Raw genomic sequence first — 52,256 nt, 5'->3', positions numbered from 1 at the left:
GTTCAGTCCGGGTTAAAGGAGAAGCGCTTTCGTCGTCGGGCAGCATGAGGGACGGGGTGGAAACCTCCGGCCCTTTGCCCTGGCGCGTGGCGCAGCCGCCCGCCAACAGCAGGCAGAAAGCCGCAACCAGCAGCCAGAACGCCCCCGGCGCGCGAAAACTTGTTGTATGTTGTGCCATATATTCACTCCCGTTTACCGCCCGGCTTGCCTTCAACCGGGAAGATGCGTACACAGGCCGGAATGCGCGCCGCGCCTTGCGGCGTCCCTTCCAACCCTGGCCGCCCGTCAGCGGCCGTCAAAATTCTCCAGCCGGAGACGCCCATGAATGATCACTCTGACGACGCCCCGCTCTTGCCGGGGCTGAAACCCGTGCTGGAACTGCTCGCCTCCGAGCCCCAGCGCGTTGATCTTGTTTTCTGCAAAAAGGGCCTGCACGGCCCTGAAGCGCGGGAGGTGCAGAACCTCTGCCGTCAAAACGGCGTACGCTTCAGCCTGGTGGACGGCGCGGCACTGGACCGCCTTTGCCGGGGCCCGCGCCAGGGGCGCGACGCCGTGGCCCACCAGGGGGTGGTAGCCCGCTTGGCCGTTACCGGCTTCTGCGGACTGGAAGAATTGCTGGCCGCCGTGCCCGACGCGCCCCTGCCCCTGCTGCTGGCCCTGGACCAGGTGCAGGATCCCGGCAATGTGGGCACGCTCTGCCGCACGCTCTACGCCTTGGGCGGAGCGGGCCTGCTGCTGCCCCGGCACAACAGCGCCTACCTGGGCCCCGCCGCCCGGCGGGCCGCCGCCGGGGCTTTGGAGCATCTGCCCGTGGCCCAGGTGACCAACTTGGCCCACGCCCTGGACAGCGCCGAGGAAGCGGGCCTGACCATTTACGGCGCGGGCGGCGCGCCCGACCCCAACAGCCTGGACGCCTTTGCGGACGGCCTGCGCCTCCCCGCAGTGCTGGTGCTCGGCAATGAGGACAAGGGCCTGCGGCCCGGCGTGGCCAAGCGCTGCGCGCATATGCTGCGCATTCCGCTGGCCCGGCCTTTTGATTCCCTCAACGTGGCCCAGGCCGGAGCCGTGCTGCTGGGCCTGGCCGCGGCGGCACGCTCTCGGGGCTCTGTAGTGTAGTTCGGCGGGGAGACAAAAAACTATAGAGCTGAAATAAAATCAGCCGGAAGTATTCTTTTCCGGACGAACGACGCCCCTAATAAACATGAAAAAAGGAGGACTGTACAGAGTCCTCCTTTTATTTTTTATTCAATATAAAGTGTATATTCTTTCTAAATTCTATCTAGAAATTATTTATAGAGCGCATTCTGATCATATCGAGCCCATTCAGATAAGGCCTTCAGTGCGTTTGCCGTCTGACGGCACTGTGGCGAACCGCCGCCCGGCGGCGTGGTTTTGCGAATTACGCATGTTTCCGTATTCCCTGAAGGCGTCCGGCACGCTAATAAATTATCATGTTGGAAGAAGAGGGTCTGGCGGCCGGGTAGTAGCCTGCCGCCGTCCATAACGCACAACTCAGGAGGAAATCATGGGTAAACTCAATCTCCCTGCCGGTAAAAAGATTGCCGTTAACCTCGGCGTAGATGTCGACGCCCAATCTCTCTGGCTTGGCGGATTCAACAGGCCCTCGCCCTCCTTCATGTCGCGCGGCGAATTCGGCGCGGCGGTCGGGATCCCCCGGCTGGTCAAGCTGTTCAAAAAATACGACGTCCGCAGCACCTTCTTTACCCCGGGTCATACTGCGGACACGTTCCCCAACGAGTGCAAGCTGTTCTTGGACGCCGGACATGAACTCGCGCATCACGGCTACTATCATGAAAATCCCACACTCCTGGACCGCGACACGGAAAAACGCCTGATCGAGCTCTCCTTCAAGACATATCAGAAGCGATTCGGCATCAGGCCCGTGGGTTATCGCTCCCCCTACTGGGATTACAGCGAAAACACCCTGGACCTCATAGAAGAGTTCGGATTTCTCTATGACAGCAGTCTGATGGCCAGAGACAGCGTCGTCTATCGCCCCCAACGCTGGCAGATCCGCTGGGAGCAGGGCAACGTGGCCGGACCGGCCAGCAAGGTTCTCGAAGTTCCGGTCAGCTGGTACCTGGACGACTTCCCGGCCCTCGCCTACACCGGCAACCAGGAAGGGATGAACGACACGGAATCCGTGTTGCGGCGCTGGAAAGACATCTTTGACTACATCTACCACCATGAGGAAAACGGCATTTTCGCCACAGCCCTGCATCCACAGATTATCGGGCAGGCCCACCATATGGTCATGCTGGAGAAGCTGATCAACCACATCATGTCCTATGACGGCGTCTGGTTCGCCACCTGTGAGGAAATAACCAGGACATATGCGGATGACGCCGAAGACAAGCGTCTGATGGCCCTGTCTGACGCACGCGGCGTCGAGCCCATGCCCGCCGACTATAAGTGGCCAAAGTAACTTCTTATAATATTCTTCACAAATATGGCCGGTTAACCGGCCATATTTGTCTTTATATTGCTTTCAGCAATCATAGCATATAATTAAAATAGACAGGATTTGTTCCGGTAGAATCATCATATCGTCTCCCAGTTGCTCCAATAGGGGGTAAACATGGAAGATTTTTTCTGCCCTGCGTCGTCTCCGGATGCACCGGACTCTTCGCCGCCGGGCAACAGCGGCTCCCGGCCGTGCTGTATTTTCGTCCATGAAGACGGCGCGGTCGAGACCGCCTACGGCAAGGACGAGCTGATCAGCCATTGCAACAAGCCGGAACTTGTGTCGCTGGCGGTCGCCCTGCTCCGCTCGGAACATCCCCAGCTGCGGTTCAGCTATATCAAAAGCCGCAAATTCTGGCTGGCCATACGGATGCGGCCTGAACGCACGCGCTTTCCGGGCGCGCGCGTGGTCATGCAGTTCAGGCGCATTGATCCGCCCTGGGGCCTCAGCCTGCGTGAACTGGATGTACTGACTCTGCTCAGCGCCGGGCTGAGCAACCCCGACATTGCCCATGAACTCTTTCTCAGCCCGCGAACTGTCGCCAAGCATGTGGAAAATATTTTCATAAAACTTGCCGTCAAAAACCGCGTCCACGCGGTGCGGCTGGCCCTGGATCACGGCCTGGTACGCTATCCCACGCCCGGAAGCGGACATGGAGGCTGCTCCACCCTCAGAAGTCTGGAACGGACTATGGGCCAGACACAACTGTCCTCTCCCCGGGTGAAGCTGTGGAAGCCGCCGCCTCTCCTGATAGGCCTGCCCTTGCCGCTGAACGGACCGGGCAGCGCTGACGCCGCCGAAATGATCAACGGGGCCACTCTTGCCCTGCGGGAAATCAATGCCCGGGGCGGCGTCAACGGCCGGGAACTGCGCATTCTTACCGCAAATTATAATGTGCTGAGTCCGGAGTCGGTCAAAGCCGCGTGCGAACAATTCATCCACAATGAAGTGGACGCCATCTCGGCTGGCTATACCAGCGCTGAAACGGCCGTCCATAATATGATCGGAGCATACGGCGCACCCTATCTTCACTCCGCCACCATGGAAAGCGTGGTCAATAATGTGCGCCATTCTCCCACAAGACTGGGGAATATCTTCCAGGTCTGCGCCAGCGACGTGAAATACGGTCCCGGTCTGGCCCGTTTCATTCTGAGTCTTGAGGATTCAGGGACCTGGCGGCCCCCATGCAAGAAGGTGGCCGTGGTGATGACGCAATGGCCGGACCTGGATATCGGCCTGCCGGAAGCGGAAAAGATCCTTTCACCCAGGCACTGGAATATTGAGATCATATCTCCGCCCCACGACAGGGCCAGGGACTGGAAGGCGGTTTGTGACTTCCTCCAGCGTCTCGGCCCCGGCGTCATTGTTCTGGCTTCCTATCTTGTGGAGGACGGCATTGCTTTTCAGGCGGCCTTTTCGGGAAATCCCATTCCGGCGCTTGTCTATATGCTGTACAACCCCTCGGTGCCGAACTTCTGCATGGAACTGGGAAAGCGCGCGGAGGGAGTGCTTTGGGCCACAACGTCAGGAATTTACAGAGACAGCATCGGCATGCGCTTCAGGCGGATGTACAGGGAGGCGTTCGGCGAGACGGCCGGTCAATCCCATGCGGGCCTTGCGTATGACAGGATTCATATCCTCGCCAATGCCTGGGCGCGGGTGGGCAATCCCCGTCAGTTCCGCAATGTGGTGCGGGATTTGCGCACCATGGTGCACAGAGGCGTGAACGGCGCATACTTTTTCGGCGGAGAAGGCCAGGTCGGCCTCGCTTTTCCCGATGACACCATGGATCCGTCCATCAGCAAAGCGCATCTTGTTTTTCAGGTGCAGGACGGCGTACACCGGATTCTCTGCCCGGCACCGTACAGAAACGGCAGCTTCCGCCTGCCCGCCTGGTACCGGGATGCATAGAACAGGCGCACGCTGAGATTGTACAATCTCAGCGTGTTGAAGACGCCCGCTCCGGCATGTAATCGCGCACATGCATTGGGCCTGTGCCTTCGTTGCGGCCGACTGTTTCCGCAGCCGGAGCAATTTCACGTTGAAATTGCTCCGGTTCATGCGATCCCGACGTACCGGAAACGGGCCGTGGCTCCCTTCCGATACGCTGCGGAGGCGTTACGGCTTGAGGTAGAAGGGATAGGCCGGGCCTTCACACGGATTTGCGTTGGTTACCCACATGGCTTTGGCGGCAAGATCCATGGCAACGCCGTAGATGGTACAGAAACGGCTCATCGGCGCATCTTCGGGATCTTCATGACTGCAGATGGAGTCCGGGAAGTTCACGTGATTTGAGAAGATCGTCCACACGTCTTCCATGCTGAACTGCTCCGCATGGTTGAGCGTCTGCCGCCGCAGCATGTTATAGCGGATGAACGTGCAGGGAAGCGAGGCCTTGAGCGTATCCTCTCCGGTGAACAGCGGCGAGAGGTAATGATTGGTGTGGCACAGCGGCTCTTTCTCCGCCATGATCACATCAAAATTGTCCGGCGTATATTCAAAGCTCAAGACCACCCCGGCGGCGCTGCCGATGGTGAAAGAGCCGGTTCCGGCGCGCTTGGGCGACGTCAGCCTGTTCAGGGCATTGCTGATGGATTTGGAATTGAGAATGCCGCGATAGAGAATGTGCAGGGGTATGCCTATCTGCCCCCGCCCCACGCTGAGCGCATTGAGGCAGACGCCCAGCCCGCTGGAATTGATGCCCTTGCCGCCGACCATACCCGCTTCGGAAACCGTGAGGATGGTCGGAAGAGGTTCCTGGTGAATTTCCAGAATAACCGTTGCGGGGCGGCACTCTATCAGCCAGTCCCAGGTCTGGGCCAGGATAGTTTTGCCGTTGGCCTGTTCCGGCAGCAGCGCGAGCGTGCTGCAGCCGTCGGGCAGGGCAAACATCAGTTCGCTCCGGCAGTTCAGGGCCAAAATATCGCCATAGCCGAGGCCGCAGCCCTCCGCAATGCCCTGCATTTCTTCCAGGGCGTCGGGAAGATACTTTGCAATGGAATCTTCAAAGCGCAGCGCTTTCTTTTTGGCATCCTCCCAACTCAACGCCGCGTAGACATTAAAAAGCTTGGCATACAGGTCGAGACTGACGCGGATCTGTTTGCCTGCGGCTTCGCCATGTTGCCTGCCGCGCTCACGCGGGCCGCCCGTCAGAATGATGTGGGGAAAATTCGATGCCATGACTACCTCCTTGCCTCATGTGACCCGCTTTCTGGCAACTGCGGGATGACCGGAAATTGCCGGGGAAAAATTCCCCGGATTCCAACGGGCATAGAGCATATTGCCTTTGAAACGCTTCGCTTTTCAAAGGCTCATTCAGCCGGAAAACGTGATTATCGCAGCTGTCGATCTCCGTATGGCTCCGGTGTCGCCAACGAGGACGGCCGGACTGCCTTCGGCTGCTTCGGCTGAATCCACGCCGCTTCGCGGCGTGCCGCACGGTGGACGGTGTTAGAGCATTTCAAAGTTGCAATGCTCTGGCAGAAGCATAGCTATGCCGAGCGGCAAGGGAAATACGGAAAGATACGTATCCTGCGTCCCAAACGCCTCCCCGCCCCAAGCGTCCGGCATGCCCGCCGGTCCGGTCATTTTTGGCCTCCACAACCCATCCCCACCCACGGCAGAAACATCCGCTTGCAACGGCGTGTTGTCCGGAGGCCGAATTCGGCATCACAGCTGTTGCTGTTTCGGCTGACCGGAAAAAGTACGCATGTTTCCTTATTTTCTTGCTTCGTTGTTCAACTATGCTTTTACGGAATCTGCCCAAACAAACGACACGGCATCCCGACCCTGCTGTTCAGACCGTTCCTGACGCCGTTGCACCAAACCGGGAGGAGACGCCGGAACACTGATTATGCCCCATGCGGGGCTCCACCTTCGGCAAGCGTAGCCGAGCGGACGTGAAGCACATCATCCAGAGGGAGGAGGCCATGAAGCGTATCTGTACACTGTTTTTAGCCGTCGGCATGCTGCTGGGCGCAGTCACGGGGGCAAACGCCATTGACTTCAAGGCCAGGGGGCAGTGGCTGATGGGCTTCGGCGCGGCCGACGACAAGCTGATCCGCAAAAGCCGAAAAGGCGCTGTGGAGACGAAACGCGGCACCAATGACGCCTTCACGGCCGTGCAGCGTGTTCGCCTGCAGCTGGATGCCGTGGCCTCGGAAGCCCTGGCCGGCACGGTTATCTTTGAAATCGGCGATCAGATCTGGGGACAGGCCGGTACCGGCGGTGCACTGGGTGCGGACGGCAGCACTGTGGTGGAAGTCCAGCGCGCCTACATCGACTGGACCATGCCCGACAGCTCTCTCAAACTCCGCATGGGCATCCAGGACGTCATACTGCCCAATGCGGCGGGGGGCACCGCTGTGCTGCTCAGCGAGGGGGCGGCGGCTCTCGTCGCCTCCTGTCAGTTCAACGAAAATCTGGGCCTCACCGCCCTGTGGACGCGTCCGGCCAACGACAACTATGACGGCGGATCAAAGAGACATGCAAACTATCTGGACAGCATTGATCTTTTCGCCCTGACCCTGCCCGTCAGTCTGGACGGCTTTGAAATAACCCCCTGGGCCATGTACGGCATTCAGGGCAAAAACGCCCTCAAGGGCTACAAGGACGGTAGTCCCAATGCCTGGTTCACCGCCGACGGCAATATGAACTTCACTCTGCGTCCCTATTTCGGCGACAAGTACAATACCAATGCGCCGAACGGCGGCATCAACGGCACAGGCAAGGCCTACGGCTCCATGTTCTGGGCCGGACTGCCCTTTTCCGTCACGGCATGGGATCCGTTGAACGTCGAAGTTGACCTCAACTATGGGTATGTGGAAGCCATGGGCCGGTATGATACCTTCAAGGGCGGCAGAGAACGCAAGTACGGCAGCACCCGGAGTCAGGGCTGGCTGGCCAAAGCCCTGGTGGAATACAGACTGGATTGGGGCGTTCCCGGCGTCTTCGGCTGGTATGCCTCGGGTGACGACGGCAATGTGAAGAACGGCTCCGAACGCATGCCCTCCATTCAGCCCGCCAATGTCTTTACCTCCTTCCTGGGCGCGGGCAACTATGACTGGATGTGGGTCGAATACGGCCTGAACTACGCGGGCACCTGGGGCCTCGGCCTGCAAATCCGCGACATCAGCTTTGTGGAAGATCTGAAGCACACCATCCGCGCGGCCTGGTGGGGCGGCACTAACAGCCCCTCCATGGTCAAATACATGGGCGACGCCTATTCTTGGGAGTACGGCTGGAGCCGCGACAGCTACTGGGGCCGAGGCCCTTATCTGACCACCAACGACGGTTTGCTGGAAATCAACTGGATCAATACCTACAAAATGTATGAAAACCTCAAGATCAACCTGGAGCTGGGCTACGTGGCCAATTTCATGGACAACGGCACCTGGAGCAAGTCTGGAATCCGTGATTCCTCTTTCCAGAAGCAGGATGCCTGGAAAGCCCAGTTGATCTTCGCCTACAGTTTCTAATTTTAGTTTCCGAAGCCAAGCTCCGCTGAAAATCAGCGGTTGCGGCACGGGCCGGATACACCAGTCACAGCTCCGGGCCTGTCTGTTGTCCCGGTCCGCGTTGCGGCGCCGCCTCCACAAAAGTGTTGATTAGTATGTACGGTTGGGGATAGTGCTGGTCAGGCCGCAGATGAAGGACGATTTTCCATCGGCGGACCATGAGCGAATTTCAGCCGCCGCCATCATAAAAAACAGCCTGAAGGACAGGGAAAGCGCCACGGTCGGCTGCGCCATCCGTGGGCGCCGATTCGCTCCGCTGATAACGCAGATATGCATCTCGATGTGAAAAGGCTCTGATGTCAAGACCGCCAACAGGGAGCAAACATGAACGTCCGCTGGGCGCGGCCCCAAGACAGCGCGGCGCTGCTGCGCATTTACGCACAATACATCGACACTCCGGTGACCTTTGAGTACACCCTGCCTTCGGAGAACGAATTCGCCGCGCGTATCGGCGCCATTTCAGCGGAGTATCCGTATCTGGTCTGTGAGGAAGACGGCGAAACGCTCGGCTACGCTTACGCCCACCGACAGGCCGAGCGCGAGGCGTATCAGTGGAACGCGGAATTATCCGTGTATCTCGATCCCGCCTCGACCTCGCGGGGCATCGGCGCACGGCTGTACCGCATGCTGCTGGACATTCTGCTTTTGCAGGGCGTCAGAACGGCATATGCCCTGGTCACGCTTCCCAACCGCAAAAGTGAGCGGCTGCACGCCTCTCTGGGCTTCCAGACGCTCACAATCCAGCGCAAGGCCGGTTTCAAAGGCGGCAGATGGCACGACGTTGCCTGGTATACAAAAGCCCTCGCTCCCCATGACGCCGATCCGCAGCCGATTTTGCCTGTGGACCGGATCAGTGCGGAGCGGCTGCAAGAGATCCTGAACACGCGTCCGTAAGCCTGCCCGGATAGACGCCGCCGCGCACCCGCCCGGATTATCTCACATAGGTGGGGATGTTGATGAACACGTCGCGGGTGAAGGTGATCATCCGCTCCATGAGCCAGGGCAGAGCCAGCAGCAGGGCAATGAACATGCAGACGATTTTGGGGATGAAGGTCAGGGTCATTTCCTGAATCTGGGTGGCCGCCTGGATCACGCTGACCACCACGCCCACGCCCAGGCCCACGCCCAGCATGGGCAGGGCCATCATCAGACAGAGTTCAATGGCCTGGCGGCCGAAACCGATGACGAAATCAGGAGACATCTGGCTGCCCTCCTCGGGAGCGGAAGTTAGAGCATTTTCACAATGAAATTACTCTGTACTGTCAAAATGCCCGGTCTTGTGAAACAAGGACCGCGAGATTTCCATAGGCGGGCTTTGCCCGCCGTAAAGCGCAAATCTCAAGCGTAATACTCTAAAGCAGAAAACTGTTGACCAGAGAGCCCACCAACAGATTCCAGCCGTCCACCATCACAAAGAGCAGGAGCTTGAAGGGCATGGAAACCATCATGGGCGGCAACATCATCATGCCCATGGCCAGCAGCACGCTGGAAATGACCATATCCAGCACAAGAAAGGGAATGTAGATCAGAAAGCCGATGGTGAAGGCCGTCTTGAGCTCGCTGATCACATAGGCGGCGGCCAGCAGCATGGTGGGCACTTCTTCCTTGTTCTTGGGAAGTTCCATCTGGGTGATGGCATAGAAGACCGAGAGGTCCTTCTCGCGGGTGTGCTTGAACATGAAGGTGCGCAACGGGGCCTGGGCCCGGTCCAGCGCCACCTTGTAGTCGATCTGTTCGTTGAGATAGGGTTGCAGGGCCTGATCGTTGATCTGCTTGCCCACCGGAAACATGATGACCACCGTCATAAAAATGGCGAGGCTGGCAAGGATCTGGGTGGGCGGCAGCTGCTGCACGCCCATGGCCTGACGCAGAAAGCTGAAGACGATGATGATGCGGGTGAAGCTGGTGACCGTGAGCATGATGGCCGGGGCCACGGAAAGCACGGTGAGCAGAAAGAGGATTTCCAGCAGCACCGAGACTTTCGTCGGTTCCGGCGCGCCGCCGGACAGCGTGAGGGACATGGCGGGCAGGCTGAGATCCTGCGCCGCGAAAGCCAGGTCAGGCAGCAGGATCAGCAGGCTTGCCGCCAGCAGGCCCGCCGCGCCGGGCTTCCTCCATGATCTCGTGAAAATCTGCGTCGTGCGGCTCATGGTACGCGTCTTCCTCCGTCAGAAGGGTGATCTGCTGGTCAGTAACCCCCAGCAGCAACCTTCTATTCAAGAAACGTACCACCATAAGTCCTTTGCGCGGTCCCAGCGGCATCTGGGCCTCCATGACCAGCGCGCCGCGCGGCAGGGCTCCCGGACGCGGCAGAAAATTGAACCGCCCGTAGCGCCGCACCAGCCAGACCAGCAGCCAGAGCACGGCCAGCAACAAAAAAAGGATGCCCACGGCCTGCATATAGCCGCCCCAACTGAACGAGCTCTGGCCGAGGCTGGAGACGTGGCCGCCCGCAACGGCCTGATTCGCGGCATGATCCGTCGCGCGCTCCACAGCCTGGCCCATGATCCGGCCCGCCTGCTCCAGACCGCGCGCCACATGCTCACCGGCTGCCCGGACCGCGTCCTCCAGGCCCATGGGCCGCGGAACCGCCGCAGCACCGTCCACCACGCCGCGCACCGCCTGGCCCGAAAGGCCGGGGGCAGTCGCGGCGGCCGCCACTGAAACGTACCGGCTAGCCAAGCTGCTTCACCCGCTCAATGGGACTGATGATGTCGGTGAGGCGCACGCCGAATTTCTCGTTGATGACCACAGCCTCGCCGCGCGCCACCAGTTTGCCGTTGACATAGACTTCCAGCGGCTCACCGGCCAGCTTGTTCAACTCCACCACCGAGCCCTGGCCCAGCTGGAGCAGTTCATTGATCAGCAGGCGGGTACGGCCCAACTCCGCCGAGACGTCCAGCGGGATGTCCAGGATGAAATCCAGCTCGCGTTTGAGCTTGTTGTCCCTGGGCTGGCGGGACATCTCGGTCATATCCTTGAAGTGGGCGTCCGTGGTCTGGCCGCCGCCTCCCGCGCCCGCGCCGCCGAAAGTGGACGGACCGCTTTTGTCCTCCTCATCCTCGGCCAGGGCTTCGGCCCACTGCGCGGCCAGAGTCTCGTCGTCCACGGGCGAACGCTCCTGGTCCCCGGCGGCGGCTCCGGCGTCCCCGGCCTCAGCCTCCGGCGCTCCGGTATCCCCGCCGGGCTGGCCGGCTTCTTCTTCCTCAAGCTGTGCCGCCCACTGCGCGGCCAAGGCTTCCTGATCGTCCTGCGACATGACGTACCTCGTTATCAGCTCCGTCGCGAGGGTCCGCGTTTGCGGCCCCGCCGGAGCGGCTTAGAGCGCTCTGACATTGAAAATATCCAAACGCTCTGTGCGGATTCTCGCGAAAAATCCGCGCCGCGAACGTATCGCAAGGCAAATTCATTTCGCCGTTACGCGAGACGTCCAAGCGCAAAATACGCTCGCGGAACAAGCACCGGCGCGGGCTTATTCCACCACAAAATCCGTAAAATAGACTCGGATCACGCGTTGCGCGCCCAGAATCTGATTGAGCCGCGCCGCCACTTCGGCCTTGAGCAGCACCTTGCCGTCGGGCGTGGCAATGTCCGTGAAACTCTTGCCCGCCAGCAACATGATGACGGCATCGCGGATGCGCGCATTCTGGGCTTTGAGCGCTTCCGACACGTCGGCATTGACTTCCACTTCCATGCCCAGCTTGAGATAACGCCGCCCGCCGGGGTCCGACAAGTTGACCGTGATGGGCGGCAGAGGCAGAACCAGGCCCGCGCTGCGGGGCAGATCGCTCTGGCGCTCGATGCGCGGCGCGTCGGCCGCGTTTCCGGCTGAGCCGGAGACCGGGGCTCCGGACGCGGGCGCGGACGGGACCGGTGTCGAGGCGCCGCCCGCTGCCGCCGAAGGGGCGGGGGCTTCCGTCTTGGCCGGAGCCGGCGCGTGGGCCGCGCCGCTGCCGGGCGTGCGCAGATACAGCCACCAGTACGCGCCAAGGCCCGCGCCGCTGAGCGTCATCAGCAGAATCGCCAAAAGAATGACGAGGCGCTTGGCTTTGGATTTCTTCTTGGGCTTTTCGGCCTGCCCTTCCGGCAGGGCCGGGGCTTCCCTGGCGCTGTCCTTGGCTGCCATATATACTTACTCCGGACGGGTTGAAACCGGCCTGACGGCTCAAGACCGGGCCGGTCTGAATCATGCAGGCTTTATGCCAAACAGTTATGTTCTGGGCGGGCGCGGCCCGAAAATATCCGTGCCGATGCGCACCAGGGTGGCGCCTTCGGCCACCGCCGCCTCAAAATCCCCGCTCATGCCCATGGAAAGCTCGGGCAGGGGCAGGCCCAGTCGCGCGCGCAACTCCTCACACAGGACGCGCAGACGCGCGAAGTGCGGCCGTGCCGCTTCGCCCGCGTCGAAGACCGGCGGCAGGCACATCAGGCCGCGCAGTTCCAGATGCGGGCAGTTCTCCACTATATAATCGGCCAGAACAGGCAGATCTTCAGCCATGATGCCGGATTTCTGCGGCTCGGCGGCCACGTTGACTTCCATGAGCACCGGCTGGCGCGCTTCCAGGACGGCCAGACGCCGTTCCAGGCCGTCAGCCAGCTTGCGTGAATCCAAGGTATGGATCAGGGCGAAGGCCCCGGCCACCTGGGCGGCCTTGCGGCTCTGGACGTGCCCGATCATATGCCAGCGCACGTTCCGGCAGGCGGGCTCGCCCGCCAGTTCCTCGCGCTTCTGCAGGGCCTCCTGCACGTAATTCTCGCCGAAATCCACCTGCCCGGCGCGGGCCACGGCGGCCACGTCAGCGGCCGGATGCAGCTTGGACACCGCGATCAGGGCCACGTCCTCCCGCCCGCGGCCCGCAGCCGCGCAGGCCGCGTCCAGCCGCTCCAGAACACGCGTATAACGCTCGCGCGATACGTCTTCGGTACTCATGCCCGCTACTCCGCCATAAGGCCCAGGTCGCGCAGAAAGGCCGGATCTTCCGTCCAGTGCTCGCGCACCTTGACCCAGAGTTCCAGATGCACCTTGCCGCCCACCAGCTCCTGGATGTCCTTGCGGGCCTCGCTGCCGATCTGTTTGATGGAAGCGCCCGCCCGCCCGATGACCATGGCCTTGTGCATGGGCCGGGCCACGTAAATCACGGCGTGGATCACGGTCTGGCCGCGCTCCTCGTCCTCTTCCCAACTTTCCACGTCCACGGCCACGGCATAGGGCACCTCCTGGCGCAGATGCAGAAAGAGCTTTTCGCGGATGATCTCGGCGGCCATGAAACGCAGGGAAGCGGTGGAAATCTGGTCCTCGGGGAACTGCGCGGGCCCTTCGGGCAGTTTGGAGCGGATCAGGGCTTTGAGCTCCGGCAGGCCGTCCCGACGCAGGGCCGAGGTCGGAAAGATGTCGGCCCTGGGCCACATTTCGTTCAGGCGGGTCAGCAGGGGCAGCATCCGGCTTTTATCGCTGAACAGGTCCACTTTGTTGACCACCACGATCATGGGCCGCTCGTCGCTGGCCAGGGCTTCGGCCACCGGGGCCAGATCCCGGTCCAGAAATTCCGGGTGCCGGATGTAAAGATGGGAATCCAGAATGGGCATGATCACGTCCGCCTGACCGAGGCTCTGCCAGACCGCCTGGATCATGGTTTTGCTCAAACGGCCGCGCACCTGGGTCAGGCCCGGCGTATCCATAAAGATGACCTGGGCCTCCTCGTCGGTGAGAATGCCCACGATCTGATTGCGCGTGGTCTGGGGTTTGGGCGTGACAATGGTCACTTTCTGGCCCAGCAGGGCGTTCAACAGCGTGGATTTTCCGGCATTGGGCGGGCCCATGAGCGCCACCCAGCCGCAACGATAGGTATGATCCGTCATTATCATCTCCCCGGCGGATCGCGGGCTGTGCGGGGCCGCCGTTAGATAGCGTGACCGCGCCGACGCGAAGCGGCGCGAAAACAGACTGCAAAAGACGCCGCCCGGCTATGGCCGGCACGGCAGGAAGACGGGCGCGGACAAGCCCGGCACGCCTTCCATACGCGCTTCATCTCCCATATCCCACGGCCGGGGTCAAGGCCGGGAGCGCGCGGCAAGGGGCGGTTCAGGCCCCGGCGTGAACGCTGAAGCCGTCCTTGCCCCGCTTCTTGGCCTGGTACAAAGCGGCATCGGCGTTTCTGTACAACGTGGCGAAGTCCTTGCCGTCCCTCGGCGCCAGGGCGATGCCGATACTGGCGGTAATACCGAAGGCGTAGGTCTCCGACATAAAGCTCTTGCGCAGGGCCGCGCCCAGCTTAGATGCCTTCCGCTCCACCCAGGCCCTGCCGGGCACCGGCAGAAAGGCCGCAAACTCGTCGCCGCCGATACGGCCCGCGATATCCGTGTCTCTGAACTGCCGCTTCAATTCCAGGGCAAATTCGCGGATGACCATATCGCCCACGGCGTGTCCGAAATCGTCATTGACCCGTTTGAAGTCGTCAATATCCAGAATAAAAAAGGCGAAGCGGCGGTCTTCGGCCTTGCATGCGGCCAGAGTCTCGCTGATGTGCTGTTCCGTGGCCGCCTTGTTGCACAGGCCGGTCAGCGGGTCCAGCCGGGCCTGGGCGGAGAGCCTGCATTCCCGCTTTTTTTCCTCGTCGATGTTCTGGCGGAAAGAAAAAATCCGTACGGATTTGTCTTCATCCCAGAAAAAGATACGGGCCGTGATGCGCAGCCAGTAATACGCCTCGCCGCCATCAGTGGAAAGCATGACTTCGCAGACCCGCCGATCCGTGCCGCTGGCGTGGGCCGCAAGCACATTGTCCGACAAGAAGGCGTCCAGATACCGCTGCCGGTGCTCGGCCTTGATCTGCTTTTCAGCCACATGATGCAAAAAACGGTCGTAGGCGGCATCGCCCGGCAATCCCAGACTTTCGAAATAGGCGCGGGTTTCCTCGTTGGCGGCGCAATTGTGGGTCATATCCATCTCATAGATGTTTTCATACAGACCCTTGGCGGCCTCCATAAGTATCTCCTGATACTGGTATGCCTTCCAGTGATGCTTTTCCTCGTCGATATTCTGCCGGTAGACGATCATTCGCACGGACTGGTCGAAGGGCAGAACAAAAATGCGCGCTATGATGCGCAGCCAGTAATAATTCTTGCCGTCCTCGGAGATCATGAATTCATAGCGCAGGCTGCGCACGCCCTCGCGGTAGGCCCGCAGAACCCTGTCCGGAGAAAAGGTGGCCAGATAGCCCCGGCGGTCCTCCTCCCGGAGCTGCGTGGCCGCGATATGCCGCAGGGCCTCGCCGAAAGGCGTGTCGCCGGAGATGCCCAGCCGTTCGAAATAATGACGGGTTTCCTCGCTGTCCGCCCTGTCGCGGGTGACGTCCACCTCATAGATGCTTTCGTACAGGCCCTTGGTGGCCTCAGTGATCAGCTTTTGGTATTCCAGGCTCCGTTCCATGCTTTCCTGGCGGAGCCTGGCGTTCCGGTTCCGGCTGTACGCCAGAAGAAGAAAGCCCATCAGCAGCAGTCCACAGCCCCCGGTCACAAATAAGACGAGCTGGTCTTCGTCGCTCATGGCGACCGGCGGCGTTTTGCCGGAACTGAGCAAGGAATGCGCGAAAGGGAAAAGGGCCATGCCCGCAAGAGGCAGAAACAGCAGAATAAGCAGCGTCCAACCGTGTGCCCTCAACCATGCGCTGAATCTGTCCAAGACGACGCCCTCTTTATGATGCCCTGCGGCGATCCCGGCGACCATGTCTCGCGGAAAGAGCGGCGACAGCGCCGGATACGGAAAACGGCCCCACGGAGCGTACCGCAGCAACGCCCAAAAGCCCGCTGCCGGCCGGGGCGAAATGCGCAGCTCCTTTTCCGGTCCGGGAAGGCCGCATCCGCCTCTGCAGTGTGGGACTAGAGCAGATTCCCTTTGAAAGGCTACACGTTTCAAAGGGATCCTTCCGGCAAAAACGCGGTTATCGCTGCTGTCGATCCCCGTATGGCTCCGTTGTCGCCAACGGGGACAGCCACGGGCCGCCCGTCGGGCCGGTCTTCGCGGCGTGCCTCACCGTGTTCGGCGTTAGAGCATTTCAAAGTTAAAATGTTCTAAACACCTATTCCCTATATCAGTCAGGCATATTCCTTGCCCTGTCCCTTGTCCATATGCCGCGCCGTGAACATTCGCCTCCACCAGGCTGCTGAGAAAAAAATTTCCAGCTATTCCATCTAATTGGAAAATAGATTTCATTAAATAATGTTACAGTCTTCCGCGCCGTCCGCTCTTGACGACGCGCGGCGCTCCGCATAGGCTGCGCACCATGTTCTCGCTGTTTACCTACATAGCTCTGATTGTGGGCGTTAATTACGCTTTTGCCGTGACCCCGCTCGTTCAGCTGCCCAACGGCGACCTCTGGCCGCCGGCGTCGCTGATCGTGGGTTTTGTCTTTGTAGTGCGCGATTTCGCCCAGCGCCGCGTGGGGCACCATATTCTCTGGGCCATGCTGGCGGGCTGCGTGGTGAGCTGGTATATGGCCACGCCCCAACTGGCCGTGGCCAGCGCGGTGGCCTTCGCCGTGGGCGAACTGGGCGACTGGGCCCTGTTCACCTTCACGCGCAAGCCCTTTTCCCAGCGCATCCTGATTTCAAGCCTGCTGGGCGCGCCCCTGGACAGCCTGGTCTTTCTGCTGTTCCTTGGCTTGGCGACCCCCTGGTCCATCGGCATCATGAGCCTGTCCAAGCTGGCCGGCTCCTTTCTGGTCTTTTTCCTGGTGCGCCGCCGCGAACGCCGCGAGGCCGGGGCCGAAGCCGCCTGATCCCGCCACGGCCTTTCCCGCGCCTCCCTTCCCGGAGGCTACAGTCCGTAACGGCTGAGCTTGCGCCAGAGCGAAACCCGGTTGATGCCGAGAATCTGCGCGGCTCTGGTCCGGTTGCCGTCCGCGTAGTCCAGAACCCGGAGGATATGCCGCTTTTCGTTTTCCTCCAGGCTTTCCGGCCGTTCTCCCGCTTCCGGCCCGGCTCCGGCAGCGGGCAGCAATTCCCCGCCGAGTTCCTCCGGCAGATGCGCCGGGGTGATCCGCTGCCCGTCGCTGAGCACCGCCGCCCGCTCCATGAGATTGCACAGCTCCCGCACATTGCCGGGAAAGAGATAGCCTTCCAGAACGCGCAGGGCCTGGGGCGAAAGCTCCGGTACGGGCAGGCCCGCGCGCCGCGCGCCCGTCTCCAGAAAAAAATGCGCCAGCAGGGGGATGTCCTCCCGCCGTTCCGCCAGGGCGGGCATGCGCAGGGTGATCACCGCCAGCCGATAGTAAAGATCCTCGCGGAAATTTCCCCTGGACACTTCCAGCCGCAGATTGCGGTTGGTGGCGGCCAGCACGCGCACGTCCACCTCAATGTCCCGCGTGCCGCCCACCCGGCGGATGACGCGTTCCTGCAGGGCGCGCAACAGCTTGACCTGCATGGCGGGCGACATTTCCCCCAGTTCGTCCAGAAAGAGCGTGCCGCCGCAGGCCGCCTCGAAAAGCCCCGGTTTACGGCGCACCGCCCCGGAAAAGGCCCCCTGCTCGTGGCCGAAGAGCTCGCTTTCCAGCAGTTCTTCCTGCAAGGCCCCGCAGTTCACGGCCAGAAAACGTCCCCCGGCCCGGCGGCTCAGGGCGTGAATGGAACGGGCGGCCAGCTCCTTGCCCGTGCCCGTGTCGCCCAGGATGAGTACCGAGGCGTCCGAGGGGGCCACCCGGGCGATGGTCCGCTTGAGCTCACGCATGACCGGAGCATCGCCCAGCAGCAGCGGCCCTTCGCGCGTTTCCAGCAGGGAGCGCATCCGGGCCACTTCCAGATACAGACGGCGTTTTTCCAGCGCCCTGGCCACGAGCAGGCGCGCCTCGTCCAGTTGGTAGGGCTTGGCCAGATAATGGTACGCGCCCTTGCGCATGGCCTCCACGGCGGTTTCCACCATGGGATAGCCGGTGACCACGATCACCTCAGTGCCGGGAAAGCGCGCGCGGACACGCTCCAGCAGTTCCAGCCCGCCCATGTCCGGCATGATCAGGTCCGTGAGGACCAGATCATATTCCCCGTGCTGCAGCATCTCCAGCGCAATGCTCCCGCCCCCGGCCTGGACCGTCTCGTGCCCGTCATGGGCCAGAACACGGGCAAGATTGGCGCGGGCAATGGCCTCGTCGTCCACCACCAGAATTTTCGCCGCGGCTCCGTTCATCTTTATTCCCCCTTGTGCGCGTCCAGCGGCAGTCGGACGGTGAAACAGCTGCCTTCGCCTTCCCCGCTTTCCACGCTGATCGTGCCGCCGTGCCTGCGGATGATCCCGAAAGCCACGGAAAGCCCCAGGCCCGTGCCTTTGCCCACGCCCTTGAGCGTGAAGAAGGGATCGAAAATGCGTCCCAGGCTGGCCTCGGGGATGCCGTCACCGCTGTCGCGCACGCGCAGCACGGCCTGGGCGGCGGCCTCGTCACGCCGGGCCGTTACGGAAATCCGTCCGGGCAGGCGGCTGACGGCCTGGACGGCATTGAGCAGCAGATTGATGCAGACCTCCTGCAAACGGCGGCCGTCGGCGGGCAGCACGAGATCGGGCGGCACGTCGATGTCGATGCGCAGGCCGGGCGGGGTTTCACCGGCCACCAGGGCCACGGCCCGCCCCACCACGTCCGCCAGGGCCACGGGCTTCAGGCTGAAGTCGGACTGGCGCGCGAAATCCAGCAGGCCGCGCACGATGTCGCGGGCGCGGAGCACCTCCTGATGGATGTTGCGCAGCATTTCCGCCGGGAATCCGGCGTCGCCGCCGTGCGCGCCGCTCTCGCGCAGCAACTGGCAGGACGTGAAAATATTGTTCAGCGGATTGTTCAGCTGGTGGGCGATGCCCGCGGTGAGCACCCCCAGGGAAGCCAGCTTTTTTTCCTGCACGAGCTGGTTCTGGCTGCTCTCCAGTTCACAAATCATATGATTGAGCGCCTCCAGCACATGGCGGCTTTCCGCCTCGGCCCCCTCCAGAGGCAGAGGGGAAAAATCGCCCTTCACGACCCTGGTGGTGGCCTTCTCGATCAGCCCCAGGGCGTGCAGAATGCGCCGCCCCACCAGCCAGGCCAGGAAAAGCCCCACACCCAGCAGCGCGGCTGTGGAGAAGACCAGTTGCCGCCGCAGCGCGGAAACGATCTTAAGAATATGACCGCGCAGCCGTCCCACGAGCAACTGGGTGTCGGCAACCAGCTCCTTGCCCAGCATGCGCACATTCTCCGCCTGCGGATCATGGGGAGAGCCGAGCGCCCGGAAACCGTCGCGGTAGGCCTCCATCCGGACGAGCAGCCCGGTCAGCCGCGCCCGGCCGGAGCCCAGAGTGCCGCCGGGCAGATCCGCCCCCGGCTTCCTGCGCAGAAGTCCACGGGCCCGGCTGATGGCCTGGTCCACATAGCGCAGACTTTCCTCCCTGTCCGCGCCGAGGCCGTACAGCAGGTAGTTCTTTTCACTGCGCCGGATTTCCAGCACGTCGCTCTGCAGGTCGTCCACGCCTTCGGCCAGGGCCAGGGTTTCCTCCAACTGCCGCAGATAATAATAGGAAACCGTCCCCAGCGTCCCCACGCCCACCAGAGAAAGCACAATGCCCAGCAGCACCTTGTGCCGTATGCTTCTGCCGAATGAGCGCAAGCGCCGCTTCATGCCCTTCATGACGTATCCCCCTGCGAGCCGGTGCGGTCCGGGTCGTCGGGCGACGCGCCCGGCCGGATGCCGTGCCCCACCGGATGCAACCTGCAACGTTCCTGCCAAAACCGCCGGGATGCCCGGCCGGGATGCCCGGCCCCCAAGCCCCGAAATCCGGCGTTTCCGAAAGCCGGGGCGCCGGGCTCCACTCCCCGGCCGCCGCCACGGCGTTACACTCCGGAACAGCCGTTGCAATATTCAACATATAAAATATGTTAATATTTTCACATTATTACCTGAAGCAAATCAGCCCGCTGCGTTACATTCCGCAACGCCGCCACCGGGCCGTCCGCCCGGCGCTAAAAAATTTCTCATGGAATAACAGCTTGATACAAAAAATCCGGACTGGCACGCTCTTTGATATACCGGAAACAGACGCGCGGCGACACAACGGCCCGCCACACCGCAAACCCGGAATGACTGTCATGAGCGTGAAAAACATCCCTTCCCCCCTGAGTCTGAAAGGCATGGCCCGGCTGCGGGAACGCATGGACGACCTGAGCGAGGCGCTGGCCTATGCGGACGCCGGGGAAACGGATCTGGCCCGCGAGGCGTACACGCGCGGCAGCGGTCATCCCAGAGTGGTGCTGGCCGTTTCCCGGCATGAGCACTGGAGCCGGGAACTGGCCGCCAGCGCCCTGGGGCTGGCGCAGCGTCTCGGGGATGCCCTCGTGCTGCTGAACCTCACCCCCCGGCCCGACCGGGCCTTCATTTCGCGGGCGGATTCCGCCGCCGAGCCGTGGCTGCGCCGGGCTTCCGCCGAAGGCGTTCCGGCCCGGCACCACATCCAGCCGGGTGGCATGGACGCCGTCAGCGACGTTGTGCGGGACATGGGCCGGGTGGACATGGTCATCTGCGCCCTGCGGGACGGCGTCCGCCTGCGCGGGCAGCTTTCCATACCCGTGTATTGCGTCAGGGTCTGAACAGCTCCGCTTTCATCCATACCTCAAAGGAGGACATCATGCATACCACCGGACACGCCTCAACCATCGGCAAAACCCTGCTCTTCGGCGCCGCCAGCGCGACCCTGTACGTTCTGCTTTACTTCTATGCGGACGCCCTGGCCGCCTTCTGTTCCCAGGGCGGCGTCAGCGCCTCGGTCCCCATCGGCATCGCCCTGCTCTTTTCCTATGTGCACGGCAGCTTCGCGGCCAACCTCTGGCGGCTGCTCGGCGTGACGGCCCACACGGCCCCGGCTCCGGCCCCGACCTGTCCCGAGGAGGAAGAACCCGTTCTGTCCCTGCGCACTCCCGCGCACGCCTGACATCGGACCGGGGAGAAGATTATGGACCTGTTCGCGCTTGATTCCGCCAAATTCATCGACCTGAATCTGGTTACCGTGGGCTTTCTTTTCATTGTCGGCTTTATCGGCGGCCTGGTCAGCGGCTTCATCGGCTCGGGCGGAGCCTTCATTCTCACTCCCGGCATGATGGGCCTGGGTGTGCCGGGCACCGTGGCCGTGGCCAGCAATATGTGCCACAAATTTCCCAAGGCCCTGGTGGGCGCGCTGAAGCGCTTCCGCTACGGGCAGGTGGACGTCAAGATGGGGCTGGTCATCGCCGCCTCGGCCGGGGTGGGCGTGCAGTGCGGCATCGCCATCCAGCGGCATATCCTGGAACGCTGGGGGCAGGCCGGTTCGGACCTCTACGTGAGCCTGGCCTTTGTGGCGGTGCTGTTCAGTGTGGGCGGCTATGTGCTGTATGACGCCCTGCGCTGCAACCGGCGCAACGGCGACTGCGGCGGAACGCCCGCTCTGGCCCGCCGTCTCCAGGCCGTCAATCTGCCGCCCATGCTTACCTTCCGGCGCTCGGGTCTGCGCATCTCCCTCTGGTTCACCCTGCCCGTGGGCTTTGCCACCGGCATGCTGGCGGCCACCATCGCCGTGGGCGGTTTCATCGGCGTGCCCGGCCTGATCTATGTGCTCGGCGTGCCCGGCCTGATAGCCTCCGGCACGGAACTGGTGACCGCCTTTGTCATGGGTCTTTGCGGTTCCGTCAACTGGGCCCTGCACGGCATGATCGACATCCGTCTGGTGCTGATCATCCTGGGCGGCTCGCTGCTGGGCGTGCAGCTGGGGGCCATCGGCACCACCTATGTGCGGGAAAACATGATCAAGCTTGTCATGGGCACCATCATGCTGATCGTGGCGGTCAGCCGGGTCATAGCCATCCCGTGCTATCTGGAGCGCCTGGATGTTCTGACCATGGCCCCCGGCCTCCAGACCGGACTGAAGACCGCCAGCTTCATCTGCATGTGCCTGGGATTGCTCAGCGGCGCGGCCCTGATCCTTGCCGCCATGTGGCGGGGACGCGGAACGGCCGCGGCTCCGGCCGCCTGAGTGCGCCGCCCCTCAGCCTCGTGAGGGGAGCCTCCGCGCGCGAAACCGCCGGAATTTTCACTGCCTGCCGTGAGGATTCCGGCGGTTTTCCGTCTTCCGCAAAACGGGTTCAGACTCCGGCGGCCTGGGCCGCCTCCTCGGGATAGAGGGCTTCCATTCCGGCCAGGAAGGCTCCGAAACGATTTTCCAGCACGGCCTGCCGGGCCTCACGAGCCAGACGCAGAAAATAGGTCAGGTTGTGCAGGGAATTGAGCCGGAAGGAGAGCAGCTCCTTGCTCACATAGAGATGGCGCAGATAGGCCCGCGAAAATGTCCGGCAGGTGTAGCAGCCGCAGGCCGGGTCCAGGAGGCCGTCGTCCTCGGCATATTCCTTGCGCTTGATGTTCACCTTGCCCAGCGAGGTATACAGCGTGCCGTTGCGGGCGTTGCGCGTGGGCAGCACGCAGTCGAACATGTCCACGCCCGCATGGATGCCGTGGGCGATGTCCAGGGGCGTGCCCACGCCCATCAGGTAGCGGGGCTTGTGCGACGGCAGCAGGGGGGCCGTATGGTAGAGCAGGTCGTACATTTCCGCCTTGCCCTCGCCCACGGACAGGCCGCCGATGGCGAAGCCGTCGAAATCCAGGGCGCAGATTTCCTCCACCGAGCGACAACGCAGATCCTTGAAAAAACCGCCCTGGGTGATGCCGAAAAGCAGATTGGAGCCCGTGCCCGCCGGATAGGCGGCGCGCGCCCGCGCGGCCCAGCGGGTGGTCAGGGCCAGGGAGGTTTCCGTATAGGCGTAGTCCGCGCCGTAGGGCACGCACTCGTCCAGCACCATCATGATGTCGGAATTGAGATTGCGCTGGATGGAAATGACTTTTTCCGGGGTGAACAAATGGCGCGAGCCGTCCAGATGCGAACGGAACTCCACGCCCTCCTCGCGGATTTTGCGCAGGGAGCTCAGGCTGAAGACCTGAAAGCCGCCGCTGTCCGTGAGCACGGCTCCGGGCCAGGAGGCGAAGCCGTGCAGGCCGCCGTGCCGGGCCACCAGCTCGTCGCCGGGCCGCAGATAAAGGTGATAGGTATTGCCCAGAATGATGGGCGCGCCGATGGCCGCCAGATCGTCGGGCGCAATGGCCTTGACCGAGCCCACCGTGCCCACGGGCATGAAGATGGGCGTGGGGATGACGCCGTGGGCCGTGCGCAGCAGCCCGGCGCGGGCCGCGCCGTCCGTGTGTTGCAGTGTAAAAACGGGTTCAGACATGGCGCGCAGCCTATCCGCAAGCGCGCCGCGTTGCAAGGCCCGCCGGACTCCGGCGCGGACGGCCCCCTTAGAAGCCGCCAACGTGTACACATAACTATTGTAACGGGCTGATACGAATCATGGAGTCTCCCAGCAGCATTGAGCGGAGCCTCCTTTACTCCGCCGAAGCTCAGCGCAGGCGGATGGCTGGTGTCGTGAGAATCCGGTAAAAATAAGATTTCCGCGCGCTGCCAAGGAAGACTGTTTCTGCCGGATCATCACGACATGCAACGATGGCAGGACTCTGCCCCGCCCTCCCGCCGCAAGGCCGCGAGGCGACACGCTTTTCCTTGTGCCGCGCGGGCAATGTTGCTATGTTGCCTTTCTAAAAGTTGTCTAGTGTCTGATTGGAAAAATCAGACCCGTAAAACTCTACGGGTTTTGCGGCGGCTTGGCCGCCGTGAGCAAGCCGAAAACCCCGTTTTCGGCGAAACGATCTTACCACTTGAGACAGCGTCTTAAGTGGTACATGGTACCAGAGGTTTTCCCGAGTCGGGCGGCTTCTCCCGGTCCTGACGGACCGCCGCCTTCGCAGAGTTGTCTGTTCCGGAGCATTTCATGAGCTGCTGTGCCTTTACGCCGTCCCGCTGCCACATTGATCTCGCCGCTCTGCGGCGCAACTTCGCGCGTCTGGGCGAACCCGGTTCCATCATGCCGGTCGTCAAGTCCGACGCCTACGGCCACGGCCTGCTGCCCGTGGCCCGCGCCCTGGACGGGGCCGGGGCCCGGCGCTTCGCCGTGGGCACCGTATGCGAAGGCGTGGCTTTGCGTGAGGCCGGGCTGGGCCAGACCATTGTGCCGCTGATGGGCGCCATCAGCCGCGAGGACTGGCAAGCCGCCGCCGCCCATGATCTGACGCCCCTGCTCACGGATTTTGAGGACATCGAAAAAGCGGCGGCCTGCTGCCCGGCGGACAGGCCGTTCCGGGTGGCCCTCAAATGTGAGACCGGCATGAACCGCCTGGGCTTTTCCGCCGAGGAACTGCCCGCGGCCCTGGAAAGCCTGCGCCGCTTCCCGCGCCTCGCGCCCGTGCTGGCGCTCTCGCACCTGGCCTGCGCCGACATGCCCGGTGAAACGGCCTATACCCAGGCCCAGGCCGAGCGCTTCGCGAGCATGTGCGCCGTCCTGCGCGAAGCCTTTCCGGATATCGCGCGTTCCCTGGGCAATTCCGCAGGGGCTCTGGGCCTGCCTGAAAGCCGCTATGAGGCCTGCCGTCCCGGCTTGGCCCTCTACGGCGGCAACCCCTTTGCCGGCACCGCCTGGGAAACGCGCGGCACGGGCCTGGAGTGGGTCATGAGCGTCAGCTCGCCCGTCCTGCAGGTACGGCAGCTCAAAGCCGGGCAAAGCGTCTCCTACGGGCGCATTTTCACCGCGCCCCAGGCCATGACCGTGGCCGTGGTGGCCGCCGGTTACGCCACGGGCTTCGCCCGCGCCCTTTCCAACCGCATCGACCTGCTGATCAACGGCCGCCGCGTTCCGCAGGTGGGGCGGGTCTGCATGAGCATGCTGATGGCGGACGTCTCCTCCCTGCCGGACGTGCGGACCGGCGACACGGCCTGGATTCTGGGCGGCCCCGCCGCGCCGGGCCAGCGCCCGGTCAGCGCCCAGGAAATGGCCGACGAGCTGGGCACTATTCCTTATGAGATCCTCTGTCTGATGGGCAGCACCAACCCCCGCGTCTACAGCTGAACATTACCCGCATTGACGGCAAAGTGTAAGTATTTCCTCCGATATTTGACAAGTGGGCAGCCTGCCCATATTGTCTCTTTGATGGCGGCCCACCTCCACTGAGGAGCGTCGGCCGTTCGGGCACGGACGCCGCATCCAAGAGGAAGAACAAAATGCCCACATGGGACTCAATAAAAAATCTCTTCAAAACAGCCGCAACCCACCAGCCGCGCCCATATGCCGTTATCCTCGCCGCGTTCAAGCACGATGCGGGAGTCAGCCTGTTTTTCGTGGACCGCCAACGACAATTGGAAAATGTGATCTGCTACATCAAGTCCGTCAAAAAAAACCGCATTCTTCTCAGATCCCGTAAAAATTTTCTTCCCGATATTCTTAACAATGAAAAATGCAGCATCTATTTCAAGCTGCCCTATGATGTGATCGTCAACGATCTCAAGCTGCCCTCGGCCACGGCCCGTTACGGTTTTTTGTGCAAAAGCCGGATCATCAGCAACGGCATTAATAAGGAAACCAGGGCCTGCGAGATCTCCATCTGCATGCCCGACCAGTACATTCAGCGGGAGTTACGCAAATACGAACGGGTCTATCCCAGTCTCGGCATGGTCAAGGCGGCCGGACTCTGGCTGCCCTTCAGCCGCCTGCCTGAAAACCAGCTTCAGTTCGGCACTCCGGACTTCATGTACCGTGAAGGCTGCCCCTCCCAGCTGCGCCTGGTCAATATCTCCGCCGGCGGTGCCAGAGTGCAGCTGGACAAAGTAGAATTCCTTGAAGAATTCAACAACATGGACGGCAAGCAGGTCATGCTGCTGGTCTCTCTGTGCAAAGCGGGCAACAAGCACTTCAGCGTGCTGGCGGTCTGCAAGTGCGTGGAAAGCACCTACAGCATCATTCTGCGACGCCTGACCCTGCGCCTCCAGTTCAGACAGCTCTGGGAATGCTCCGAGGAAGACCCGAACCAGCGTTGGCGGCCCGTGGACAAAGAGGGCGTGCCCGCCATTCTGGACTGGATCAATAACGATTTCTGCATCCTGATGGAGAAAAGCGGCGAGTAGATGATCTGACGCCGCACCCCTTTCCCGCCCCCCCCTCCTCCGCCTCCCGTTACCCTGCCGGGCTTGACAGCCCGCCTTGCCGCCTGTATACAGCGTGTTCCTTGCTCGCGCCGGGCGCGCGGGCTGCTAATCCAAAAGGAGAACAACCATGCGGAAATTCGAAACCCTGCTGCTCCTGTCACCGGAGCTTTCCGCCGAAAACCGCGAGGGCATTCTGAACGCTCTTGTGGCGATTATCGAGCGCGAAGGGGGCGTCATGACGGAAGTGGATCACTGGGGCATGCGTGATCTGGCCTATCCGGTGCACAAGCTGATGCGCGGCTACTACGTGCGTCTGGTCTATGACGCTCCGGCCGCGCTGGTGGCCGAACTGGAGCGCAATATCCGGATCACCGACGGCATCTTCAAATTCGTGACCGTCAAGCTGGCCGACGAAGTGGCCGGGGAGGTTGCCTAAATGGCCTTTAAAAAGAAATTTGCCCCGCGCCGCAAGTTCTGCCGCTTCTGCGCCGACAAGGAACTGCCCCTGAACTACAAGCGTCCCGACATCCTGCGCGACTTCATCACTGAGCGCGGCAAGATCATCGCCCGGCGCATCACGGGCACTTGCGCCCATCACCAGCGCCTGCTGACCCGCGAAATCAAACGCGCCCGCCAGATGGCCCTGCTCATCTACACCGCCACGCACGACTCCGTCGTCAAGAAAAAGAGCATGATCTAAGGGGGGCGCACATGAAACTGATACTTCGCGCCGATGTGGAAAATCTCGGCAATCTCGGCGATGTGGTCAACGTCAAGCCCGGTTACGGCCGCAACTTCCTGTTGCCGCAAGGCTTGGCCATGGTGGCCAGTGAAGCCAATCTGAAAGTCTTTGAACAGGAGCGTAAAAAGCTCCAGGCACGCATGGATGCCCTGCGCGCCGACGCCCAGGGCGTGCAGGCCCGCCTGGAAGCCCTGGAAGTGGTTATTCCCATGCATGTGGGCGAAAACGACAAGCTTTACGGCTCGGTGACCTCCACCATCATCGGCGACGCCCTTGCCGCTCTGGGTGTGGATGTGGACCGCCGCCGCATCCTGATGGACGCCCCGATCCGCACCCTGGGCGAACACCCGGTGCGCATCCGTTTGCACGCCAGCGTCATCGCCGTTGTGCCGGTGAAGGTGATTTCCGACCATCAGCCCGAGGAAGAGGAAGCCGTTGTGGAAACGGCCTCCGAACCCCTGGTTGAAGAAGCCCAGGCCGAGGCCGCCCAGTAGGCGCAGCGTGGCTTCTCCCCATGACAGCATGACCGCCCCCGGCCGCGAGGCCGGGGGCGGCTCGTCTTACGCAAAAGGCACAAATGGCGGAAGCGGCAGAGGCGGGCACGGCGGCCAGTCCTCGCCCGGCGCTGCCGCCCGCGCGGCGGAAGCCGATCTGCTGCGCCGCGTGCCCCCGCACAGCGCCGAGGCCGAACAGGCCGTGCTGGGCGGCGTGCTGCTGCGCCCCCAACTCATGCACAGCATTGTGGACATGCTGACCGCGGAAGACTTTTATCTGCCCGCCCACACCATCATTTTCCGCGCCTTTCTGGAGCTTTACCGCAAATCCGCGCCCATTGATCTCATTTCCACGGCCGAATATCTCAAAGGCCGCAATGAGATGGAGGACGCCGGGGGCGCGGTCTATCTCGCCGATCTGGCCCAGGCCGTGGTTTCCGGGGCCAATGCCGAATATTACGCCACCATCGTGCGCGACAAGGCCTTGCAACGCGGGCTCATCGAAGTTTGTTCCGGCATCATCAGCAACTGCTACGACGCCTCGCGCGAAGTCGCTTCCCTGCTGGACGAGTCCGAGCAGGCGGTTTTTTCCATCTCCCAGCGCACCACGGGCCGCGACTTCACGCCCACCAAGGACCTGCTGGACAAGGTCTTTGAAAATCTCTCCAAACTGGCCGACTCCAAGGACGTGATTACCGGCGTGACCACGGGCTATACCCGTCTGGACAAACTCACCGCCGGACTGCAACCTTCGGATCTGATCATCGTGGCCGCGCGCCCGAGTATGGGCAAGACGGCATTTTCGCTGTGCATGGCCCTTAACGCCGCCGTGCGACAGAATGTGCCGGTGGCCGTCTTTTCCCTGGAAATGAGCAAGGAACAGCTCATGCAGCGCATGCTGGCGGTTTGGGGCAAAGTGGACCTGTCCAAGCTGCGGCGGCCCTCCCTGCTCAGCGACGACGACTGGCAACGCCTGTACACCGCCGCCGACGTGGTGGCCCGCGCGCCCATCTTCATTGACGACACCCCCGCCCTGACCACTCTGGAGCTGCGCGCCCGCGCCCGCCGCCTCAAGGCTGAAAAAGGCCTGGGTCTGGTGGTGGTGGACTATCTCCAGCTCATGCGAACCAGCCGTCGCACGGACTCGCGCGAACTGGAAATTTCGGATATTTCCCGTTCTCTCAAAGGCCTTGCCAAGGAGATGTATGTGCCGGTGGTGGCGCTCTCCCAGCTCAACCGCAAGGTGGAGGAACGCGGCGACAAGCGCCCCATGCTCTCTGACCTGCGCGAATCCGGGGCCATCGAGCAGGACGCGGACGTGATCATGTTCGTCTATCGCGACGACGTCTATAAATTCCAGAAGCCCTCCGAACGCCCGCCCCAGGGCGTGGCGGAAATCATCATCGGCAAACAGCGCAACGGCCCGGTGGGCGCGGCGGAACTCATGTACATCTCGCCCTACACCTCGTTTGAGGACATCGCGCCGGACTGGTCGCCGCCCCCCTCGGAAAGCCAAAGCTGATCCTCTACAGTATGTAACACTTGAAATACTCTACCGCGCGATGAGCGCAGAGTCGCTTTGAAATTGTGCTGATTTCAAAGCTGACGCTGCCCCATCGTTGACGTCGTCATCCATAAGCCGACCAGCGGCAAAGCTGACGCGCGACGCAACCGTGGTTGCCAGAACGGGAAAGAGTGCGCCGGAACACGTAAGTTGATCACTCAAACACTACAGCAAAACTGTGATACCAGCCCGCGTTTGTCTTGCTGCTCTGTACTATAGTCCCATGCGGGCCTTTCTCCTCTCTTCTAGACTTTTCCTCAATTTTTCCGCCCGACTTCGGCGAATTCCGCGCGAAGTCTTGCCCTATCGGCCTTTACGGACAAAATCCCGCGCGCGAAACGCGCAAAAACGCGCAATACCAACTTTTTCATGCCCTTTCGTTGACAAGCAGCGCAAAGCATGTTTCTGTCTCCACAAGGGCCGCGTACCGGTAATACGTTTTGCCGGATGGATGCGCGGGAAGATTGTTTTTTTTGAGAGGGTGTTTCATGTCCAAGTCCATTTATGTCGGAAACCTTCCCTGGTCGGCCAATGAAGAACAGGTTCAGGATCTTTTTGCCGAATACGGCAACGTCCTGTCCGTGAAACTCGTCAGCGACAGGGAAACCGGCCGCGCCCGCGGTTTCGGTTTTGTGGAGATGGAGGACGGCGAAGCCGATGCCGCCATCGAAGCTCTGGATAACTTCAGCTTTGGCGGCCGCACCTTGCGCGTCAACGAAGCCAAACCCAGAGCGCCGCGTCAGCCCCGTTACTAGGGCTTTCCGACGGGTCTCCAGCAAACGCCCCGGTCAGGTTCGTCCGCCGGGGCGTTTTTTATTTCCCGGCCCTGCCGAGATGTCACCCCGCACCTGTCGGTTCAGTGTGAAGACCGCACAGCAAAAACGCGATTTTTACTGTGCTTATGCCGCCTGTGGCGGCGCGCACCCACTTACGGGTTTGCGACATGCGCCGCTTGACGCGACACCACGGCCTTTCCAAGACACAGAGCCGCAAAAGTCCGTCATGCGCGTCTTGCTGTTTGCCGTTCCGGCCCCGGCTCTGCCGCCCGCCGGGCAGGCTTTGCCTTGGAACGGCAAGGTTCCGGGCAGGTCCGCGCTGACCGCCCGCCACGGCAGGTAATTCCGGAGGAAAAAGCAAATGCACTCTTGGGATTTTCAATCACCCGGCCTGATCGCCTTCGGCGAAGGCAAGGCCGCATGCGTCGGCCCCTTGGTCAAAAGCCGGATTTCCGGCAAAATTCTGCTGGTCACCGGGCCGGTTCTGCTGCGCACGGGCGCGGTGGAACCCGTGCTGCAATCGCTGCGCGAGGCGGACGTGCCCTTTGCCCTCCATGCCGAAACCAGCGGCGAACCCACCAGCCGGCATGTGGAAGACGCCCTGGCCCTGTTCCGCCGCGAGAACTGCACGGCCCTGGTGGCCTGCGGGGGCGGCGGCCCCATGGACCTGGCAAAGGCCGTGAGCCTGCTGCACGCCAACGGCGGCAGCCCGGCGGATTACGCCCGCAAGGGCGCATCCCCCAAAGCCGGACCACCGGTATTCGCCCTGCCCACCACCGCCGGTTCAGGCAGCGAGGTTTCCGGCAATACGGTGATCATTGATGCCGCCACGCAAGAAAAACTGCTCATCGGTTCTCCTGCCCTGGTGCCGGTGGCCGCGATTCTTGACCCCCTGCTGACCCGCAGCATGCCGCCCTCGCTCACGGCGGCCACAGGCATGGACGCTCTGACCCACGCCATTGAATCATATGTATCCCGCAAGGCCACGGATATGACCATGCCGCTCTCCCTGCGGGCCGCCGCGCGCCTGGTCCGCTTCCTGCCCCAGGCCTGGAAACGGCCCGACGACGCCGAGGCCAGGCGCGAATGCCTGCTGGCCTCGCTGGAGGCGGGTCTGGCCTTTGCCAACAGCTCCGTGGCCCTGGTGCACGGCATGGCCCGGCCCCTGGGCGCGAAATTCGGGGTTCCGCACGGCTTGAGCAACGCCATGTTGCTGGAGACGGTCACCGCCTTTTCCCTTTCCGGCAATCCGCAACGCTACGCCCGGCTGGCCCAGGCCATGGGCGCCGCGACAACGGGCCTTGACGATGCGGCCGCCGCCGGGCTGCTGCCGCCCCTGCTGCGCGATCTGGCGGCGACGCTGGGCATCCCGCGCCTGCGCGAACGCGTCAGTGAGGACGAACTGGCCGCGCAGTGCGGGATCATGGTGCGGGAGGCCCTTGCCAGCGGCAGTCCGGCCAACAATCCGCGCGAGGCCACGCCCGGGGACATCGCCCGGCTGTATAAGGAAGCCCTGTAAGGGACACGGGCGAAACGCAAACAGGTCGCGACCGCCCGCGGGCTTTTCTCCGGCGAGCCGCCTTGCCGAGCGGCGCAAATTCTGCCATGATGCCCGCATTGACGCTGCCGCCTCATTGGGAGCGAATCTCCCCAATGAGAATCCGCGCTTGTGTCCGGCGTCAGATATCTTTTTGAGGAGGCAAGCATGCTTAACCCCAATCAATGTGTTCTCTACAGCGGCGGCGCTGCCGGAACGGAACAGTTTTTCGGCGCCCTGGCGGAAAGCTGGGGCATCGAGGAAGTGAACTACAGCTTTGAAGGCCATCAGATCGAGCGCAGCCGCGGTGTGCGCGTGCTCACCTCCGAGGAACTGGCCCTCAAGGACGTCAGCCTGACCTATGTTTCCAAGCTGATGAACCGCGAGTACACCCGCGCGCCCATTTTCCGCAAAGTGCTGCAATCCATCTGCTGGCAGGTCAGCAGCGGCGACCAGATCATCGTGGTGGGCGCCATCCAGCCCGACAACACGGTCAAGGGCGGCACGGGCTGGGGCGCGGAATTCGCCAAGATCTGCAACAAACCCCTGCTGGTTTTCGACCAGCCCCGCGGCACCTGGTTTATCTGGCGGAAAGACGCCTGGAGCGAAGTGGAACAGCCGGCCATCGAGCACGCCCACTTTGCCGCCACGGGCACGCGCTTCCTGGAAGACAACGGCCGCATCGCCATTCAGGATCTGTTCGCCCGCTCCTTCAAGCGCTGACGGCCGTCGGCCTTTATAAGTACGAAGTGTTTTCCGGCCGCGCCTGCCGCTTTGTCCGGCGGCGCGGCCTTTCCTTATTACCCGGACCGGAGGCCGCCCATGAGCCACCAATTCAGTGAAGCGGAACGCGCCGTCCTGCGCATCGTCCAGGCCGATCTGCCGGACACGCTTGCCCCGTATGCCGACATCGCCCGCGAGGCGGGCGTCAGTGAAGCCGAAGTGCTGGAACTGCTGGCCCGCCTGAAGGCCTCCGGCGCCATCCGCCGTTTCGGGGCCAGCATCAAGCATCAGAAAACCGGCTGGACCCACAACGCCATGGTGGCCTGGAAGGTGAACGAGGCGGAAGTGGACGAATGCGGGCGCACCGCCTCGCTTCACGACCATATCTCCCACGTCTATTACCGTCCCTGTTCCGTGCCTGACTGGCCGTATACCCTGTACACAATGGTGCACGGCCGCAGTGAGGAGGAATGCCTCAAGGTGGTGGATGAACTGCTGCATACCAGCCCGCTCAGGGAATACGCCATCCTCCGCAGCCTCAGGGAACTGAAAAAAATATCCATGACGTATTTCGCCTGACGGCCATGCCGCCGGGCACAAAGGAGAACCGCAGATGGACGATCTTTCCCGCCAGTTGTTTGAAAAAGCCTGCGCGCTGATCCCCGGCGGCGTCAACAGCCCGGTGCGTGCCTGCCACAATGTGGACAGCCTGCCCCTGTTCATCGCCGAGGCCCACGGCTGCCGCCTCACGGACGTGGACGGCCGGGAATACATCGACTTTGTGCTGTCCTGGGGCCCCATGATTCTGGGCCATGACGAGCCCTCGGTGACGGCGGCCCTGCGCGAGGCCGTGGGACGCGGCACCAGCTACGGCGCGCCATGCCCGGACGAAGTGACCCTGGCCGCCGAAGTGGTGGCCGCCATGCCCGGCCTGGAAATGGTGCGCATGGTCAATTCCGGCACCGAAGCCACCATGAGCGCCCTGCGCTTGGCGCGCGGCGTGACCAAACGCCACAAGGTGCTCAAATTCATCGGCTGCTACCACGGCCATGCCGATCCCTTTCTGGCCGCCGCCGGTTCCGGCGTGGCGACCTTCTCCATTCCCGGCACGCCCGGCGTGCCTCCGGCCGTGGTGGCCGACACCCTGCTGGCCCCCTACAACGACCTGGACGCGGTCAAGGAATGCTTCGCCCGGCACGGCGCGGACATCGCCGCGATCATCGTGGAACCCGTGGCCGCCAACATGGGCCTTGTCCCGCCCCTGCCCGGCTTTCTGGAAGGCCTGCGCCTCCTGGCCGACCAGTACGGCAGCCTGCTGATCTTCGACGAAGTGATCACCGGCTTCCGCGCGGCCTTCGGCGGGGCCCAGGCCCGCTTCAACATTGATCCGGACCTGACCACCTTCGGCAAAATCATCGGCGGCGGCCTGCCGGTGGGCGCGTTCGGCGGCAAGCGCCGCTTCATGGAACACGTGGCCCCGCAGGGCGAGGTCTATCAGGCTGGCACCCTGTCCGGCAATCCGCTGGCCATGGCCGCCGGTCTGGCGACCCTGCGCAAGCTCAAAACCCTGGATTACGCCGCCCTGGAAGCCCGTACCCGCGCCTTTGCCGAAGCCCTGCGGGATATCCTGCGGGCCAAGGGCGTGCCGGTGCAGATGCCCACCTTAGCTTCCATGTTCTGCCCCTTCTTCAGCGAGGCCCCGGTCACCAACTTTGTCCAGGCCCAGGCCTGCGACCAGAAGCTCTTTACCAGCTTTTACAAGCAGATGCGGGCCCAGGGCATTTATCTGGCCCCCTCGGGCTTCGAAACGGGCATGGTTTCCTTCGTCCATAGCGACGACGACTTCAACCGCGCGCTGGACGCGGCCCTCAAGGTGCTTTTTTGAACCAGATGCCGCCGGTGTCGGCAGCCTCAGGGGCCGCTTCCCGAAAGGAAGCGGCCCCTTCTCTGGCCTGCCACGTCCTGAGCAAGGGCGGGCTGCCCCTGGCCCGACGGCTGGCCGCGCGGCTGGCCGCCGATCCCTGGCGCGCGCCCGATGGCCGGATTGTGGCGGCCTGCCCGCTCAGCGCCCCGGCCCGACTGGCCGGGGACGGCATCCGGCCCGTTCACGACCTGGCCGCTTTTCTGGCCGAAGAATACCGCCGCCATGCGGCGCACGTCTTTGTGGGGGCCGCGGGCATTGCCGTGCGCGTGCTGGCCCCCCTGCTGCGGCACAAAAGCCAGGACCCGCCCGTTGTGGTGCTGGACCCGGCCGGGCGCTTCGTCATCAGCCTGCTCTCCGGCCACTGGGGCGGCGGCAATGACCTGGCCCGGCATCTGGCCCGCCTGCTCCGGGCCATGCCGGTGATCACCACGGCCTCGGATCATGCGGCAGGCCAGGCGACAGCATCCCCGGCCCTGGACCTGCTGATCCGGGACGCGGGCCTGCGCATTCTGGACTGGGATCTGCTGCCCAGGGCCCAGGCCGCCCTGCTGGAGGGCCGGAGTCTGCGCCTCTGGGATCCCTGCCAAGCCCTGCCCGCCGTCCTGCCTCACGTTTTCGAACTCTTTTCCGGCGGGGAAGGCGACGCGCCGCCCGTCCCCGCTCTTCCGGATGCGAACATCCCGCCCCTGCTGGCCGCCCATTGGCGATACCTGCCGCCGTCTCCCGGCCTGCTGCGCTTGGCCGTGCCCCGGCTCTATGTGGGCCTGGGCTGCCGCCGGGACATCCCGGAGGACGCGGCCCTGGCCGCGCTGACGGAAATTTTCATTGCCCGGAAGCTGGAAACGCGCGCCGTGGCAGCCTTGGGCACGGTGACGGAAAAAGCGGACGAACCCGCCCTGCGCGCGGCGGCCGCCCGGCTGGACATTCCCCTGCGCGCTTTTCCGGCCGACGAGCTGGCCCGCTGCGTCACGCCCACTCCCTCCGAGGCCGCCGGGCGGCGTTTCCACCAGCCGCCGTTCAGCGTCTGCGAAGCCGCGGCCCTGCTGGCCGCGCGGGCGGACGGCCACAGCGGCCGCCTGCTTCTTCCCAAAATCGTGCTCCAGGGCCGCCTGACCCTGGCCGTGGCCCTGGCTTCACCCCCGGCAACCTCAACCCCAAACCAATCATGACCAACGCGCCTCTTTATGTGGTGGGCCTGGGTCCGGGCGACGCCCGCTGTCTCACGCCCCAGGCCCGTACGGCTCTGGATCAGGCCGCCTGCATCGCCGGTTACCAGCTTTACCTGGACCTGGTGCCGCCGGAACTGCTGCGCGGCAAGACCATCATCAGCACCGGCATGCGCCATGAGGAAGAACGCTGCGCCGCCGCCGTGGACGCGGCTCTGAGCGGCCGGCCCACGGCCCTGGTCTGCTCCGGCGATCCCGGCGTCTACGCACTGGCCGGGCTGACCCTGGAAACCCTGGCGGCGCGCGGCCTGCTGGAGCGCGTGCCCCTGACTGTGGTACCCGGCGTGCCGGCTGTCTGCGCGGCGGCGGCCCTGCTGGGCGCGCCCCTGACCCACGATTTCGCCTGCATCAGCCTGAGCGATCTGCTCACCCCCTGGGAAACCATCCAGCGGCGGCTCACCGCGGCGCTGGAAGCGGATTTTGTCTGTGTCATCTACAATCCGCGTTCCAAAGGACGGCCGCATCAGCTGGACCAGGCTCTGGCCGAAGCCAGGCGCGTCCGGCGGCCCGACTGCCCCGTGGGTCTGGTGCGTAAGGCCTTCCGGCCCGGCCAGGAAGTTTCCGTGCATGCCCTGGCCGACTTTGACGCGCGTCTGGCGGACATGCTCTCTCTGCTGATCATCGGCAACAGCGAAAGCCGCCTTCTCGGCCCCTATATGCTGACACCGCGCGGCTATGTCCGCAAATATCGACAATAAACCAGTCCCCGGCCATGTTGAAAACTGTTTTCAGCGCGCCCCATTGACACAGTATGTCCGGCAACGTAAGCTCGCCTCAATTCTCATGTGCCGCTTTTGTCAAGGAGGAAGTCTGCCATGAAGAAATTTATGTTTCTGGCCTGTATCCTGACCCTGGCCCTGGCTCTGCCCGCTCTGGCGGCCCAGCCGCCCGTGCCCGACAAGCCGTTGGAGCTCAAGGGTTCCAAAAAAACGGTGATGTTCCCCCACGCGCCGCACCAGAAGGTGGAGTGCGTGACCTGTCACCACAAGGTGCAGGACAAGGAAAACTTCCAGAAGTGCGCCACTGCGGGCTGTCATGACGATCTGACCGCCAAGAAGGGCGAAAAGAGCCTCTTCTATGTGGTCCACACCAAGACCGGCCTCAAGCATCAGACCTGTCTGGAATGCCATACCAAGGTCGTGGCCGAAAAGCCCGAGCTGAAGAAGGATCTCACCGGTTGCGCCAAGTCCAAGTGCCATCCGTAGACCGGCCCTCTTTCAATGCTGAAGGCGCGACCCCACGGGGGCCGCGCCTTTTTATTCCCGCACTTCTCCCCCGCTTTCCTGTTCCGACCTGGAGGTCAGTGTCTAATTTTTCAAATTAGACACACAAAACCCGTAAGGCGTTGCGGCGGCGTAGCCGCCGTGGCTCAGCGGAAAACCACGTTTTTTCGCTGACGATCCTGCGAAAATTGAGAGCATGACTATGCTCGAAGTTTTTGCAATCAGACATTAGGCGGTTTTCTCCACGAATTTGCGTCTTTGCCTATAAACTGATATATTTTTTTGCCGTTTCTGTATTAGAGCGGGCCAGAGTTTCGTTTCAGCCCGCGCAGTACGGATAACGACAATAACGCCGCGTCGCCGCTGCCCGTTTTTCCAGGCGTCAATGCCGGCGGGAACGCTGAGGAGCGGTGGTCCGCCCGCTCCGGCGCACGCGCGCCGCTCCGTCAACCCCATGAGGTTCGCATGGTTGCCGAGAAAATTGCTGAGACTGATGAAGAAATCATCGACCTCACCGAACTGATAGAAAAAGGCGAGGCCCCGGCGGCTGTTGTCCCCCCGGCCGAAAGCGTCAAAGAAGACATCAGCGTGCACATGCAGAGTCTCAACGACGGCCAGGCCCGGCAGGGCGACGCGGAAATCGACGCCCTTCTGGCCCAGATGGAAGCCGGCGACGAGCAGCCCGTGCCCCCGCCTCCCGCCGCGCGGGCTGCCGCGCCGGAACACAAGGTCGATCCCCACGAAGAGCTCGACATGTCGGGCATGGTCGAGGTGGACAAGCTGCTCGACACTCTGGACATTCCGCCGCAGCCCCATGAGCGCGGGCCGGATGCCGCGCAAGACGCCGATCCCGGGGATCTGGACAATGCCGTGGATGATCTGCTCAACGCCATGAGCGGCTCCGCGCCACAGAAACCCGCTCCAGCGTCCGCGCAGGAACCAGATGTGCATGATCTCCTGGCCGCGGCCTCGCCGCAGCCGGAAGAACCGAATTTCGCCGACGACCTGGACGCCCTGCTGGCTTCAGCCGAGGCTCCCGCTCCGGCCGAAGCATCCGCTCCCGCACCGCAAGCCCGGGAGAATCCGGATCTGGCCGCGGACCTGGACAGCCTGCTGGCCGGTCTGGATGCGGAGCAGGATCAGCCCGCAACGGCGGAATCCGCGCCGGACAAACCCGCCGCATCCTCGGCAGCGTCCGAGCCCGCGCCGGAAAAAGAGCCTGATCTTGAAATGGACCTGGACGCCCTGCTGGCCTCGGTCGACGCGCCCGCGTCACCCCAGCCGACGAAACGGTCCGGTTCCGGAGAGTGCGATGCATGCATAGATCTGGACAAGCTGCTGGCACCCGCCGGAGCGGAGGCGACGCCCGCCCCCGCGCCGGAAGCCCCGGCATCTCAGACCCCGTCTCCTGATCCGGCCCCGGAGCCGAGCGCGGACCAGAGCAATCCGCCGACCGGCCTGGACGCGGAACAGGATGCCGCCGCAACAGCGGAGCCCGAGCAAGCCCGGCCCTCCACGCCCTCGACAGCGGCGGATCACATGCCGGAGGACGTTGCGCCGGAAGCGGCTCCTGATCTTGAGACAGATCTGGACGCCCTGCTGGCGGTCATGTCTCCGGATCAGGACATGTCGCCCGCCCCCGCTGCGGGTGACGCCGAAGAGGCGGGGAAAACCGACGCCGCCCGGCCGCCCCTGGAAGCCGAGGCACTGGAGCCGGAACCGGCATTGCCCGCCGACAGCATGGAAAATCTGCCGCAAGCCGAGGAGGCGCCGGATCTCCCCGCCGTGGAAGAGAACCCGGCGGCAGAGGAACGTCCGGAATCCGAACCGGAACTGGATCTGGACGAACTGCTGCGCAGCGCCATGCAGGAAGAAGCCGATGCATCCGCGACGCCTTTTGCCGCCTCCGAGGGAACGGAACGGCCCGAGACCGAACCCGCTGTGGTGGCTGACGTCCCGGCTGTGGAAGATCTTTTGCTCATGCCCGCCTCGGAAGAAGACTTGCGAATGGAACAGGTCGCCACTCCGGCGGAGGAAGTCCAGGCCGAATTTGCGCAAAGCGAAGCCACGGCACGGGCCGGGGAGCAGGTCGCCCGGACGGCGGACATCCCGGCAGATCCGGCGGCGCTGCGGGAACTGACGGAGTTGACGGAGCAGGCCGCCCGCCTGGACGAACGCCTCCAGCGTTGTGAAAGCGAACTGGCCGAGGCCCGGGCTCGCGTCGCGGCATTGGAAAAGGCCGCCGCCGCGCCCTCGGCCTCTCTGGAAGATCTTCTGCGCGAGGGTAATCCCCTGCACGACCGTTTCGCGGCCCTGATCGCCTCCTCGGTAAGCCAAGCCCTGAAGGCCATGCCCTCGGGCGTCACGGACGCGGCCCTGGAGGAACGCCTGCAAAGCGTCAGCCTCCTGGGCAAAAGCGTGTCGGTGCGCATGGACGCGCTGGAAAGCCGCCTGGATACCTTGGAACCCCGCTTCAACCAGCAGGTGGAAAAGGCCGCCGCCGGTGCGGCGGCGCGCATTCTGCGCGAGGAAATCGCCAAACTGATACAGGGCTGATCAAGTCCCGGCACAGCCCAAAGCGGATTAACTTTGAAATTTTACAAAATTCAAAGTTAATCCGCTCTAACTGCAAGCCCCTCAAAATTCCCGTCCGGACGCCGCCGACGCGGCGTCCGCATTTTTTACATACCGGCGAGCCGCCTCATGCCCCGCCCGGCACGCGCTCTTGCCAAGGCCCGGCGGAACGCATATGCTGTTGCCCTGTTTTGCGACGCTGTCGCTTCCTGTCGAAAAAATAGAATTATCGCTGCCGCCGATGCGGCGGCCAGGCGTTTCAGCATTGAAATGCTCTCATGACGAACAAAAGGGGCGGGGGCTTGTGTTTCCGTTCTTTTACCCGTCCAGGCGACGAACCCGCTGTGGGTCATCCGGCCATTCCCCAAGGGACGGGTTTTTTATTTTCGCCGGAGCAACTCACTGATCCCGGCGGATACGGACTTTTGAGGCAGACATGGATAAGGATCGCAAGGAAGCCTTGCAGGTGGCCAAGGAACTGACCGCCAAATTCATTGAGACACGCACGGTTTCGCCGGGCAACTTCGCGGAAATCTTTCCCGCCGTCTACCGGGTGGTCTACGAAGCCATTCGCAACAGCGCGGATGAAACCGACGGGCCGCGGGCGTGAGCGCCTCTCCCACTTCCCCATCCGGCCCGGCTTCCGGTCAGTCCCGCGCCCATGACGCGGCCGTGGTCGGTATGTTCGGCCGCATCGCGCGTTTTTACGATTTGCTCAACCGGCTGTTAAGCCTGGGCGTGGACCAGTACTGGCGTAAGGTGCTGGCCCGCAACGTGCGCCTTGGCCAGGGGGGCGTTGTGCTGGACCTGGCCGCCGGAACCTTGGACGTGGCCCTGGCCGTACGCCGCCGCTACCCCACAGCCTTGGTGCCCGCGCTGGATTTCTGCCCGCCCATGCTGGCTCTGGGCCGTCGCAAGCTCAAAGACGAAAACGCCCGGCGCATCCTGCCTGTGGCCGCGGACGCCAAGCAGCTGCCCCTGCCCGACGCCTCGGTGGACTGCATCACCATGGCCTTCGGCATCCGCAACATTCTGCCGCGCGAGGCCGCGTTCGCGGAAATGCTGCGCGTGTTGCGGCCCGGCGGCCGGGCCTGCATCCTGGAATTCGGTTCCGGCCAGGAACGGATCTGGGGCGGGCTGTACAATTTTTATCTGAACCAGATCCTGCCGCGCGTGGGCCGGATGTTTTCCAAAGACCCGGCGGCCTATGGCTACCTGGCGGATACCATCCGCGCTTTTCCCACGGCCCGGAAACTAGAGGAGGAAATGCTGCGCGCCGGATTCGCCCGCGCCTGGCACCTCAAACTGACCTCGGGCATTGTCTGCCTGCATGTGGGGGAAAAGGCATAACAAACCTTGCAGGAAAAATATCAGCCCGGAACTGTCCGCAATTATGGCAACGGTTCCAGGGCTGTCTTTAGAGCATAGAATGCTTGAGATTTCAGTTTAACGGCGGGCAAAGTCGCCCACGAAAATCTCGCGGGCCCTGTTTCACAAGGCCGGGCATTTTAATAGTACAGAGTACTTGCATTGCGAAAATGCTCTAGAGCGGATTTACTTTGAAGTTGTGCCGATTTCAAAGCTGACGTTGCCTTCAGCCTGCGGCGGGAACATGGTCCATCATTGCTCTCTTTATCCGTAGCGCTGCAGTCCTTGTCTGTACGGCTCCTGCGTCGCCTACAGCTAAAGCAACGCTCGTTTTGCTCGCGAACGGCTAAAGGCACCTTGGCTTCAGGCGTGGGCGTCCGCTCTCGCGGCCGCCAAGGCATTTCAACATTTTCAAAGTTGAACTACGCCAAAAAAATGGATTTTTCCCCCGGCAGGGAAGCGGCGATCGCGGGCCAGGGGGCAAAAAAACTTTTTTTACAGGCAGGCCAGCGCGACGACCAGCAGCCCCGCCGCCACCGCCGCCAGACCGGCCAGGCGCAACTGGCTCTCCGGGCGGGGCAGCAGGCTGGCCATGGCCCGGCGCATGCCGCCGGGAAACAGCGCCCAGCACAGGCCTTCCAGCACAAAGGCCAAGCCCAGGGCGCGCAGAAACAGGGCAAGATCAAATTGCATATTTTCTGGTGACGGAAAATCAGGCTTTTGTAAAGGAAAGAACCATGATCACATTTGAAGCGCTGCAGAAACGCCGTCAGCCTCTGGCCGTGGTGGGCTTGGGGTATGTGGGCCTGCCCCTGGCCGTGGCCCTGTCGCGGCATATGGACGTGCTGGGTTTCGACATCAATGCCGGACGCATTGCGGAACTGGCCCAGGGCCACGACCGCACTCGTGAAGTCAGCGACGAGGGGCTCAGGGCCGCTACGGTGCGCTACACCAGCGACCCGGCGGATCTGGCGCAAGCCGCGGTGATCATCGTGGCCGTGCCAACGCCCATCGACGACCACCGCTCCCCGGACCTTACGCCCGTGGTGGGGGCCACCACCACCGTGGGCCGCCATATGTCCAAAGGTTGCGTGGTGGTCTATGAATCCACGGTCTATCCCGGCCTGACGGAAGAAATCTGCGTGCCCATCCTGGAAAAGGAATCGGGCCTGCGCTTCGGCAGCGACTTCACGGTGGGCTATTCGCCGGAGCGCATCAATCCCGGCGACAAGGTTCACACCCTGGAAACCATCACCAAAATCGTTTCCGGCTCGGATCAGGCCACGGCGGACCTGCTGGCGCAAATCTACGGTTCGGTGGTCCGGGCGGGCATCCACCGCGCCTCCAGCATCAAGGTGGCCGAGGCGGCCAAGGTCATCGAGAACACCCAGCGCGACCTGAACATCGCCCTGATGAACGAACTGGCCGTCATTTTCGAGCGCCTGGGCATCGATACCCTGGAGGTGCTGGAAGCGGCGGGCAGCAAATGGAACTTCCTGCCCTTCCGGCCCGGCCTGGTGGGCGGCCACTGCATCGGCGTGGATCCCTATTACCTGACCTTCAAGGCCGAGGAACTGGGCTTTCATCCGGAAGTGATCCTGGCAGGGCGCCGGATCAACGACAATATGGGCAAATACGTGGCCGAATGCGCGGTCAAGCGGATGATCAAATGCGGACGGGTCGTCAGCGGCGCGCGGGTGGGCATTCTGGGCTTTACCTTTAAGGAAAACGTGCCGGACCTGCGCAATACCCGCGTGGTGGATGTGGTGCGCGAGCTCAGGGATTACGGCGTGGACGTGCTGGTCAACGACGCCCAGGCCGATCCGGCGGAAGCCCTGCACGAATACGGGCAGGAGCTGGTGCCCCTGGACGAACTGCGCAATCTGGACGCCCTGATTCTGGCCGTGTCCCACCGGGAATACACGGCCCTGACGCCCGACGAGCTCAAGCGTCGCTTCGCGGATCCGGACAAAGCCGTGCTGCTGGACGTGAAGGCCTTTTTCGATCCCTCGGCCATGCGCGCGGCGGGCATCGACTACTGGAGGCTGTAGAGCCGGTGTGCCTGCTGATCTGCGCGGCCACGGGCCGGGAGCTGGCCGCCCTGGCCCCGGCGCTCTTTCCCGAAGCGGACGCTCTGGAGGAAATGCGCCTCATTCCCATGCGCCTCAAAGGTCGGGAGGCGCTGGCCTGCGTCACCGGCGTGGGTCCGCTCAACGCGGCGCTGGCCCTGGGCCATTGCCTGGGCCGGGCGGCGGCGGAGAACCGGCCCGTCACAGCGGTGCTCAACGCGGGTCTGGCGGGCGCGTTTGATCTGGACGCGCTGCCCCTGCGCACGCTCTGTCTGGTGCGCGAGGAAATCTGGCCGGAATACGGCCTGCACGACGGGCGGCATGTGACGGCCAGGGCGTTCAGTTTTCCGCTCTGGCGGCGCGGCGCGGAAGGCGCGGGGGGTGCTGAGGTCTATGACCGCCTGCCCCTGCCCGGCCCGGAGGCCCTGCCGGAAGTCGCTCTCAAATCCGGCGGCATGGATGCGTTTACGGAATGCCGCTCGCTGACCGTGGCCGGAGTCAGCGCCAGCTTTGACCGGGCCCGCGAGCTCTGGAGCCGCTATCACGCGGAGTTGGAAAACATGGAGGGCTTTGCCGTGGCCTACGCCTGCGCCAGAGCCGGGATTCCCTGCGTGGAGATCCGTTGCGTATCCAACAAGGTGGGTCCGCGCAGAAAAGAGGAAAAGGATTTTCCGGGCGCGCTGCAATCCCTCGGCGCGGCGCTGCCCTCACTCAACCTGTTGTGAGCCATGGCAAACATTCTTCTCAAAGCACGCCTCGCCCTGGAACTGCCGCCCGTCAACGCGGCCCTGGAACGCGCCGCCCACGGCCTGCCCGAACCCGTGCGGCCGGTGGCCCTGCACATTTTTGAAGCGGGCGGTAAACGCCTGCGGCCCTTGCTGGTGGTGCTCACGGCCCGCCTGCTGGGCTATGAGCGCGCGGACATCTACGATCTGGCCGTGACCATGGAAATGCTGCACGCGGCCACCCTGCTGCATGACGACGTGCTGGACAATGCCGCGAGCCGTCGGGGCAAACCCGCCGCGCACACCATTTTCGACGTGACGCCCACCATCCTGGCGGGTGACGCCCTGCTGGCCCAGGCCAACGCCCTGGTGGCGGGCTTCGGCGATCCGCGCCTCTCCCTTTGTTTTTCCGAGGCTACCAGCCGTACCGCGGCCGGTGAGATTCTGGAAATCGCGGCCCAGCGCCGGGTGGACACCAGCGCCGAGGAATACGCGGAAATCGTGCGCGGCAAAACCGCTTGGCTGATCCGCGCCTCCTGCCAGCTGGGCGCGCTGCGGGCGGGCGGCACGGACGCGCAGGTGGAGGCGGCGGCCGCTTACGGCGAGAATCTGGGCATGGCCTTCCAGATGGTGGACGACGCCTTGGATTTCGCGCCTGAAAGCCTCACCGGCAAACCCACGGGCGGCGACGTGCGCGAAGGCAAGCTCACTCCGCCCCTGCGCCTTTACCGCCTGGGTCTGGCCGACGGCGAACGCGCGGCCTTTGACGCGGCCTTCGGCTGCGGCCTGATGACCGACAACGACGCCGCCGCCATTGCCGGACGCATCCGCGACGCCGGGCACGACCGGCAGACCCGCCTGGACGCCGACGCTTACCTGGCCACGGCCCGCTCCGCTCTGGACGCCCTGCCGGACAGGCCGGAACGCGAGCTCATGCGCCAGATGGCGGATTATGTGCGCGACAGAAAAAAATAAGGAAGTGCTGATTAATGGTCATTAATCAGCACTTCCGTTAAATTTAAAGATCATGTCCGTTCTTTTTGCGGGGCTCCGCCCCAAACCCCGCCGGGGAGAATGATTCCCCCCGCATACATAAAAGCCGCTGCGAGGAAGCCTACTATGCTCTATCGTGTGGAAACAGGCCTGCATGCCGGGCTGGACGATACCCAGGGCCGCAAGACGGCCCAGCATCTGCGCAAGGCCCTGGGCCTCAGCGTGGCGCAGGTGCGCCAGATCAAGGTTTTCACCGTGGACGGTCTGGGCGAGGCCCAGGTTCGCCGCCTGCTGGATGAAGGAGTCTGGCACGATCCCATCCTGCAACGGGCCTCGCTGGAGCCCCTGCCCCTGCTGACGCCCGAACCGGACTGGTTCGTGGAAGTGGGCTTCCGCCCCGGCGTCACGGACAACGAGGCCCGCACGGCCCGCGACACCGCCGCCCTGGTGCTGGACATCCCGCGCGACAGCCTGCGCGTCTACACGGCGGTGCAGTACCGCATCTGCAATGATCCGGCGGCCCCGCTCAGCCGCGAGCAGGTGGAAGCCCTCAGCCGCGACCTGCTCTGCAATACGCTGATTCAGCGCTTCCGGGTCAAGAGCCTGGAGGAATGGCGGGCCGAACCCGGCTTTGCGCCGCAGGCCGCCAAGGTCACCGGCGAAGCCAACGACACGGTGGAAACCGTGCCGCTTTCCCGCATGGACGACGCGGCTCTGCAACAGGCCAGCCGTGAAAATACCTGGGCTCTGAATCTCAACGAGCTGCACCGCATCCGCGACCACTTCACCGAAGCGGGCGAAGCGGCCCGGCGCAAGGCCCTGGATCTGCCCGCCGACCCCACGGACGTGGAAATGGAAGTGCTGGCCCAGACCTGGTCCGAGCACTGCAAACACAAGATTTTCGCCTCGCGCATTGATTACACCAATGAAGAGACCGGCCGTCGCGAGGATGTGGACAATCTGTACAAGACCTGCATCCGCGACGCCACGGCCCTGCTGCGCGCGCGCATGGGCGACAACGACTACTGCAAGTCCGTGTTCAAGGACAACGCCGGGGTCATCGCCTTTATCAACGGCTACGACGCCTGCATCAAGGTGGAAACGCACAACAGCCCCTCGGCGCTGGACCCCTACGGCGGCGCGCTGACCGGCATCGTGGGCGTGAACCGCGACCCCATGGGCACAGGCCTGGGCGCGGAACTTGTCTGCAATACGGACGTGTTCTGTTTTGCTTCGCCTTTCTACGACAAGGCCATTCCCCCGCGTCTGCTGCACCCGCGCCGGGTGCTGGAAGGCGTGCGCGAAGGCGTGGAACACGGCGGCAACAAATCCGGCATTCCCACGGTCAACGGCTCCCTGGTCTTTGACGAGCGCTATCTGGGCAAGCCCCTGGTCTATTGCGGCACCGTGGGCATCATTCCCACGGAAATCAACGGCCGCCCCGGCTGGCAGAAAAAAGCCAATGTGGGCGACATCATCGTGATGACCGGCGGCCGTATCGGCAAGGACGGCATCCACGGGGCCACCTTCTCCTCCGAGGAACTGCACGAGGGTTCCCCGGCCACGGCCGTGCAGATCGGCGACCCCATCACCCAGCGCAAGATGTACGATTTCATCCTGCGCGCGCGCGACCTGGGCCTGTACACGGCCATTACGGACAACGGCGCGGGCGGCCTGTCCTCCTCGGTGGGCGAAATGGCGGAAGATACGGACGGCTGCGTGCTGGACATCGCCAAGGCCCCGCTGAAATACGACGGCCTGCGGCCCTGGGAAATCCTGCTCTCCGAAGCCCAGGAGCGCATGACCCTGGCCGTGCCGCCGGACAAGCTGGCGGAATTCATGAATCTCGCCGCGCGCATGGACGTGGAGGCCACGGCCCTGGGCCACTTCACGGATTCCGGCTTTTTCGAGGCTCGCTACAAGGAAAAGGTGGTGGCCTCCCTGCCCATGGAATTCATGCACGACGGCGTGCCCCAGCTGACGCTGGAAGCCGTATGGAAGGCCCCGGACATGCCGGACATCCGCGTGAACGTCGAGGGGGCGGACGAGGGCGAATTTTTGCGGCGCATGCTGGGTCGCCTGAATATCTGCTCCAAGGAATACATCATTCGCCAGTACGACCATGAAGTGCGCGGCGGCAGCGTCATCAAGCCCCTGGTGGGCGTGCTGCGCGACGGCCCGGCGGACGCGGGTGTGCTGCGCCCCCTGCTGGAGTCGGACGCGGGCTTGGTCATCAGCCACGGCATTTGCCCCAAGTTCAGCGATTACGACACCTACTGGATGATGGCCAACGCCATGGACGAGGCCGTGCGCAATGCCGTGGCCGTGGGCGGCGACCCCGACGCCCTGGCCGGGGTGGACAACTTCTGCTGGTGCGACCCGGTCTGGAGCGAGAAGAATCCCGACGGCCGCTACAAACTGGCCCAACTGGTGCGGGCCTGCAAGGCCCTGCGGCAATTCTCCCTGGCGTTCGGCCTGCCCTGCATTTCGGGCAAGGATTCCATGAAAAACGACTACACCGGCGGCGGAGAACGCATTTCCATTCCGCCCACGGTGCTCTTCTCGGTGCTGGGCGTGATCCGCAACGTGACCTGCACCCAGACCTCGGACTTCAAGCGCGAGGGCGAGCATATCTACCTGCTGGGCGGCACCTGGCGTGAAATGGCGGGCAGCGAAGCCGCCGACGAATTGGGCCTCAGAGGCGGCCGCATGCCGCAGGTGGACGCCGCCGCGGCCCTGGCGCGCTACCGCGCGCTGCACGCGCTCATGGGCCAGCGGGCCATTGCCGCCTGCCACGACTGCTCGGACGGCGGCCTGGCCGTAGCCCTGGCCGAAATGTGCATCGGCGGCCGCCTGGGCGCGGAAGTGGACCTGGACGCTGTGCCCGCCCTGGAGGAAATGAGCCGCACGGAACTGCTCTACAGCGAGTCGGCCAGCCGCCTGCTGGTCAGCGTCAAGCCGGACCTGGCCATGCTGCTGGACGCCCTGGGCCTGTGGCAGATCTGCCGCCGCATCGGCACGGTCACCGGCGACGGGAACCTGACCCTGAAAAGCGGCGACAGTACGGTGCTGCGCGAAAACGTGGAGGATCTGGCCCGCGCATTTAAGCGGACCCTGGACTGGTAACCTCCCCCGCATTTCTCTTTTATCGTTGATGCCGCCCCAGCATTGTTTATGTTGGGGCGGCATTTTTTTGGCTGCCGCAGCGGTCGGCACTTGACCGAATTTCTTTCTAAACTTTTTATAACCGATTGATAATAAAAATTTTTCACTGATTTGACAGAGGCGTTTTTTTTGCGGTATAGTCTGTGCAATAAGAAAAGGCATTCCCCTTGCAGGCGGGCGGCACACGACGCGCGGACGCGTTTCCAGGCCGCCGGGAAAAGCCCTTGGGGTCAGAGTCGCGGGCGCGACCCGTCCGGCTTTTTCAAGACGTTCAACGCGGTCGGCGGGCAAAAGGCCCGCACGCTGAATGTCTTGGCGGACAGCCTCGAACACCAACCAAGGAGTAACCATGAAGTATTCACGCTGGCTTTCCATAGGGGCGGCCCTGGCCCTTTGCCTGGCCCTGGCCGCCCCCATGAACGCCGACGCGGCTTCACAAAGCGCTCCCCAAGCCAAAAGCCGGAAATCCGGCACGGAAGCCCACACTCCCTCCGCTGGAAAAAGCAAGAAAAATGTCTCTTCAGCGCGTAAAAGCCAGGCTGTCAGCAGCAAGGACAAAAGCACGCGCAAAAAACACCGCAGCAGCGCCAAAAACAAAAAGCAGCGCAAGGCCGAGGAAATCCGCAAGAGCGCGGACAGCCGCGAAATCTGGCTCAAGCGCGCCCAGGGCAGCGAAATGCTCACGGGCAAGGCCTCCTGGTACGGCCGCGACTTTCACGGCGGCTCCACGGCCAGCGGTGTCGATTACGACATGTACACCTTTACCGCGGCCCACCGCACCCTGCCCATCGGCACGGTGGTCAAGGTCACGGATCAGGACAACGGCAAGAGCGTCATGGTCTGTGTGACTGATCGCGGCCCCTATGTGCGCGGCCGGATCATCGACCTCTCCTATGCCGCGGCCAAGCAGCTTGACTTGAGCAAGCGCGGCGTGGGCAAGGTGGACCTGGAAGTGGTCAGCGACGAGAGCGGCACCCCGCTCAAGGCCGATCAGGCGTATTACGTGCGTTACAGCGCCGGCAAGGGCGACGAGAAGGTGGGGCCGTTCCGCGCCTTCGCCGATGCGGCCGCCATGCATGAGGCATTGCGCCAGGCCCATCCCGAGGCCGAAGTGGTGCTGGACAGCTCGCACTAGAGCAGATTCGCTTTGAAATTGCTCTACGTCCGCACACGGTGCGGCGCGCCGCGAAGACCGGCCCGACGGGCGGCCCGTAGGGCTGTGTCTGTAGCCCAAAGGGCGTACAGGCATCGAGAGCAACGCTTTGTAAAATTCCAAAGTTAATCTGTTCTAAGTCCGCCTCCGACATATTTCTGACGAACAGGCCTCCCGGACATACGCCGGGAGGCCTGTTCCATTTAGAGTCCAAAACGCCGCAATCCCGGCCCGCCCTTGCGTGGCGGCCCGATCTCCGGTATGGACGGGCCGGAGGCAGTGATGGGCTTTTTCCTGGGTTTGTTTTCGTCCGCCACGTTCGGGCTGATCCCGCTGTTCACCCTCCCGCTGCTGCACGCGGGCGTGACGGCGGAAACAGCGCTTTTTTATCGCTTTCTGATCGCCACCCTCACCCTGGGCGGCCTGCTGGCCGCACGCGGCGAGCGCTTCCGCACGCGCGGGGTGGACCTCTGCAAGCTGGCGGGCATGAGCGTCATGTACATGCTCGCCGCGCTGCTTTTTTTCTGGGCCTTCAGCTACCTGCCCAGCGGCGTGGCCGCCACCCTCCAGTTTCTCTATCCGGTCATGGTCATGCTGATCATGATCGTTTTTTTCCATGAACGCTTTTCCTGGACCATCGCCCTGTCCATCATCCTGGCCGTGTCCGGCGTGGCCCTGCTCAGCAGCGGCCCCGGCGACGGCGGCACGAGCATCAGCCTGCTGGGCGTGGGCATGATGCTGCTATCCGCGCTGTGCAATTCCCTGTATATCGTCGGCATCCAGACGGCGCGCATCCCGAATATGAGCGGCCTGGTGATGACCTTTTACGTGATGCTGTTCAGCGCCCTGCTCTCCCTGATCAACGCCCTGGGCACCGGCACGTTCCAGATCCTGACCTCCTGGCGGGAGCTGGGCATCGCCGCCCTGCTGGCGGTGGTCACCGCCGTGCTCTCCAACCTCACCCTGATTCTGGCCATCCAGCGCATCGGCTCCACCATGACCTCCGTGCTGGGCGTCATGGAGCCGCTCACCGCCGTCATGGTGGGCATACTGGTGTTCGGGGAACCCTTCAGCCCGGGCCTGGCGGGCGGCGTGGCGCTTATCGCCGCCTCGGTGCTGCTGGTCATGCTGGGCGGCCATATCCGGGCTTTGCTGTGCCGCGCCCGGACGTAGAGGCTGTCGTCACGAGCGTCTTTTCGGTTATCTCCGCGTCGAAATTCACCTTTTATTCCGGCATAGCTCTGCTGTATTGCCTTAGCTGTAGCCGCAAGACAACACGGCTTCGCCGTGAACGGCTCAAGCAAGACACTGACGCGGCAACGGCTGGCGCCCTTGGCGGAGAACAAAAATCTTCATTCCTCAACGCGTCCTTAGAACGTTTTCAAAATAAAAGATCCCTCAACGCCCTTCCCCAGCGGGCGGCGCAAAAAAAGAGGAAGGCGCGCGGCCTCCCTCCTTTCACGTTCTCAATGCCAACGCCCACGGCGTATGCGGACTACAGGCGCTCGATGACCTTGCGGCCCATCTCCTCGCAACCCACCAGGGTTTTTCCCGGCTCCATGATGTCGCCGGTGCGGTAGCCGTCGCGCAGGGTCCGGCGCACGGCGTTTTCAATGCAGTCCGCTTCGGCGGCGAGGTGCAGTCCCAGGCGCAAAAGCATGGCCCCGGAAAGGATGGTCGCCAGGGGATTGGCCTTGTCCTGGCCCGCGATGTCCGGCGCTGAGCCGTGGGCGGGCTCGAACAGGCCCGGCCCGGACGCGCCCAGGGAAGCCGAGGGCAGCATGCCCAGGGAACCGGTAATCACCGAGGCCTCGTCGGAAAGGATGTCGCCGAAAATATTGCCGGTGAGAATCACGTCGAACTGGGACGGGTCGCGCACCAGCTGCATGGCCGCATTGTCCACATACATGTGGGAGAGCTCCACGTCGGCATAGTCCTTGTGGACTTCCAGCACCACTTCTTTCCAGAGACGCGAGGTTTCCAGCACGTTGCTCTTTTCCACGGAGCAGACCTTGCCACGGCGCCGACGGGCGGTCTCAAAGGCCACCCTGGCGATGCGGCGGATCTCTTCCTCGTCATAGATCATGGTATTGAAGCCCGTGCGGCGACCGCCGCGCAGTTCCACGCCGCGCGGCTCGCCGAAATAGACATCGCCCGTGAGCTCGCGCACCACAATGAGATCAAGACCCTTGGCCGCCACATCCGGCCGCAGCAGGCAGGCCCCGGCCAATTCCGGCAGCAGCAGGGCCGGGCGCAGATTGGCGAACAGGCCCAGAGCCTTGCGGATGCCCAAGAGGCCTTTTTCCGGGCGCTTTTCCGGCGGCATACTGTCCCATTTGGGACCGCCCACAGCGGCCAGATACACGGCGTCGGCCTTGCGGCAGGCCTCCACGGTCGCCTCGGGCAGGGGCGAACCCGTGGCGTCCACGGCGGCCCCGCCAATGAGGGCCTCTTCAGAATCAAAGGTATGGCCGAATTTCTGGGCCGTGGCCGCCAGCACCGCAGCCCCCTGGGCCAGAATTTCCGGGCCGATGCCGTCGCCGGGCAGCAGGCAAATGGTTTTGTTCATGAAAAATATCCTTTTGTAAGACGATGTTGCGCCGTGGGGGAAGGAATCCCATGTAAAAAAGAGCTTCCTTTCCTCACGCCCATCCTCCCGAAAACGTTTATTCAGGTCAGCCTCCCTGGATAAACGTTTTCGGAAGAAGGGGCGGGGGAGAAATCTTTTTTCAAAAAGATTTCTCCTCCGCAAAAAATTACCCTCGCGCCAAGCGTTCCTTCACATAGCCAACCAAACCACCCTTGGACAGAATGGCGGCCATGGATTGGGGCAGGGGCGGGCAGGTGATTTCCGCGCCGTTGCTCAGGTCGCGTATGCGGCCCGTGGCGGCGTCGATTTCCAGCGCGTCGCCGTCGTTGATCTTGTCCACCTCATCGCCTACTTCCATGAGCAGCAGACCCATATTGAAGGCGTTGCGGTAAAAGATGCGCGCGAAGCTGTGACCGATGACCACAGGCATGCCCGCGCCCAGAATGGCGATGGGCGCGTGCTCACGCGAGGAACCGCAGCCGAAGTTGCGCCCGGCCACCAGGATGTCGCCCGGCGCCACGCGTTTGACCCAGTCCGGTTCCAGGCCGGACATGCAGTTCTCGCCCAGCTTTTTCGCGTCGGTGGTCACCAGGAAACGCGCCGGAATGATGGCGTCCGTATCAATATGTTCGCCCACTTTGTGGGCCTTGCCCTTGTAGTTCATGCTTTGACCCTCTGGAGAGACTCTCCGGAAAGGGAAACCCCTTGGGAAAAGGCTTCTCCCTTCCCCGGCCCCCTGTCTTTCCCAAAACTTTTATGACAGTCGCGCGCTTCCATCCGTAACGGTTTTACAACGTCCCGGGGGAAGCGATTTTACCCGCCACGGCGCTGGCCGCCGCCACCACCGGGCTCGCCAGATAGACCTCGGAGGAGAGACTGCCCATGCGGCCCTTGAAGTTGCGGTTGGTGGTCGCCACCGCGCGCTCGCCGTCGCCCAGAATCCCCGTATGGCCGCCCAGGCAGGGGCCGCAGGTGCAGGGCCCAACAATGCAGCCCGCATCCATGAAGACCTCCATGAGACCTTCCTTCAGGCACTGCTTCCAGACCGTGGGTGTGGAGGGCAGCACGATGCAGCGCACCTTTTTGTCCACCTTGCGGCCGCGCAGCACTTCCGCCGCGTCACGCATATCGCTGATGCGGCCGTTGGTGCAGGAGCCGATGACCACCTGCTGGATGGGCGTATCCCCGACTTCGGACACGGGCTTCACATTGGACGGCAGATGCGGACACGCCACCACGGGCTCCCGGCCCGTGACGTCGATCTCCACCACGCGCTCGTAGACCGCATCCGGGTCGGCGGCCAGTTCCAGACTCAGACCGGGGCGGCCGTGCTCCGCGCAATAAGCCCTGGTCTGGG

The 52,256-nt window shown here is 63.1% G+C and carries 49 protein-coding genes (2 of these 49 cut by a window edge); 32 read left to right on the top strand and 17 right to left on the bottom strand.

The genetic code is table 11. The annotated features are described in order from the left end of the window. A protein-coding gene (locus tag HMPREF0326_RS05755) for a lytic transglycosylase domain-containing protein (RefSeq protein WP_008683612.1) crosses the window boundary here: on the bottom strand, positions 1–178 show its start. Its footprint begins 1,484 nt before the window's first position; only the first 178 of its 1,662 coding nucleotides appear in the window; the start codon lies at positions 176–178; its stop codon lies off the left edge, out of view. 143 nt (positions 179–321) lie between these two features. Here HMPREF0326_RS05755 and HMPREF0326_RS05750 point away from each other — a divergent pair, with 143 nt between their 5' ends. The 3 genes from HMPREF0326_RS05750 (at position 322) to HMPREF0326_RS05740 (ending at position 4,396) form a co-directional block, all read left to right on the top strand. Next, complete coding sequence (locus tag HMPREF0326_RS05750) at positions 322–1,116, top strand: TrmH family RNA methyltransferase (protein ID WP_020990298.1); 795 nt, start codon at positions 322–324, stop codon at positions 1,114–1,116. A gap of 409 nt (positions 1,117–1,525) precedes the next feature. Then, on the top strand, positions 1,526–2,446 hold the full coding sequence (locus HMPREF0326_RS05745) for a polysaccharide deacetylase family protein (RefSeq protein ID WP_008683609.1): 921 nt from the start codon (positions 1,526–1,528) through the stop codon (positions 2,444–2,446). 153 nt (positions 2,447–2,599) lie between these two features. Next, positions 2,600–4,396 carry an ABC transporter substrate-binding protein gene (locus HMPREF0326_RS05740; protein ID WP_008683608.1) on the top strand — a complete coding sequence of 599 codons (1,797 nt, stop codon included), beginning with the start codon at positions 2,600–2,602 and terminating at the stop codon, positions 4,394–4,396. 207 nt (positions 4,397–4,603) lie between these two features. On the opposite strand, the gene HMPREF0326_RS05735 is transcribed toward HMPREF0326_RS05740, so the two are convergent. After that, the gene (locus HMPREF0326_RS05735) at positions 4,604–5,665 is read right to left on the bottom strand and encodes an acyl-CoA--6-aminopenicillanic acid acyl-transferase (protein WP_008683607.1); all 1,062 of its coding nucleotides are present in this window, start codon (positions 5,663–5,665) and stop codon (positions 4,604–4,606) included. A 749-nt stretch (positions 5,666–6,414) separates the two neighbouring features. Here HMPREF0326_RS05735 and HMPREF0326_RS05730 point away from each other — a divergent pair. Both HMPREF0326_RS05730 and HMPREF0326_RS05725 read left to right on the top strand, forming a co-directional pair. Further along, entirely contained in the window at positions 6,415–7,962 is a 1,548-nt protein-coding gene (locus HMPREF0326_RS05730; RefSeq protein WP_008683605.1) for an outer membrane homotrimeric porin, read from the top strand. Between the two features lie 363 nt (positions 7,963–8,325). Further along, the gene (locus HMPREF0326_RS05725; RefSeq protein WP_008683602.1) at positions 8,326–8,895 is read left to right on the top strand and encodes a GNAT family N-acetyltransferase; all 570 of its coding nucleotides are present in this window, start codon (positions 8,326–8,328) and stop codon (positions 8,893–8,895) included. Between the two features lie 37 nt (positions 8,896–8,932). Here HMPREF0326_RS05725 and fliQ read toward each other — a convergent pair whose 3' ends face one another. From fliQ to HMPREF0326_RS05685, 8 genes are all read right to left on the bottom strand, one after another. Beyond that, a complete protein-coding gene (gene fliQ, locus HMPREF0326_RS05720; RefSeq protein ID WP_008683600.1) occupies positions 8,933–9,202 on the bottom strand; it encodes a flagellar biosynthesis protein FliQ in 270 nt (89 codons plus the stop codon). Between the two features lie 151 nt (positions 9,203–9,353). Then, positions 9,354–10,151, bottom strand: a complete 798-nt coding sequence (fliP, locus tag HMPREF0326_RS05715) for a flagellar type III secretion system pore protein FliP (protein WP_009303931.1) — start codon at positions 10,149–10,151, stop codon at positions 9,354–9,356. Further along, on the bottom strand, positions 10,060–10,683 hold the full coding sequence (fliO, locus tag HMPREF0326_RS15500) for a flagellar biosynthetic protein FliO (RefSeq protein ID WP_008683596.1): 624 nt from the start codon (positions 10,681–10,683) through the stop codon (positions 10,060–10,062). Before fliO ends, fliP begins: the two co-directional genes overlap by 92 nt. Beyond that, positions 10,676–11,260: a flagellar motor switch protein FliN gene (fliN, locus tag HMPREF0326_RS05705; protein ID WP_008683593.1), complete on the bottom strand. Its 585-nt coding sequence runs from the start codon at positions 11,258–11,260 to the stop codon at positions 10,676–10,678. Before fliN ends, fliO begins: the two co-directional genes overlap by 8 nt. A gap of 213 nt (positions 11,261–11,473) precedes the next feature. Next, positions 11,474–12,127, bottom strand: a complete 654-nt coding sequence (locus tag HMPREF0326_RS05700; RefSeq protein ID WP_009303933.1) for a flagellar basal body-associated FliL family protein — start codon at positions 12,125–12,127, stop codon at positions 11,474–11,476. Between the two features lie 84 nt (positions 12,128–12,211). Next, complete coding sequence (locus HMPREF0326_RS05695; protein ID WP_008683587.1) at positions 12,212–12,931, bottom strand: YggS family pyridoxal phosphate-dependent enzyme; 720 nt, start codon at positions 12,929–12,931, stop codon at positions 12,212–12,214. A gap of 5 nt (positions 12,932–12,936) precedes the next feature. Continuing rightward, positions 12,937–13,860, bottom strand: coding sequence for a GTPase Era (gene era, locus HMPREF0326_RS05690; protein ID WP_008683585.1), 924 nt, complete (start codon positions 13,858–13,860; stop codon positions 12,937–12,939). A gap of 223 nt (positions 13,861–14,083) precedes the next feature. Continuing rightward, the gene (locus tag HMPREF0326_RS05685; RefSeq protein ID WP_020990296.1) at positions 14,084–15,679 is read right to left on the bottom strand and encodes a GGDEF domain-containing protein; all 1,596 of its coding nucleotides are present in this window, start codon (positions 15,677–15,679) and stop codon (positions 14,084–14,086) included. 601 nt (positions 15,680–16,280) lie between these two features. Here HMPREF0326_RS05685 and HMPREF0326_RS05680 point away from each other — a divergent pair. Further along, positions 16,281–16,775, top strand: coding sequence for a VUT family protein (locus tag HMPREF0326_RS05680; protein ID WP_009303936.1), 495 nt, complete (start codon positions 16,281–16,283; stop codon positions 16,773–16,775). Between the two features lie 38 nt (positions 16,776–16,813). Here the strand turns inward: HMPREF0326_RS05680 and HMPREF0326_RS05675 are convergent, their stop codons facing one another. Next, positions 16,814–18,175, bottom strand: coding sequence for a sigma-54-dependent transcriptional regulator (locus HMPREF0326_RS05675; protein ID WP_020990295.1), 1,362 nt, complete (start codon positions 18,173–18,175; stop codon positions 16,814–16,816). A 2-nt stretch (positions 18,176–18,177) separates the two neighbouring features. Next, positions 18,178–19,635 carry a sensor histidine kinase gene (locus HMPREF0326_RS05670; protein ID WP_008683579.1) on the bottom strand — a complete coding sequence of 486 codons (1,458 nt, stop codon included), beginning with the start codon at positions 19,633–19,635 and terminating at the stop codon, positions 18,178–18,180. Between the two features lie 458 nt (positions 19,636–20,093). On the opposite strand from HMPREF0326_RS05670, the gene HMPREF0326_RS05665 reads away from it, so the two are divergent. Genes HMPREF0326_RS05665 through HMPREF0326_RS05655 form a run of 3 tightly spaced genes read left to right on the top strand, consistent with a single transcriptional unit; the run spans position 20,094 to position 22,006 of the window. Further along, on the top strand, positions 20,094–20,591 hold the full coding sequence (locus tag HMPREF0326_RS05665; RefSeq protein WP_009303939.1) for a universal stress protein: 498 nt from the start codon (positions 20,094–20,096) through the stop codon (positions 20,589–20,591). Between the two features lie 38 nt (positions 20,592–20,629). Continuing rightward, complete coding sequence (locus tag HMPREF0326_RS05660) at positions 20,630–20,932, top strand: hypothetical protein (protein WP_009303940.1); 303 nt, start codon at positions 20,630–20,632, stop codon at positions 20,930–20,932. Positions 20,933–20,953: 21 nt separating this feature from the next. Further along, positions 20,954–22,006 (top strand): sulfite exporter TauE/SafE family protein, encoded by a 1,053-nt coding sequence (locus HMPREF0326_RS05655; RefSeq protein WP_008683573.1) that lies wholly within the window; start codon positions 20,954–20,956, stop codon positions 22,004–22,006. Between the two features lie 109 nt (positions 22,007–22,115). Here HMPREF0326_RS05655 and tgt read toward each other — a convergent pair whose 3' ends face one another. Next, entirely contained in the window at positions 22,116–23,252 is a 1,137-nt protein-coding gene (gene tgt / locus HMPREF0326_RS05650) for a tRNA guanosine(34) transglycosylase Tgt (RefSeq protein WP_020990294.1), read from the bottom strand. Between the two features lie 597 nt (positions 23,253–23,849). On the opposite strand from tgt, the gene alr reads away from it, so the two are divergent. From alr to HMPREF0326_RS05570, 17 genes are all read left to right on the top strand, one after another. Continuing rightward, a complete protein-coding gene (alr, locus tag HMPREF0326_RS05645) occupies positions 23,850–24,980 on the top strand; it encodes an alanine racemase (RefSeq protein ID WP_009303943.1) in 1,131 nt (376 codons plus the stop codon). Between the two features lie 152 nt (positions 24,981–25,132). After that, the gene (locus tag HMPREF0326_RS05640) at positions 25,133–26,032 is read left to right on the top strand and encodes a hypothetical protein (RefSeq protein WP_008683564.1); all 900 of its coding nucleotides are present in this window, start codon (positions 25,133–25,135) and stop codon (positions 26,030–26,032) included. Positions 26,033–26,180: 148 nt separating this feature from the next. Further along, positions 26,181–26,489 (top strand): 30S ribosomal protein S6, encoded by a 309-nt coding sequence (rpsF, locus tag HMPREF0326_RS05635; protein WP_008683562.1) that lies wholly within the window; start codon positions 26,181–26,183, stop codon positions 26,487–26,489. Then, positions 26,490–26,753: a 30S ribosomal protein S18 gene (gene rpsR / locus HMPREF0326_RS05630; protein WP_008683560.1), complete on the top strand. Its 264-nt coding sequence runs from the start codon at positions 26,490–26,492 to the stop codon at positions 26,751–26,753. It abuts the gene before it with no gap. 11 nt (positions 26,754–26,764) lie between these two features. Then, a complete protein-coding gene (gene rplI, locus HMPREF0326_RS05625) occupies positions 26,765–27,289 on the top strand; it encodes a 50S ribosomal protein L9 (RefSeq protein WP_008683556.1) in 525 nt (174 codons plus the stop codon). A gap of 7 nt (positions 27,290–27,296) precedes the next feature. After that, positions 27,297–28,811: a replicative DNA helicase gene (gene dnaB, locus HMPREF0326_RS05620; protein WP_009303946.1), complete on the top strand. Its 1,515-nt coding sequence runs from the start codon at positions 27,297–27,299 to the stop codon at positions 28,809–28,811. Between the two features lie 530 nt (positions 28,812–29,341). Then, positions 29,342–29,608, top strand: a complete 267-nt coding sequence (locus HMPREF0326_RS05615) for an RNA recognition motif domain-containing protein (protein WP_008683552.1) — start codon at positions 29,342–29,344, stop codon at positions 29,606–29,608. Between the two features lie 382 nt (positions 29,609–29,990). Next, positions 29,991–31,148, top strand: coding sequence for an iron-containing alcohol dehydrogenase (locus HMPREF0326_RS05610; protein ID WP_020990293.1), 1,158 nt, complete (start codon positions 29,991–29,993; stop codon positions 31,146–31,148). A 186-nt stretch (positions 31,149–31,334) separates the two neighbouring features. Continuing rightward, the gene (locus HMPREF0326_RS05605) at positions 31,335–31,889 is read left to right on the top strand and encodes a hypothetical protein (protein ID WP_008683547.1); all 555 of its coding nucleotides are present in this window, start codon (positions 31,335–31,337) and stop codon (positions 31,887–31,889) included. Positions 31,890–31,988: 99 nt separating this feature from the next. Next, positions 31,989–32,468, top strand: a complete 480-nt coding sequence (gene ahbB / locus HMPREF0326_RS05600) for a siroheme decarboxylase subunit beta (RefSeq protein ID WP_008683546.1) — start codon at positions 31,989–31,991, stop codon at positions 32,466–32,468. A 34-nt stretch (positions 32,469–32,502) separates the two neighbouring features. Then, positions 32,503–33,774 carry a glutamate-1-semialdehyde 2,1-aminomutase gene (gene hemL / locus HMPREF0326_RS05595; protein WP_008683544.1) on the top strand — a complete coding sequence of 424 codons (1,272 nt, stop codon included), beginning with the start codon at positions 32,503–32,505 and terminating at the stop codon, positions 33,772–33,774. A gap of 5 nt (positions 33,775–33,779) precedes the next feature. Beyond that, a complete protein-coding gene (locus tag HMPREF0326_RS05590) occupies positions 33,780–34,982 on the top strand; it encodes a cobalt-precorrin 5A hydrolase (RefSeq protein ID WP_020990292.1) in 1,203 nt (400 codons plus the stop codon). Next, positions 34,979–35,737, top strand: coding sequence for a precorrin-3B C(17)-methyltransferase (gene cobJ / locus HMPREF0326_RS05585; RefSeq protein WP_008683541.1), 759 nt, complete (start codon positions 34,979–34,981; stop codon positions 35,735–35,737). Before HMPREF0326_RS05590 ends, cobJ begins: the two co-directional genes overlap by 4 nt. 117 nt (positions 35,738–35,854) lie before the next feature. Beyond that, positions 35,855–36,244 carry a cytochrome c3 family protein gene (locus HMPREF0326_RS05580; RefSeq protein ID WP_008683539.1) on the top strand — a complete coding sequence of 130 codons (390 nt, stop codon included), beginning with the start codon at positions 35,855–35,857 and terminating at the stop codon, positions 36,242–36,244. Positions 36,245–36,727: 483 nt separating this feature from the next. Next, positions 36,728–38,818 carry a hypothetical protein gene (locus tag HMPREF0326_RS05575; protein WP_008683534.1) on the top strand — a complete coding sequence of 697 codons (2,091 nt, stop codon included), beginning with the start codon at positions 36,728–36,730 and terminating at the stop codon, positions 38,816–38,818. A gap of 454 nt (positions 38,819–39,272) precedes the next feature. Further along, positions 39,273–39,446, top strand: a complete 174-nt coding sequence (locus tag HMPREF0326_RS17170; RefSeq protein WP_008683532.1) for a hypothetical protein — start codon at positions 39,273–39,275, stop codon at positions 39,444–39,446. Continuing rightward, positions 39,443–40,186: a ubiquinone/menaquinone biosynthesis methyltransferase gene (locus tag HMPREF0326_RS05570; RefSeq protein WP_008683531.1), complete on the top strand. Its 744-nt coding sequence runs from the start codon at positions 39,443–39,445 to the stop codon at positions 40,184–40,186. Before HMPREF0326_RS17170 ends, HMPREF0326_RS05570 begins: the two co-directional genes overlap by 4 nt. A 513-nt stretch (positions 40,187–40,699) precedes the next feature. Here HMPREF0326_RS05570 and HMPREF0326_RS05565 read toward each other — a convergent pair. Further along, entirely contained in the window at positions 40,700–40,897 is a 198-nt protein-coding gene (locus HMPREF0326_RS05565; RefSeq protein WP_008683528.1) for a DUF2065 domain-containing protein, read from the bottom strand. Positions 40,898–40,941: 44 nt separating this feature from the next. Between HMPREF0326_RS05565 and HMPREF0326_RS05560 the strand changes: the two genes are divergently transcribed. The 6 genes from HMPREF0326_RS05560 (at position 40,942) to HMPREF0326_RS05535 (ending at position 49,482) form a co-directional block, all read left to right on the top strand. Next, the gene (locus tag HMPREF0326_RS05560; RefSeq protein ID WP_020990291.1) at positions 40,942–42,255 is read left to right on the top strand and encodes a nucleotide sugar dehydrogenase; all 1,314 of its coding nucleotides are present in this window, start codon (positions 40,942–40,944) and stop codon (positions 42,253–42,255) included. A gap of 5 nt (positions 42,256–42,260) precedes the next feature. Further along, positions 42,261–42,998 (top strand): futalosine hydrolase, encoded by a 738-nt coding sequence (gene mqnB / locus HMPREF0326_RS05555; protein ID WP_008683525.1) that lies wholly within the window; start codon positions 42,261–42,263, stop codon positions 42,996–42,998. Positions 42,999–43,001: 3 nt separating this feature from the next. Then, entirely contained in the window at positions 43,002–43,973 is a 972-nt protein-coding gene (locus tag HMPREF0326_RS05550; protein WP_008683523.1) for a polyprenyl synthetase family protein, read from the top strand. Between the two features lie 144 nt (positions 43,974–44,117). Next, on the top strand, positions 44,118–47,117 hold the full coding sequence (locus tag HMPREF0326_RS05545; protein WP_008683521.1) for an AIR synthase-related protein: 3,000 nt from the start codon (positions 44,118–44,120) through the stop codon (positions 47,115–47,117). Between the two features lie 388 nt (positions 47,118–47,505). Next, a complete protein-coding gene (locus HMPREF0326_RS05540; RefSeq protein WP_008683519.1) occupies positions 47,506–48,291 on the top strand; it encodes a septal ring lytic transglycosylase RlpA family protein in 786 nt (261 codons plus the stop codon). Between the two features lie 300 nt (positions 48,292–48,591). Then, the gene (locus tag HMPREF0326_RS05535; RefSeq protein ID WP_020990290.1) at positions 48,592–49,482 is read left to right on the top strand and encodes an EamA family transporter; all 891 of its coding nucleotides are present in this window, start codon (positions 48,592–48,594) and stop codon (positions 49,480–49,482) included. 322 nt (positions 49,483–49,804) lie between these two features. On the opposite strand, the gene leuB is transcribed toward HMPREF0326_RS05535, so the two are convergent. The 3 genes from leuB to HMPREF0326_RS05520 all read right to left on the bottom strand — a co-directional run. Further along, positions 49,805–50,878, bottom strand: a complete 1,074-nt coding sequence (gene leuB / locus HMPREF0326_RS05530; protein WP_008683516.1) for a 3-isopropylmalate dehydrogenase — start codon at positions 50,876–50,878, stop codon at positions 49,805–49,807. Between the two features lie 187 nt (positions 50,879–51,065). Then, positions 51,066–51,563, bottom strand: a complete 498-nt coding sequence (locus tag HMPREF0326_RS05525) for a 3-isopropylmalate dehydratase small subunit (RefSeq protein ID WP_008683515.1) — start codon at positions 51,561–51,563, stop codon at positions 51,066–51,068. Between the two features lie 124 nt (positions 51,564–51,687). Then, on the bottom strand, positions 51,688–52,256 hold the 3' end of the coding sequence (locus HMPREF0326_RS05520; protein ID WP_008683513.1) for a 3-isopropylmalate dehydratase large subunit. The gene runs 694 nt beyond the window's last position; 569 of the gene's 1,263 nt are visible here — the last part of the coding sequence; its start codon lies beyond the right edge, outside the window — the gene reads right to left on this strand; the stop codon is at positions 51,688–51,690.

This window comes from Desulfovibrio sp. 3_1_syn3 (assembly GCF_000145315.2).
GTDB classification, from domain to species: domain Bacteria; phylum Desulfobacterota; class Desulfovibrionia; order Desulfovibrionales; family Desulfovibrionaceae; genus Desulfovibrio; species Desulfovibrio fairfieldensis.
Note: the sequence above shows the minus strand (reverse complement) of the source record. Positions and strands in the feature narration are given on the sequence as shown.

Excerpts from the sequence above, each read along its gene's own strand:
- hemL (WP_008683544.1), top strand. The coding sequence starts at position 32,503 with ATGGACGATCTTTCCCGCCAGTTGTTTGAAAAAGCCTGCGCGCTGATC.
- rpsF (WP_008683562.1), top strand. The coding sequence starts at position 26,181 with ATGCGGAAATTCGAAACCCTGCTGCTCCTGTCACCGGAGCTTTCCGCC.
- HMPREF0326_RS05680 (WP_009303936.1), top strand. The coding sequence starts at position 16,281 with ATGTTCTCGCTGTTTACCTACATAGCTCTGATTGTGGGCGTTAATTAC.
- alr (WP_009303943.1), top strand. The coding sequence starts at position 23,850 with ATGAGCTGCTGTGCCTTTACGCCGTCCCGCTGCCACATTGATCTCGCC.
- HMPREF0326_RS05640 (WP_008683564.1), top strand. The coding sequence starts at position 25,133 with ATGCCCACATGGGACTCAATAAAAAATCTCTTCAAAACAGCCGCAACC.
- HMPREF0326_RS05670 (WP_008683579.1), bottom strand. The coding sequence starts at position 19,635 with ATGAAGGGCATGAAGCGGCGCTTGCGCTCATTCGGCAGAAGCATACGG.
- HMPREF0326_RS05560 (WP_020990291.1), top strand. The coding sequence starts at position 40,942 with ATGATCACATTTGAAGCGCTGCAGAAACGCCGTCAGCCTCTGGCCGTG.
- HMPREF0326_RS05575 (WP_008683534.1), top strand. The coding sequence starts at position 36,728 with ATGGTTGCCGAGAAAATTGCTGAGACTGATGAAGAAATCATCGACCTC.
- HMPREF0326_RS05745 (WP_008683609.1), top strand. The coding sequence starts at position 1,526 with ATGGGTAAACTCAATCTCCCTGCCGGTAAAAAGATTGCCGTTAACCTC.
- HMPREF0326_RS05655 (WP_008683573.1), top strand. The coding sequence starts at position 20,954 with ATGGACCTGTTCGCGCTTGATTCCGCCAAATTCATCGACCTGAATCTG.
- fliQ (WP_008683600.1), bottom strand. The coding sequence starts at position 9,202 with ATGTCTCCTGATTTCGTCATCGGTTTCGGCCGCCAGGCCATTGAACTC.
- HMPREF0326_RS05660 (WP_009303940.1), top strand. The coding sequence starts at position 20,630 with ATGCATACCACCGGACACGCCTCAACCATCGGCAAAACCCTGCTCTTC.
- HMPREF0326_RS05695 (WP_008683587.1), bottom strand. The coding sequence starts at position 12,931 with ATGAGTACCGAAGACGTATCGCGCGAGCGTTATACGCGTGTTCTGGAG.
- HMPREF0326_RS05750 (WP_020990298.1), top strand. The coding sequence starts at position 322 with ATGAATGATCACTCTGACGACGCCCCGCTCTTGCCGGGGCTGAAACCC.
- HMPREF0326_RS05590 (WP_020990292.1), top strand. The coding sequence starts at position 33,780 with ATGCCGCCGGTGTCGGCAGCCTCAGGGGCCGCTTCCCGAAAGGAAGCG.
- leuB (WP_008683516.1), bottom strand. The coding sequence starts at position 50,878 with ATGAACAAAACCATTTGCCTGCTGCCCGGCGACGGCATCGGCCCGGAA.
- HMPREF0326_RS05675 (WP_020990295.1), bottom strand. The coding sequence starts at position 18,175 with ATGAACGGAGCCGCGGCGAAAATTCTGGTGGTGGACGACGAGGCCATT.
- HMPREF0326_RS05565 (WP_008683528.1), bottom strand. The coding sequence starts at position 40,897 with ATGCAATTTGATCTTGCCCTGTTTCTGCGCGCCCTGGGCTTGGCCTTT.
- cobJ (WP_008683541.1), top strand. The coding sequence starts at position 34,979 with ATGACCAACGCGCCTCTTTATGTGGTGGGCCTGGGTCCGGGCGACGCC.
- HMPREF0326_RS05725 (WP_008683602.1), top strand. The coding sequence starts at position 8,326 with ATGAACGTCCGCTGGGCGCGGCCCCAAGACAGCGCGGCGCTGCTGCGC.
- HMPREF0326_RS05545 (WP_008683521.1), top strand. The coding sequence starts at position 44,118 with ATGCTCTATCGTGTGGAAACAGGCCTGCATGCCGGGCTGGACGATACC.
- tgt (WP_020990294.1), bottom strand. The coding sequence starts at position 23,252 with ATGTCTGAACCCGTTTTTACACTGCAACACACGGACGGCGCGGCCCGC.
- ahbB (WP_008683546.1), top strand. The coding sequence starts at position 31,989 with ATGAGCCACCAATTCAGTGAAGCGGAACGCGCCGTCCTGCGCATCGTC.
- HMPREF0326_RS05580 (WP_008683539.1), top strand. The coding sequence starts at position 35,855 with ATGAAGAAATTTATGTTTCTGGCCTGTATCCTGACCCTGGCCCTGGCT.
- HMPREF0326_RS05740 (WP_008683608.1), top strand. The coding sequence starts at position 2,600 with ATGGAAGATTTTTTCTGCCCTGCGTCGTCTCCGGATGCACCGGACTCT.
- HMPREF0326_RS05665 (WP_009303939.1), top strand. The coding sequence starts at position 20,094 with ATGAGCGTGAAAAACATCCCTTCCCCCCTGAGTCTGAAAGGCATGGCC.
- HMPREF0326_RS05540 (WP_008683519.1), top strand. The coding sequence starts at position 47,506 with ATGAAGTATTCACGCTGGCTTTCCATAGGGGCGGCCCTGGCCCTTTGC.
- fliP (WP_009303931.1), bottom strand. The coding sequence starts at position 10,151 with ATGAGCCGCACGACGCAGATTTTCACGAGATCATGGAGGAAGCCCGGC.
- rplI (WP_008683556.1), top strand. The coding sequence starts at position 26,765 with ATGAAACTGATACTTCGCGCCGATGTGGAAAATCTCGGCAATCTCGGC.
- HMPREF0326_RS05525 (WP_008683515.1), bottom strand. The coding sequence starts at position 51,563 with ATGAACTACAAGGGCAAGGCCCACAAAGTGGGCGAACATATTGATACG.
- HMPREF0326_RS05735 (WP_008683607.1), bottom strand. The coding sequence starts at position 5,665 with ATGGCATCGAATTTTCCCCACATCATTCTGACGGGCGGCCCGCGTGAG.
- HMPREF0326_RS05730 (WP_008683605.1), top strand. The coding sequence starts at position 6,415 with ATGAAGCGTATCTGTACACTGTTTTTAGCCGTCGGCATGCTGCTGGGC.
- HMPREF0326_RS05550 (WP_008683523.1), top strand. The coding sequence starts at position 43,002 with ATGGCAAACATTCTTCTCAAAGCACGCCTCGCCCTGGAACTGCCGCCC.
- HMPREF0326_RS05615 (WP_008683552.1), top strand. The coding sequence starts at position 29,342 with ATGTCCAAGTCCATTTATGTCGGAAACCTTCCCTGGTCGGCCAATGAA.
- era (WP_008683585.1), bottom strand. The coding sequence starts at position 13,860 with ATGACGGATCATACCTATCGTTGCGGCTGGGTGGCGCTCATGGGCCCG.
- HMPREF0326_RS05700 (WP_009303933.1), bottom strand. The coding sequence starts at position 12,127 with ATGGCAGCCAAGGACAGCGCCAGGGAAGCCCCGGCCCTGCCGGAAGGG.
- fliN (WP_008683593.1), bottom strand. The coding sequence starts at position 11,260 with ATGTCGCAGGACGATCAGGAAGCCTTGGCCGCGCAGTGGGCGGCACAG.
- HMPREF0326_RS05535 (WP_020990290.1), top strand. The coding sequence starts at position 48,592 with ATGGGCTTTTTCCTGGGTTTGTTTTCGTCCGCCACGTTCGGGCTGATC.
- HMPREF0326_RS05605 (WP_008683547.1), top strand. The coding sequence starts at position 31,335 with ATGCTTAACCCCAATCAATGTGTTCTCTACAGCGGCGGCGCTGCCGGA.
- HMPREF0326_RS05610 (WP_020990293.1), top strand. The coding sequence starts at position 29,991 with ATGCACTCTTGGGATTTTCAATCACCCGGCCTGATCGCCTTCGGCGAA.
- rpsR (WP_008683560.1), top strand. The coding sequence starts at position 26,490 with ATGGCCTTTAAAAAGAAATTTGCCCCGCGCCGCAAGTTCTGCCGCTTC.
- HMPREF0326_RS17170 (WP_008683532.1), top strand. The coding sequence starts at position 39,273 with ATGGATAAGGATCGCAAGGAAGCCTTGCAGGTGGCCAAGGAACTGACC.